Here is a 57,547-nt window from a genome sequence, read left to right on the forward strand (position 1 = left end):
TGCCGACCAGCTCGACGGGCGGGTCGGGATTCTGCACGACTGGGCGGTCAGCCGTGACCTGATGGTCCGCCTGCAAGGCGACCTGTCGCAGACACGCGATCGCCTGGACAGCCGCGAAGCCGTGACAGGCTCGTCGCAGGGTCAGCCGTTTCAGCGGCGTGACGCGACCCTGGCGGCATCGGTGCAGAAAACCTTCAATCATCTGTTCGCCTCAGTGGCGGGTGACGTGGTTCATTCGAGCTTCGCCGGCGGCGCGGTGCGGACGCGCGACGGGGCGCCCGGCCTCAGCGACCAGACCGCTGTCGAAGTCAAAGCCCGAGCAGGCTATTTTCTAGGGCCCGCACTCTTCGCCTTCGCCGAGCCGGCTGCGAACTGGCGCACCCTCGATGCCGTCGACGATCGGTCGCATGGCACGCGGCTTGTCGCCGGCCTCGGGGTCGACCGCATCGGACTTCTCGGCGGTGACTTCTACGTCGGCGCGCAACGCCAGACATTTACGCGCCGTCCGACCAACGTCACCGAGCCGGTGTTCGGTGGGCGTCTCACCTGGTGGCCCACCGCCGCCTGGACCGTGTCGATCACGCTCGACCGACGTCTCGATCAGGCGGCGGTCGGCACAGTGGGTGAGCCGCTCGGTACGCCGATCGATGCCGTGACCGAGACGGCCAGGCTCCGTTTCACGCCCTCGCGCCAATGGTGGGGCGAAGCCGCGCTGTTTCATGTCGCGGTGGCCTACCTCGGAACGACCCGCCGCGATCAGCTTGTCGGCGTGGATGCGACGCTCGCCTATCTGTGGCGCCACGACCTCGATCTTACGGCCGACCTCCGGCTGACGCATGTCGAGTCGACGCTCACCATCGCCTCCTATGACCGCGCTAGCGCAACGCTCGGGGCTCGCTACCACTATTGACCCTTCGGGATCGGCCACACCCATGAGCCTCACGAGCAGCCTCCCGCTCCGCCGTTCCATCGGCAACGATGATGCGGTTCCGGTCCTTCGCCAGATACAGGCCTTCCTTCATCGACGCTGGCTGCAAGTCGGGGCAACGACGCTCGTGGTCGTGATCTTCGCCGTGTTCGCTCTGCAGATGTTGCCGGCGCGATTCTGCGCCAGCGCGGAGGTGCTTCTCGACCCACGGCGCGACAAGGCTTTCGGTCCCGATGATGTCGCGGCGACCGTCACGCTCGATACCGCGAATGTCGAAAGCGCCGTGGCCCTGATCAAGGGCAATGCCGTGCTGTTGCGGGTCGTCCAATTGGAGAACCTCGCCAGCGATCCCGACTTCAACGGAGCGCATCAAGCGACGAACCGGCTTTGGCGCGATCTCGGCGCCCTGCTGGGCCATAAGGCCGCTCTTCCAGCCTCGCCCGAACATCATGCGGTGGGAGCCTTGTTCCGCGCCCTTAAAGTCGATCGGGTCGGCAAGGCCTATGTGGTTTCGATCAGCGTCACGACCCGAGATCCCGGCAAGGCTGCACGGCTCGCCAATGCGGTCGCCGAGGGCTTTGTCCGAGACCAGCGCGACGCTCGGTTGGAAGCCCGACGTCGCGAAGCGACCTTCTTTGCCGAGCGGCTCGCGCCGCTGAGCGAGCAATTGCGGCGCTCGGAGGATGCCCTCGACCGCTTCCGACGGGATCACGACCTGACCGCCACCGCCAGCAGCGGCAGGGAGGCCGACCGGCCGTCTTCCCTGAACGAACAGCAATTGACCGAGCTGAACAGCCGGTTGGCCGCGTCGCGCGCCGAGACCGCCCAGGCCTGGGCGGCCTACGATGGGGCGCGGGGAACGGTGGCCCACGGCGCCATGGAAATGATTCCCGACGTGGTTCGCTCGACTGTCGTCGGGCAATTGCGCCAGCAGCAGGCCGAAGTGGCCCGCAAGGAGGCCGATCTCGCGGCTCGCTACAGCGATTCCTATCCGACCCTGGTCGACGTTCGCGCCGAGCGGCGCGAAATCGAACGGGCGATCGCACGCGAGATGGCCCGCATCGTCGGCAATCTGAAAGGCGTCTACGAGATCGCCAAATCGCGAGAAGACGGGCTCCGGGCCGGCATGACGGTGACGACTGGCGCCGCTGGCCTCGACAACGATCTCGGACGCCAATTGCGTGAGCTCGAACGTGTGAAGCTTGTCGATCAGACTGTCTTTGAAACCTATCTGGCCCGTGCCAAGGGCGCCGAGCAGCAGGCCGGGTTCGAGGAACATGACGTTCGGATCGTATCGCCGGCGAGCGAGCCGGTGGTCCCAGCCTTTCCTCAGACCAAAATCGTGCTGGTCTGCGCCGGCTTGCTCGGCCTCGGCCTCGGCGTCGCGCTTGGACTGGCGCTCGACGCGCTCGATCAGGGGTTTCCTACGGCGCATCAACTTGAGCATCTGACCGGCTTGCCGGTGCTGGCGAGCATTCCCTGGCTCACGCGGCGTGACAGAACGCTTGATGGCAAGATTTTGGATCCGGCGCGTTTCCTCGTGCAGCGTCCGCGCAGCCCCTATGCCGAGGGGCTCCTCGCCGTGCGGGCGAGCCTTGCCGCCCTCCCGGTCACTCGAAGCGGCTGCGTGACGCTCGTCACCTCTTCGGTGCCAGGCGAAGGCAAGTCCAACCTGGCGCTGGGCCTCGCGCTTTCGGCGACGCTGGCCGGCCGTCGTGTCCTGATCCTCGACGCCGATCTGCGGCAGCCGTCGCTGTCGCGGTACTTCGGTGTCGAGAACCGGCTCGGTTTCGTCGATATGTTGTCGGGCCTTGTCGGAACTGCGGAAACCACTGTGCCACTCGGCCCGAGCCTGGCCATCATGCCGGCGGGCCGGAAGTCCGCAAGTGCGCCGGACCTGTTCGGTTCGCCGCGCATGGCGATTTATCTCGACCACCTGCGTCGCATTTACGACCTCATTGTAATCGACGCGGCCCCGCTCGAAGCGGTGGTCGATGCGGCCGTGCTGTCCCGCCTCAGCGATCGTATTGTCTTCGTGGTCGGCTGGCGGGAGACCGCCAAGGAGATCGTGGTCCGCAGCCTGCAACGGTTGGGCAGTCGGACGAAAATCGCCGGACTGGTGCTGAACAAGGTGGATGAGCGCAAGGCGCCGCATTACGGGCGGCGCCGGACCATCGAGTCCCACGATTACGCGGAGGCGTGAGGCATGCCTCTCTATTCACGATCGTCCACCGCTGCCCCCGCGATCCGACATCTCGATATGCTGCGGGCTGGCGCCGCAATGGCGGTACTGCTGTCCCATGCCCGCGATTTCACCTTGCGGGATGCGGCCGATCAGCCAGGCCTCAATTGGGCAGGCCGCCTGGTCTTCGGCGTATCGGGACTCGGTCATCAGGCCGTGCTCGTCTTCTTCGTTCTCAGCGGATATCTCGTCACGAGTTCGATGCTGCGGCTCGAAAAGCGCGGCCGCTGGTCGCTCGGACAATTCGCGGCCGCCCGACTGACACGGCTTTGGATCGTGCTGGTCCCGTGCCTCCTCGGCGGAGCTCTCCTCGACGCCGCCGGGCTTGCCTTCAGTCGAGATCCAGGACTTGCAGCGCATTACGGCGTCCTGGCCGTCACCGAACAGCAACCGCCGGACTTCGGGGGTGCCACTCTCATCGGCAATCTCCTGTTCCTGCAAACGATCGCCGTTCCGGTCTACGGCTCGAACGGCGCGCTCTGGAGCCTGGCCAACGAGGCCTGGTACTACGTTGTGGCGGCGCTGCTTTTCGCGGCCTGGCACGATCGCACCTTCCCCGGACGCGCTTTGTTCTCTCTCGGCCTCGCCTTGGCCGTCGCGGCCGCGCTGCCTGGAAGCATCCTCAGCCTTGCCCCGGTCTGGGCTTGTGGGGCGGTCTGTGCCGTCGCGCGGCCGGAGAGGTTGTATCGGTCCCGGTGGAGCGCCTTGCTTCGACGTGCCGCCATTCCGGTCTGGGCGGCTGCTCTCCTCGCATCTCGGTTGCGCCTCGGGCCGAGCGCCTTCGCGACCGATCTCGCGATCGGGGCCGCGACCGCTTGGCTCGTCTCCGTGGCTGTGGCGGAAGGTAACAGCTTCGTTGCGCAGAGTGGATCTTTTGCTCCGGGTCGAACCGTGTCCGGCAGTCTCGCCCGCATCTCCTACTCGCTTTATCTGTCGCACTGCCCCTTGCTGGCTCTGCTTTCGGCCCTCGTCCTCGACGGTCGCCGGATCGATTTCGGCTGGACCGGTGTCGCGCTCCTGGCCGGCGGGATGGCGCTTTCGCTGCTACTGGCCGCGACGGTGTGGTGGGCCTGCGAGCGTCACACGGAGGCGCTTCGCGCGTGGCTGACGGCAGGCAGGTTCGCAGCACGCGCAGGCCGCCTCCAATCGGCGCCGGAAGGACTTTCCCCATGAGGGCGCGTCTGCTGCGCGGCATCGGCGCGAACCTTTACGGGCAGGTCGTCACGATCCTGATCCAGCTGGTGTCCGTCCCCGTTTTGATCGGTGCCTGGGGCAGTGCGCATTACGGCATCTGGCTGCTGCTTTCTGCGGTCCCGACCGCTTTGGCTTTTGCCGACGGCGGGCTGATTCTGGCGAGCGGCACCGCCATGACCATGGCCATGGGGCGGGGCGATCGCGCCATCGCGGCCGACTTGTTCGGGCAAGCGGCGCAGGCTGTCATCATGGCTTTGGTCACCATCGGATGCGTGGTTGGAGGGCTGTTGGCGATCGTGCCGGCCGCGGCGCTCGCCGTCGCCTGTCCCTTGGCACCCGAGGAGACGCGCTGCATCCTGGCGCTGATGACGGCGATCGTGCTCCTCGGTGTTTTGGGCAGCCTCCCGGGGGCGGCCTTCCGGGCCGGTGGGCACTACGCATTCGGTGTCGCGGCGGCTCAGACGATCCGGTTTGGAGAAGCCGTCGCCGTCCTGGCCGTTGCGCGCGCCGGCGGTGGTCTGGCGGCTGCGGCAAGCACCTGGCTCGCGGCACGTCTGGTCGGCTCGGTGCTGCTCGCCGGACTCCTCGCCCACAGGCTGCCTTGGGTTCGCGGCGCGCGTCTGCGGCGAACGAGTTTCGACCTCGGGTCTCTCCTCAGGCCGGCTCTCGCCTCGTTGGCGGTCCCGGCCGCTTTTGCCGCGAGCCTGCAGGGTGTGACGCTGGCGATCGGGTTCGCGCTGCCACCAAGCGCGGTGGCGGCCTTCGCGACGGCCCGCACCTTGGCGCGCGCCCTGGTGCAACTCGCGGGCCTGGTCACGCATGCGCTCATGCCCGAGATGGCCCTTGTGGCCGGTCGGGGCGATGGCCGGGCGATGGCGGCGGTGTCGCGTCTCAACCGCTGGATGTCGGTCGCGGCCCTGGTCCCCGGCTGGATCCTCCTGCTCGTGGCAGCCCCATGGGTGATCGCGGTTTGGACCGGCGGCCGCCTCCCTATCGACCCTTACGTCCTGCCGCTCGTCGCGACCACGGCCCTTGTGCACGGTCTGTGGTTGTCGCAGGCGAACATGATCCTGGCGGTCAACCGGCCGGCGGATTACGCCTGGATGTTTCTTCTCACCTCCGTCGCCACCGCGATGCTGGCATGGCCGGCCGCCATGCGGGGCGGCACGGCGGGTGCCGCCGCCGTCTGCCTCCTTGGCGAGTGCCTGATGGCGCTTTGGCTCGTAAATCTTGGCCGCTCTCGGCCGCTTCGCCCCGACGCGATCGAGAGCGCCCTGTCATGACCGAGGTCCCGACCCTTGCCATTCTGCTCACCTGCTTCAACCGCAGAGCAAAAACCCTCGCATGTCTTGCCAGTATCGAGGCTCAGGACGCGCAGGTATCCTGTCGCATCGTGCTGTTCGACGATGGATCGACGGACGGCACGGCCACGTCGGTGCGCCGGCATTATCCGGAAGTCGAGATCCTTGAAGGCAAGGGTGATGCTTTCTGGTCGGGCGGCATGCGGGCCGCCTTCACGGCCGCGATGCGGCACGGGGCCGATTTCTACCTCTGGCTCAACGACGATGTCCGGCTCGCACCGGACGCGCTGCGGACGCTGCTCACCACCCACGCGGATCTCGTTCGGCAGGGGCGTCCCTTGTGTCTTATCGGCGGCGGGGTCGCCGACCCGCGCGATGGAGGAACCTCCTACGCGGGCATCATCCGCCCTTGGCCGGATCAGCCACTGCGGTTCGACAGGAAGGCGCCCGATGCCGCCGCGCCTGTCCCGTGCGACACGCTTGTCGGCAATGTCGTTCTGGTGCCGCGCCTGACGGCCGAGACGATCGGTGGCATCGGCCGCGTCTTTCGACACACGCTGGGCGATCTCGACTATGGTCTGCGGGTGGCGGCTGCGGGCGGTTGGGTGGGCCTCGCGCCCGGCCATGTCGGATGGTGCGAGCGCAACGGACGCAGCGGCCACTGGTTCAACCAAGACCTCGGTCTTGTGGCGCGCTGGCGCCTGCTGCCGCATCCACTCGGATTTCCGCTGCGGCCGTGGTTCCACTTCGCGAGACGTCATGGCGGGTCGCTCTGGTTCGTCTTCGCAGTGCTGCCGTTCTGGCGATTGGTGGTACCCGTCCGGTTGGCGCGGCATGTCGACCGATGGCGCCGCCCGCTGCAGTCCCGGGAGGCACGCCATGCCTGACGGTCTCAACGCCTCGTCCCGAGAGCGGACACGCCAAGCTCTCGCCGGGCTGGCATTCCTGTTCTACCTCCTGCTCCTGGCCGAGGGTCCGTTGCGGAAGTGGATTGTGCCCGGCGCCAGCAACCTGCTCGTCTTCTTGCGCGATCCGCTGATGGTCGTGATGCTGCTGGTCTATATCCGCCTGGGACCGTCCAGGTCGATGCGTCGCGCTTTGGCGCTATTCGGCTTCGTGCTTCTACTTTTCCTGGCCTGCATCACCTGCCAACTGGCCACCAGCGCGGTGCCGGCCCTCGCGGTCCTGGCCGGTGCGCGCAACTACTTTTTGTTCGTTCCGCTCTGCTGCATCCTGCGAGATGTGTTCACGCCCCGCGACTACGCCCGTTGGATTCGACTGAACCTCCTTCTGGCGCTGCCGATCGGGATCCTGGTGCTGGTGCAGTATCGATCCGGCCCGGCGGCCTGGATCAATGCGGCGCCTGGCGGTTCGAACGACGGCGTCTTCCTGCTGGTCGAGGATGTCGTGCGACCCTACGGCGTGTTCAGCTTTACGCTGGGACACTCGGCCTTTGCGGCCTGGATGGCGGGCGTCCTGCTTGCGGCCGTCTCGGCTCGCCGCGCGCTCTCGATTTCGCCGGTCCTGTTGCTGTGGGGCGCCTGCGGCGTGGTGCTGATGGGCGCTTTCAGCGGTTCACGGACCTACCTGCTGCTGGCCGGAGCGGTCGTCCTGACTTTCGTGGCCGCCACGCTGGGGTTCGGGACGCCTCGGGCCAAGAAGGTTGCCTGTGCTCTGGTGGCGAGCCTCGCGGTCGTCTCGGCGGGCGTTGCGGTCGCCGATCCGGCGCTTGTCGGTGCTCTCAACGAGCGTCAGTCCGCGGCTGTGGCGAGCGAAGGGTCGACCGGGGAGCGTGTCGGCCGCCTTCTCACGGAGTTTGCGGGCGAGATGACGGAGGTGCCGCTGTTCGGCTACGGGCTCGGTGCGGGCACCAATGTGGCGAATTTCCTGTCCAATGGACGCACCGACCACGTACTGGCCGAATATGAGTTGACCCGCATCGTTCAGGAACTCGGGCCCTTTTTCGGCCTGCTGGCCATCCTGCTGCGCTGGGGGCTCGCAGCCTGGCTCATGGCTGCGGCGCTCGCCGCCCTTCGCCGCGGCAATCTCCAGCCGGTCAGCTTCCTCGGTTTCGTGGCGCCCGTGTTCCTCGTGCATGACGTCACTCTGCAGAACAGCATGATCGGCATCGCCTGGTTCTCGGCCGGCATCTTCCTCAGTTCGCTCCGGGTAGGTCCTCGCCTCGAGCCGATGGCAGAACGGTGGGAAGCGACGCTTGGCTCTCTCCCCGCGGGAGGCCTGGCATGCGGGTGAATGTGTGCGTGAACGGCACGTTCCGGTATCCGGACTACATCAGATTCTACGAGCAAGCGGGCATTCTCAATCGCTTCTACTTCGCGCATCGCCGGTCGCAGACGCCTGCGGTTCTCGGCTTGCCGACCGAGCGCACACACAATCTCTGGCTCAAGCAATATCTGATGGCCGCCGCCTTCCGGTCGGCACCCGATTGCCTCTCGGCGCCTCTTTCACGCGCCCTCTGTGACCGGTTCCAGCAGGGCGTGCTGAAGCGGTGGCAGCCCTGCGACAGCCTGGAGGCGGTGATCGGCGCCGTGGCCGACCACGTCATCGCCTTCGCGCGCCGGGAGGGCACAAAGGTCCTGGGACATCCCGTGACCACGCAGTGCGCCACCGTTCGCCGGCTCGTCGACCAGGCCCGCGCGGACCTCGGCCTCGCCCCCGATCGCACGATGCTGGCCGAGGCGGCGCGGCGGGGTGACGAAGTCGCCGCCTGCGACGCCCTGGTGGTCGACAGCGGCTTCGTGGCGCGCAGTTTTGTCGCGGCCGGTGTGCCGGCCGAGCGGATTTCGGTGGTGCGTCCCGGTTTCGATCCTGTCCGCTTCCATCCGCGCGATCTGTCGGAGGTCGATCGCGAGACCTTCCTGGTCGTCTGCGTCGGAATCGTCACGCCCCGCAAGGCGCAGCATGTGCTGTTGCGGGCCTGGCGGATGCTGAATCTGCCCAAGGCCAAGCTGGTGCTGGTGGGCGCGCTGGGCCGCGACGCGCGGGCTGTGATCCGCGGCCACGAAGGCACCTTCTCGCACATCCCGCATGTTCCGCATGGGGCCCTGCGCTCGCTTCTCGCCCGTGCCTCGTGCTTCGTGCTGTCTTCGGCCGAAGACGGTTTCGCCCAGGCACCTCTCGAGGCGATGGCCTGCGGCGTTCCCACGATCCTGTCCGAAACCGTCGGCGCGGCGGAACTGATCGAACACGGGCGGACGGGCTTCGTGGTGCCGACCTTCGACCCGGAAGCGATCGCGGCCGTTCTGGAGCGTCTCTACCGCGACCGGACCCTCGGCGAGAGTGTCGGCCACGCCGCGAGTGTTGCTCGCCGTGATGCGGGCACCTGGCCGGACTATGCCGGGCAGGTCATCGCCCTGCATCGCCGCCTGACCGGAGACACTTCCACCTCGGCGCGAGCGGCGGCATGAACATCCTCCACATCATGGCATCGGTCAGTGACGAAGGCGGCGGACCGATCGAAGCGCTTGTTCAGGCGGATGCCGTCGGGCGCAGGAAAGGTCACCGACGCACCATCGTGTCGCTCGACCTCCCCGCCGACCCGTGGGTGCCGCGCTGCCCGGTGGAGACGATCGCGCTCGGAAGTCCGTTCGTCCGGCGTGGTCGCCGCACGATGCCCTGGTTGCGCTACGGCTTCACGCCCCACCTCGTGCCCTGGCTGAAGCGGAACCTGGGGGCCTATGACCGCGTGGTCGTCAACGGCCTCTGGAACTACACGGCCCTGGCGGCCCGGCGGGTGCTGCCCTATCGGTCCACCCCCTATTTCGTGTTTCCGCATGGCATGCTGGACCCCTGGTTCCGCTCGGCCTATCCGGTCAAGCACAGCTGCAAGCAGGCCGCCTGGTGGATCGCGGAAGGCCCGCTCCTCCAAGGCGCCCGCGCGGTGCTGTTCACGAGCGAAGGAGAGCGGACGGCAGCGGCGGGTGCCTTTTGGCCCTATCGGCTGCGAGGCCTCGTGACCGGCTACGGCACCGGTGACGTCCCGGTCGCGACGGCCGGTCAGGCGGCCGCATTTCAGGCCTGCGTGCCGGCGCTCGGCGACAAGCCCTACCTGCTGTTCCTCGGTCGGCTGCATCCCAAGAAGGGGTGCGATCTCCTTCTCGCCGCCTTCGCGACCCTGCGGCGGCTGGCTCCGGATCATCACCTCGTCATCGCCGGCCCGGATCGCGACGGCTGGCAGGCGGCCCTGCAGGCCATGAGCCGGGACCTTGGCATCGCTGATCGAATCCACTGGCCGGGCATGCTGCGCGATGGCGCGAAATGGGGTGCGCTCTTCGGCTGCGAGGCCTTCGTGCTTCCCTCGCATGGCGAGAATTTTGGCATTGCGGTCGCCGAGGCCCTGGCGTGCGGCAAGCCGGTGCTGCTCAGCCACAAGGTCAATATCGCCTCCGAGATCGTCACGGCAGGCGCCGGACTCGCGGCGTCCGACACGGCCGAGGGTGTGGCACAACTTCTCGCCGCCTATCTGGCCCTGCCGGTCGAGCAACGCCGCTTGATGGCCGACCGGGCCCGTCGCTGTTTTGTCGATCGCTACGCGGCCGACCGTGTCGCGGAACGAACACTCGCCATTCTCGAAAACCCGGACCAGTTCACGTGACGATCCTCGACGCGCACCTGTCTCGCCCGCTTGAAGGCGGCCCGAGCTTCTCGCTCGGCAACCGGCTGTTCCGGGCCGTGTGGCGGATCGCCTGGCGGTGTCTCGCGTCATGGACCCCACCGGCTTTCAGGGGCTGGCGACGGGGTCTGCTGGTCGCCTTCGGGGCACGGCTTGCCCCCTCGGCCGATGTGCGGTCGAGCGCCCGCATCTGGTATCCGCCCCATCTCTCAATGGGGGCGCAGGCCGTGATCGGACCCGAGGTCGTCTGCTACAACATCGCGCCCGTGGAGATTGGATGTCGCACCATCGTGTCGCAGCGCGCCCATCTGTGTACCGGCTCGCACGACCTCTCCGACAGGCATTTCCAGCTCGTGGCGCGGAGCATCACGCTTGAGGATGACGTTTGGATCGCCGCCGAGGCCTTCGTGGGACCCGGCGTCGTGGCGCGGGAGGGGTCGGTTCTCGCGGCACGCGGCGCGATCTTCGGCGATCTGCAGCCTTGGACGGTCTATCGCGGCAATCCCGCCCAGCCGGTGAAGACGCGCAAATTCAGGCCCGCGGAACAGATTTCAACCAAATCCGCCCCTCAATCGCGGGAACTTTTCGAGCCCCAAAATCCTATATGGCCGTGGGACATTTTGTCGTCTTAGGGGGAGTTCATGCATATCCTGTGGATCATCATCATCGGTTTCCTGGCCGGTGTCGTCGCTAAATTCATCATGCCGGGTCCGAACGAGCCGTCGGGCTTCATCATGACGGCGATCCTCGGGATCGTCGGAGCTTTCGTTGCGACCTTTGTCGGACAGGCGATCGGTTGGTACGGCCCGAATGATGGCGCCGGCTTTATCGGAGCCATCATCGGCGCCATCATCGTTCTGGGCATCTGGGGCTTTATCGCGGGACGCACATCGAGCGTTTCGCGCTACTGAGTTCGCTTAGCCTCGCGCGAGTTCAGCCAGAAGGCTGCCGTTGGCGGGGAAAAGCGGAATGAGACACGCCTGCAGGGCGTGATAGATGTCGGGCCGACCGGTGAAGAGTTCTGTCTTCGCTTGGTTGGCCCAATTCAATTGAGGCACCCATCTTTCGTCGGCCTGATCGAGGATCGTGGTCCCGATAAAGTCCCAGATGCGCCGATACCAGTTTTCATAGAAGGTCGGGTCTTCGACGCTGCTGAGGAACACGGCGGCCCCGATGCCTTCACACAAGGGCCACCAGATCTTGTCGGCGACCAGCGGCTGGCCGTTCCAATCGAGCGTATAGAAAAAGCCGCCGCGCTCGTGGTCCCAGCCCTCCTGCACGGCCAGGCGGAACATCCGCGCGGCGGCGTCCGGCATCCAGGAATGTTTGCGCCCGCCAGCAATCCATAATTGGACGAGCAGCCGGCTCCATTCGAGCCAATGACCGGGGGTCGTGCCGGCCGGGCGAAACATCTCCGAGCCGGCATAATCCCGGTCGATCTGCCAGTCCGCCGAGAAATGTTCCGGAAGGCGCCAGCTGTTGGCGGCCGTGATTCGGCGGATCAACAGATCGGCGATGGCCTCGGCCATGGCAAGGCAGCGCGCGTCGCCCGTCGCCTCGTAGGCGGCCATGAGAGCTTCGGTGAGATGCATGTTGGAGTTCTGGCCGCGATAGGGCGCCCCGAGCGGTTGCCAATCGGCCGTGAATTCCTCGGCCGTCGCGCCATGTTGCGCTTCCCAGAACCGGTCATGCAGGATCGTCATGACATCGTCGATCAATCGGTCCGCATCGGGGTGGCCGACCTGCTTTGCGGCAGCACCGGCCAGCAGCACGAAGGCGTGACCGTAGGCCTGTTTCGATGTGTCGACCGGCCCGGCATCACGCATCTGCCAGAAGTAGCCGCCGTGCACCGGGTCCCGATGGCCCTGCCACAGGTAATCCATCCCATGATCAATGGTGCGGCTTGCGCCGGGATGCCCGAGCCGATGTGCCAGCGCATAGCAATAGACCATGCGGGTGGTCGCATGGAGACCCCGCACACAATCCCCACCGCCGTCACGCAACGGCTGCCCATCGTCGCCGAGATCGAAGAAGCCGCCGCGCGGATTGAAAGCCACGGCGAAGCTCGTGAAGAGCCCGGCTGCCCGCGCGGTGAGCCATGCTCGGTGGTAGGGCTGGGTCCGCCATAGGCTGGGCTGGGCGTCGTGCGCGTCTTGCATTTACTCTTCCCCCTCATCGAGCTCTGTGCCCACTGAATCGCATGAGGCTCTTCAAGGCGCTACCCATTACAGGAGTCGCAACGTCGGGCGCCCGAGCGCCAAGTCCCCTCCAAAGCTGGGAATGAGATCCAGTCCCGGGCGGCGACGTGCCTGTAATGAGCAAGTCAACGGCTGCCGGCTTCTCGATGTGGTCAACAACTGCACGTCGACTCGGGCGGAAAGCGTCCTACTAGGCGTCCGTGGTCCCAGCCGTCGATACGCTCCGAATGGCTCAGGGCCAAGCAATCTGAAACCAAAGGGTCAGACCGCACAAAACAAGCGAGAGTCGTCGACGATATTGGCGGAGACGGAGGGATTCGAACCCTCGATAGGGCTTTACAACCCTATAACGGTTTAGCAAACCGCCGCCTTCAGCCTCTCGGCCACATCTCCGCTCGCGCGGAGCAATCGCTCGGCGCATGCGTTTTATGCCTTAAGGGGTCAGACTTGGCAAGGCTCCAGGCTTTTGGCGATGCTTCGCCAGATAGAAAATCAAATGCGATGCGCTGAGCGGCAACGTCCGCCTCGCCGAGGAAGGACTCAGTCTGGCATCGCCGACATCCGCAACCCTGGGAACGCCGGAACCCATCTAAGGCTAGTGGCATGAGGGTCAGCACCCAGGCCGCGAGATTCTGTCTTATGCCGAGTCCTAGAGCGGTCGAACCCGCCGGCAAGTCGTGATTCTTCTTGGAGAGAGGCGGCTAATGCAGTCATCTTTGCCGTCAAGCAAACACCGAAGGTTTACGAATGTTACCAGTCGGTAAACAATTCGGTACTCTTCAGCTTTGGCCCCGCGTGTTTCGTTGCCGGAATGTCACAAGGCATTTCGAAAGCCCGAATTGGGGCGCCTCCAAGGCAATTCGGCGTTTGTCGGGGCACGCATCACGGCTATGTTCAAAACGCGAAAGGGAGCTTCCCTCGCTCAAGCCGGCACCAGTGCCGATGTGCCACCGCAAGGCTGACACATCAGACCGGGACCGGAGAACAAGGGAAGAAGAGAGCTTGAGGATCAGGTACCGGCGCGAAGCGATCCGGTTTCGCGCAGATATATGGTTCGGGCGAACTCGTCCCGTTGGGTCTTTCAATCTGGAGGTTTTACCTATGAAGCTCGTCAAGAGCCTTCTTCTCAGCTCGGCGGTCGGCCTTACCGCTGTCGCCAGCGCCCAGGCCGCCGATCTTCCGTTCCGGAAAGCGGCTCCTGTCGAGTACGTCCGCGTTTGTGATTTCACCGGCGCCGGCTACTTCTACATTCCGGGCACCGACACCTGCTTGAAGGTCGGCGGCTTCGTCCGTGCCGAATATGCCTACGTGTCGCCGTCTGCCTCTTTCTTCCCGGCTGTGTCGACCGCGGTTGGTGGTGTTGTGATCCCGGGCGGTACCCGCATCAACAGCAACCTTCGTGACGTGTCGGGTTTCTTTGCTCGCGGCCGCATCGAAGTGGATGCCCGTACGCAGACGGCTTACGGAACGCTCCGCACCTTCGTGCGCTACGAAATCACGAAGGCGAACGGCGTTTACCAGGGTTCGTCGACGTCCCAGCAGGGCTTCACGAACCAGAGCGGCAGCAATGCCAACGTGGACAAGGCCTTCGTGCAGTTCGCCGGCTTCACGGCAGGTCGCGTGCAGTCGTTCTTCGACTTCTACGCCGATAACTACAACATGGAAGGTATCGCCAACTCCGATCAGAGCACGCAGGTTTTCGCTTACACGGCGACCTTCGGCGGCGGTTTCTCGGCGACGATTTCGGCTGAAGATCCGACGATCCGTCGTGATGGCATCGGCAACGGCGAGTTTAACAGCCCGCTGAACCTGGCCGCTGGCGGCGTTTCCTCCGACCTTGGTTATGGTAGCGTTCGCATCCCCGACTTTGTCGGTGTTGTTCGCGTCGATCAGGCTTGGGGTGCTGCCCAGCTCTCGGCGGCCTATCACGAAGTGGCCGTGATCTCGCCGACCACCTTCGGTAACATCCAGAAGGATGGCTTCGCTGTTCAAGGCGGCCTCCAGTTCAAGCTTCCGATGCTTGCGGCCGGCGACGATATCTGGTTGGAAGGCGCCTATCAACAGGGTGCGTATCTGTACCAGGACTCCGCAGGCACCTTGAACTCGGGTGTGAACTCAGCGTTCCTGGGCGGCTTCCAGCATATCGATCACGACGCCTACGCCTTCGCGAATGCCAACGGAACATCGACCGTTTCGCTTTCGAAGGGCTTCTCGGTGATGGGCGCCCTCCATCACTACTTCACCCCGAACTTCTCGGACGTGCTGTTCGGCTCGTATGAGGAAGTGTCGTATGGCAACCGCGCCCGGAACACCGATTGGACCCTTGGTGGTATCGGTGATGCGAGCGAATACCGCATCGGCAACCAGTTCATCTGGACGCCTGTGAACAACCTCGGCATTTATGTTGAGGCGGTGTACGCTCACATCGACCAGACCCTGGCCCACAATCCAGGTGTCGCAGCCAGCGCTCTTCCAGTCGGCATCAAGAAGGACCCGAGCTCCTTCGAAGGTCGGCTCCGTGTCGAGCGCGACTTCTAAGATTTAGAGAAGCAAGATTGAAAAGGGCCCGGCACCATGTGTCGGGCCTTTTTCACGTTGAGAGGCGCCTCTCAACGTGGCCTCAAAAGTGAAGTCGTGGTACGGCCTCCCAATCATCGTTAGAAGGCTCGGCCACTCCAAGAAGATCAATGGCCGATGTGTCGGCGTCTGCTATGACGTTAGGCAGGCTGGTTGCTTCGTCGTTCGCCAGGCGATCGAAGGCTCACTCGGCCATGCCGAGCGCCGCGAGGTACAGCCCGAGGATTTCCTCTTCCTCCCGCCGTTTGTCCTTGTCCTGTTTGCGGATCGACACGACTTTGCGGATGACCTTCACGTCATAGCCGGTGCCCTTGGCTTCGGCATAGACGTCCTTGATGTCTTCCGAGACCTGCTTTTTGTCTTCCTCGAGCCGTTCGATTCGCTCGATGAAGGCGAGCAGATGCTTGGCTTCGGCTGAATTGGCTTCCATCGGGCGGTCCTTGGTTTGGCGGCGCGGCCTTGGCGCAACCCATCATGCGCGGTTCGGAATGAGCCGCTTGAAATCCGTGTCTTCGCCGAATGGCGTCGCAAGCCATCTACATGACGAATGAGAGCCGGCGCATCTGGTCTACTTCGCCTGGCGCCGTGCGGCCGACCTCGCGAAGACCGCGGCCGCACGCGCTACTCGTTCGCGCGCGGCGCGCGGTGGCATCCGATCCGAGCGAACCCGGACGTGGCCACCGGTGACTGGCGAGAGTTTTCTCCTCGATTCGTCATGAGGAGGGAAGAAGTTGGCGTACATCCAAGACGCATGAAAGGCGTGGGACGCGACGTTCGAGAATCGATATTGGGCGGCCCGACATTGTCCGGCCGGCATCAGACATCCCTCCATTATGAAACGTCGGGCACGATTGCGATCGCCTCGGTTTGCGCCTTGCGCCATGCGGCGAGCCTTTCCCCCAAGGCTGCATCGGCGAGGCTCAGCACGCTAGCAGCCAGTAGGGCCGCGTTGATGGCTCCGGCGCGCCCGATGGCCAGCGTGCCGACAGGAATACCGGCCGGCATCTGAACTATGGAATAAAGGCTGTCACGTCCGCCAAGCGCCTTGGTTTCCATTGGAACGCCGAACACGGGCAGAATCGTCCAGGCAGCCGTCATGCCCGGCAGATGAGCGGCCCCGCCTGCGCCAGCGATGATCACTTTGAACCCTGCGTCACGGGCACCTTTGGCAAAGGTGACAAGCCTGTCAGGCGTCCGATGGGCCGAAACGATTCGTGCCGCGTAGCCCACCGCCAAAGCGTCGAGGATCGTGGCGGCGTGGCTCAGGATCGGCCAGTCCGATTGACTCCCCATAATGATCGCGACCGGAACCTGTCCCTCTATGCTCGATGGCTCGGCCACGTCGATCCCTTGATCTCGTTCGATCCCCGCGCCTTAACGGATGCATCCTAGCGGTGCAAGACATCATCCTGCGGTCCGCACCCCTTTAAGGACATGCCCCGTGATATACCGGCTTGCATCCCGTTCGGGCCTATGGCAGAGGGACGGTGGCTTACATGCAACCCGTCGTCGGCACCGACGCTATGGGTTGCTTCAGGCCTTGCTGCGGTAGCTCAGTGGTAGAGCACTCCATTGGTAATGGAGAGGTCGAGAGTTCAATCCTCTCTCGCAGCACCATCATCCCCCTCTGAAAATGATCGAGTCCGTGTACTGCGAGGCCTGTGTATGCCCCAGGTGGTGCCGGATGGCGCAGTCGCCACGTATCCCAGGGGCGTGTACCAGTACGGCATGCAGCGGGTTCGGCCCGCAGCCCCGCTCGATTGTTGCGATTTGGCGAGCCGGTGACAATGCACCTCTAAACCAATGGACGGGACCGGCGCGGGCCGGAGAGTCGGCGCCGCCTTCGACGGCTACAAACGACGGCTTACCGAACGGGCCTGCGAACATCACCGATCCTACGGCTGAGCGGAGCAAGGTGGCAGGCTTGCGGAGGGTGGAGGCTCCTCGGTGCCGCCTCCATGATGGAAGGGGACACACCAAGGGATCGGCCGTCCAATCGGACTGTCCGGGATCCGCCGCGGCCGATCCGGTCAGGCGGGTTCCACCCGGCGACGCAGGGTGATTCGCGTCAACTCGGAGGGGCGTCCGAGCCGTAGCGCGAAGCCAGGCCATAGGGCGGTCCCGTTGTTCACGTAGAGCGTCATCCCTTCGACGTCATAACGACCCGACACGAACCCTCCGTTGGGGCCCGCCGCGAGTCGGTCGATCCCCACGATCAGCCCGCCATGGGTGTGGCCGGAGAGCTGCAGGGCCACACCGAGCTTCGCCGCGTTCCGCGCCTCCGCGGGCTGGTGGTCGAGCAGGATGATGGGGACGTCGCGCGGCGCGGCTTCGACAAGGGCGGCGAGGTCCCGGACCGGGCGTCCGGCGCTGCGCACCGACCGGTCGCTGAGGCCGGCCAGGATCAGCCTGCCGACGTCCCGTTCGAGAACCACGTGACTGTTGTCGATCACGCTCATTCCCATCGAGGCATAGTGCTCCATCCAGCCGCGATAGCCGAACATGTTGTCGTGGTTGCCGGACACGACGAAGACGCCATCCCTCGCGCGCAGGTCCCTCAGCGGCTCGATATCCGTGCGGCGCGCGTCGAGGGTGCCGTCGATCAGATCCCCGGTCACCGCGATCAGGTCGACGCCGAGGGTGTTCGATCGGTCGACCACGGCGCGCGCCCACGACGCGGGAAAAAGCCGGCTGATGTGGAGGTCGGTCAGGTGCAGGAGGGTGTAGCCATCAAACTGCCGCGGAAGGCCGGGGATGGCGACCTCAATGTCCTTCAGCGGCGGCACCCGAACCGCTTGTTGGACGCCGATCGCCGCCGCGACCGCGGCCAGCATGGCCATCCCGTAGCGTACGCCGTCAGGAACGCCCACGGCGCCTCGGAACGGCATCGCGATCAGCAGTCCGGCATCGAGCAGGAGTTGCAGAAGCCAGAGGAAGACGAGCCCGCCAAAAGCCCAGTTGAAGAGGATGATTACCGGACGCGGGAATTCGGGCGAGAAGCGCGAGCCCGACGAGAGCCGACACCATTCGAGGTATTGTGACGCCACGAACAGGATCGCCGCCGCTACGACCTTCGCGGCCACCGGGAGATGCAGAGGCCAGACAAAGCGGGCGACCACATACAGGTAGATCAGGCCAAAGATGAGTCGGGAAATTGGTTCGCTCCGGATCGGCAGGCTTGCCAAGGACGCGGCCATGTACGGTCGCGAACCGAAGGCCGATCGAGGTGACGCCGACGGGTGAGATCCGGCGCCACAGGTTCACCCGCATTGGGGACGGCAGAGGGGCTCGCGTCAGCCAACCACAAGAGGCGCAAGATAACGAAAGCTGGCGGCGAGAGCAGGCCTCGGTCCGGGTCTGCCCTGTGTCGTTTCGTTTTCAGGCGCCTATCGAACCTCGGCCTTCAGGCCTTCTTGCAGGTCGACATGAATGTTTTACGGGGCTTGCCATGCAGACCCTTGGTATCGGCCTGCTTGGAGCAATCGAGCGACTTGGCGGTGCGGACGACCGGCGCCTTTGCCGCATTGGTGGTGGATCCCGTGGCCGCCGGAGTCGTGGCAGGGGATGCCGCTGGCGTCTGGGCCATGGCGGTACCGGCAAGGAGCACAGAAGCGGTGAACGCGACGATCAGATGTTTCATGAGCGGACTCTCATTCCATCCCCATGGACGGGACATGGCATGCTTATCAGCGGTTTTCACGCAGCGGAAGCGAAGTGCCGCCAAGCCACCCGGCCTGGACCTGCAATGTGGCCGGGACTCCTTCCATGGCACTGGAGCGATCTTCCCTTCGGCCGTTGTCGCGCACCGCCTTGAGGTTTGTCTCGAAATCCGTTGAGCCCCGGCGGATGAGAGAACCGACGCCCGATCGCAACTGCACCATGCCTCCGGCGTTGACGCGCGACGGGGAGAGAGATGATGAGCGACGAACGCTTCAAGCCAACCGCCAAGATGGCTGCCAACGCCAAGAAGGGCCTGGAGCTTCGGGCCAAGTTTCACCGAGGCGGCACAGAAGTCGGCTTCCATCGAGCCGAGCAGCTCGCCCGGCAGGACGAGCTTGGCGAGGAGGATATCAAATCGATGCACAGCTACTTCGCGCGCCACGCCGTCGACAAGGAGGGCAAGTCCCACGAATGGGGCTCGGACGAAAACCCGTCCGCCGGCTACATCGCCTGGCTTCTTTGGGGCGGTGACGAAGGCAAGGCCTGGGCAGACCGCTACGCCGCCAAGCTGGCTTGATGGAGCCCGTTACCAAGGGGCCTGCGGATCGGCATCAATGTCTCGGTCAGGATGGCTGAAGCTGGACGAGGCGGGAGGAAGGGACCCGCGCGAGCAGGGGGGCGATCCGGGTGATGTGGCGGATGATGTCCGGCGCGCCCGTCATCTCGCCGAAGCTTCCCCGGGTGAGGGGGCCGAGGGCCCAAAAGCTGGTCTGAGCGGCCCCCTTGGAAGAGATGACGCGGCTGTCGCAATCGACCGCAATCCCGAGGCTGACCGCGTCAGGCTGCGCAAGGCCGCGCTCGATCAGGCCCTTGAGGAGAGGATCCGCCTCGAGTCGCTTTCCCGGACCTGTGCAGAGCACGACGTGGTCGTAGCAGCGGGTCTCGTGCGCTGCGGAGCGGGGTTGGATGGTTGCCGCAAGACGGCCGTCGCGAACCTCGAGACGCTCCAGGCCGGCGGTCTCAATTGTCAGCCGGCGGCGGCCGATCTCACGATCGAGCAACTCATGGATCTGTGGCGCCAACCTGAACCGATGTACCTCCCAGAAGGGAAGAAGGCGGCGGGCGACCCGTTGCTGCTCGCGCGGCGGCAGCGCTCCCCAGACCTCGGGCAGATCATAGCGCAGCGCATCTATGACCGGCTGCCATCCGATCGCCGGCCCGAGTTCCCGCACTCGGCGCCGGGTCATGCGGAGAAGCGCCAGTGCGGTCGGCGGTGCATCGCGATCCAGGAACGCGATGTCCGAGAGAAACAGGCCTTGCGGGCGCGCCAGCAGGCCCCGGCGCGAGATGGCTGTGAGGGAGCCCTCATGGGCTTGCCGGTCGAGGGAGGCGATCACATCCGCCATCGTCAGACCAGTTCCCACCACCAGGACGTTGTCCCGAGAACCGATCGAGGCGAAAGCGGCCTGTGCCCAGGGGTTCGCGATGTATCCAGGATGGTACGCCGCCTCCTGGCTCACATGCGATGGCCGGGAAGGCGGCGCATGGCCACAACACAGCAGCACGCCGTCGGCATCGATGCAGCCGCCGTCCGACAGGTCCACCGCCCAACCCGATCCTTCGGCCCGAATCGCCGCTGCGCGACGCCGGTGGTGCCGGAACCGAACCAGCGGTGACGCCGCCAATGTCTGCCGGAGAGTGTCCGTCACATAGTCGCCATAGGCGCTCCGGGGCACGTAGTGGTGCCCGTTCCCGTCCGTGCTTGTCCGATCGGGCAACACGCCGTGGGCGAAAAGCCACCGGGTCAGGTGGTCCGGGTCGTCTGGAAAAAGGCTCATCCTGTCGGTCGGCACGTTGATCCGGTGCGCGGGATCGACAGTGCCATAGGCAATGCCGCGGCCGATTTCGGCCCCTGGCTCGACCACGTCGATGACCAGCGGACCCGTGGCCGCTCGTGCCGAGTGGACAATCGCGGCCGCGCCGGTCAGCCCGCCGCCGATCACGACCAACCGCGGGGAACGCTGTTCGACGGCGCTCATGCTCTCAACTCCGGGCGTGCAGGGCAGGTTAATGCCGTTCAATGTGTGACCGCCCAGGATCGCATAGTTCGTGGATTCGGTCGCCCGGCTCACGCACTCAGATGGCGTGGACGCAATCGGGGTTGAGCCCGACTCCGGCCCGGACGTATCGCGTTGGAGCCCGTAACCGGGTTCCGTTCCGAGACGGAGCCGGTGCTCAACTCGCGGCGGTGGCCCGGCGGTGCGAGGGGGCCACGACGTTGGCGATCACCTCGCCGAAAGGCCCCGCGTTCTTGGCCGGGCCGCGGTCGACCCCGGTCGTTGCCTTCAGGGGTAGCTTCGGGAAGACGAGTTCGGCGAAGCGATAGCACTCTTCAAGGTGCGGGTAGCCGGACAGGATGAACTTGTCGATACCGAGGGCCATGTACTCCTTCATGCGGTCGGCCACCTCGTCGGGATTGCCGACCAGCGCCGTCCCGGCGCCGCCGCGCACGAGGCCGACCCCCGCCCACAGATTGGGGCTGACTTCCAGCTTGTCGCGACGACCGGCATGCAGCCGGGCCATGCGCTGCTGACCGACCGAGTCGTAACGCGCGAAGGTTGTCTGGGCGGCCGCGATCGTCTCGTCGTCGACGTGGCGGATCAGGTCGTCGGCCGCCGCCCAGGCTTCCTTGGAGGTCTCGCGAACGATCACATGCAGGCGGATCCCATAGGAAAAGCTGCGTCCGCGCTCTGCCGCGACCGCCTTCGCGGCAGCGATCTTCTCGGCGACGTCGGCGGGTGGTTCTCCCCAGGTGAGATAGGTGTCGACATGGTCCGCCGCGACCTGCATGCCGACCTCCGACGAGCCGCCGAAATACAGCGGCGGATAGGGCTTCTGCACGGGCGGATACAGCAATTGGCCGCGCTCGATCTTGAGATGCTGGCCCGCGAAGGTGGTTTCCTCCTCCAAAAGCAACCGACGATAGATCGTCAGAAACTCATCGGTCACGGCATAGCGCGCGCCATGGTCGAGAAAGATCCCGTCGCCCTTGGCCTCAACCGGATCGCCGCCCGTGACCACGTTGATGAGCAGTCGCCCATCCGAGATCCGGTCGAGGGTCGCGGTCATGCGAGCCGCCACGGCAGGTTCCTGCAAGCCGGGCCGCACAGCCACGAGAAAGCGTAGCCGCTGGGTCAGCGGCACCATGGCCGAAGCGATGACCCAGGAATCCTCGCAGGAGCGGCCGGTCGGCAGCAGCACGCCAAAGTAGCCGAGATCGTCGGCCGCGCGGGCGATCTGGCTCAGATAGGCGAGTGAGACATGTCGTGCGCCGATTTCGCTGCCGAGATAGCGGCCGTCACCATGGGTGGGCAAAAACCAGAGGACATCGGTCTTTGTGGCCGCGGGCGGCAGGGCAAAATCGGACATCTCAATCCATGCATCATGCTCGGCGCCGGAACGCCATTCGCTGCGAACAGGCAGCCGATCAGCTGATCAAATCAGAAGATGCTGATTTAATCTAGTGAATTTATAGACTGAGACTCTCCGGTAGGTCGGATGCAAGTGACGGTTCGGCCGTCAAAGAAGCGATTGTCTCTGGCCGAGTGCGTGCATCGATTGCCTACCAATCTGCCCAAGGAAGATACTTCGGACGCGCCTCACACATCCGCAATGACGAAGGGCCGCATGACGAACCCGACCATCGCGGAATTGTGCTCTTAAACGCGGAGCTTGAACCCATGGCCGAAAACGATGCCGTTCATCCGGTGCCCCCCGAGGATCTCCCTGCGGCAGAGCACGAGGCGGCGCTGAAACTCGCCGAAGCCAGACGGCTTGCGAAGGAGAAGCTGGATGGGGCGGGGCTGACTCCAGACAGGTCCTTGCCAAAAGTCCATCCCGACGATGGAACGTAGCGACGCCCCGCCATTGCAACGTTCGGCTCGTGAGGTCATCCGCCTGGACATTCGCTCGATGACAGGCGTAACCCGAAAACAAGATGGCCTCTCAAAGCTGAGGTGGGTCATCGACATGCTTGACAGCTCGTCGAGCTTCCCTTCGACTGGCGCCGTGACCAATGTTCGACCATCCGCTCTAAGGCACATCGTTGCCGGAGTTCTGATGTTCGTCTTGACGCTGGCCGGCGTCGGACGGGGCTTTGCGGCCGTGACCGACGCTATGCCGAGCTTCGGCATCCCCGGTATCGCGGTCCACATCTGCCACACGGGTGAAAGCGACGGGTCCGCGCCCGTCGATCCTGCCCACCACGACTGCTGCGACGCCTGCGCGCTTTCGGCGCCGGTCGACTTGGCTGCGGCGCCGGTCCTGACCGGCCCGGCGTCAGTTGCGCATTTTATCGCGCATGTTCAGGCCATGGCCTGGGTGCCGAGGCTCGCGCGCCTTCGCACGCCACGGCAGTCCCAAGGCCCCCCGACCGCGTGACCTGACACGCGAATTTGGTCTTCACTGCTCGATGGTCGAGGCGCGTTGTCGCGTCGGATTGATCGCGCGCTCTTTCAGGACGTCATATCATGCAATTACCACTTGGAGCCGGCCGCTTGGCCGGGCTCGCGATGCTCGTGCTCGCACCGACCCTGGCGACGGCGCAGGATTTTGCCGCCGGAACGCTGGTCATCGAACACCCCTGGGCGCGGGCCACGCCCGGTGGCGCCCAGATCGGCGGCGGCTACTTGACCGTCGAGAACAAGGGCGGCGCGCCCGATCGCCTGATCGGCGGCTCGTTCGAGGCCTCGTCGGGTTTCGAGCTGCACGAAATGTCCATGGACGCAGGCGTCATGAGAATGCGCCCGACCGGACCGTTGGAGATCCCGGCCGGTGGCAAGCTCACGCTCGATCCCTCGGCCAAGCACATCATGTTCACCGGCCTGAAGCGCGCCCTCAAGAAGGGCGAGACGGTCGCGGGCACGCTGGTGTTCGAGCACGCCGGCACGGTGCCGGTAAGCTTTGAGGTGGAGGGCATCGGCGCCAGGGGCCCGGCCAAGGCCGGTTCGGCGGGACATACCGGGCATCCGATGCCCGGTATGGACATGGACTGAGCGCGATCTGCCGCTGCCATTCTATGCCGGGCTCTTGAGCGTCCCCTTCATGATTCTGCTGGCCGCGACCGGTTCGATCCGTCTCTTCAAAAGCGAGATCAACCACACGGCCTCGCCTGCCGCCGCCTGAGGTTATGCCAGGCGGAAATACTGACACCAACGGCAGGCCCCTGGAATGCCGCACCTTCCCTTCGACGTTAGGAAACTGCCATGAACACGTTCGCACGCATTCTCGTCCTGGCCAGCGCCGGCCTTGTCGCCGCTTCCGCGCCGGCCTTCGCCCACGCCCATCTCAAGTCGTCAACGCCGGCCGCCGACAGCATTGTCGCGACGGCTCCGACCGAACTCGACCTCACGTTTTCGGAGGGCGTGAACCTCAAGTTCACTGGCGTGAAGGTCACCGGGCCGGCCAAGACCGCCGTCGCCACCGGAAACGCCGCCCTCGGGGCGAGCAGTGACACCACGCTCGTCGTGCCTCTCTCGGACATCCTCGCGGCCGGCTCCTATACCGTGGCGTGGCACGCGCTTTCGACGGACGGCCATAAGACGAGTGGGACCTACACATTCACCATCAAACCCTGATCACGGTCACGCCGGCTTCAAGGCAGCCGAGGCGCGTTCGCCATGGCGGGATTGGTCGAAGCTGCCGACAAGGCCGGTGCGACCGATGATCTCCTGATCGCCACGGAAGAGGGCCGGGCCTTGTATTCCTACGTGGGCCAGGCCGATGTCAGTGACGTCGGATCCATCACCGCGTGTCTGGCACTTGAAAGCGACCCCATGTCTGAATTCTCCCGTCGTGCGGACAAGCACAAAGGTGAAGCGATCTCGAAACCGACCCTCTACTTTCTTTTCGGGATGATGGTTCTGATAGTCATCGCCAGCGCGATGGTGCTCACCTTTCAACGACGCTCGCCCTACAGTCATTCTCGGATCGGTGGCCCTTTCGTCATGACCGAAATGTCGGGGCGACCCGTCACCGAGAAGGACCTGCTCGGCAAGCCCGCAGCCCTCTTCTTCGGTTACACCTTCTGCCCTGACGTCTGCCCGACCACGCTCCTCACGCTGAGCAATGTGCTGGAGCGGATGGGCCCAGACGCGGACCGCCTCAATACCATCTTCGTGACGGTAGACCCCCAGCGCGACACACCTGAGCAGATGCGGCTCTATCTCTCCTCATTCGACCCGCGTATTCGCGGCTTCAGCGGCACGGAGGCGCAGGTCTCGGCAATGGCCGACACCTTCCATGTGTTCTATCGCCGCATCCCCAGCAGAGGAGGCGGCTACTCGATGGACCATTTCGCGGGTGTCCTGCTGCTCGACAAAACTGGCCGTATGGTCGGCGAAGTGTCCTTCGGAGAGCCCGAGGAGAGCATCCTGGCCAAGCTTACGACGCTCATCGCCCCGGCGGCCTGCGTGCCCGGGAGGCCGGCCCGTGTCGATCTTTGGAGTGGCGCAAAGATGAAGGACGATTGCGGGTCGAGCTGACGCGCATCGCTACAACGCTGGTCGCGCCGGCACATTCTCGGCGTGTGCCAGCAAGCAGCTTTCAGGCCGAGACGGCCGCAGTCGACACTTACGTCCGGTTTCACCTCGACCTTGCAGGAGGTGGAGTGCGTCCGGAATGATGCCTCTCCTCCTCTGAATTGGATGGGACCAGGAATGACGATCCGGATCTCGTCGTCGGCGCCGGTGCGACACCGCTTGGGGTAGTATCACTCTGCGACAAGGTTCAAACTTCTTGCGGCAGAGCTGATCGGGGACCGTGAGTCTTCGATACGCTGGAGGTCCAGATGTTCAAGACGCTTGCGCTCGTAGGTCTGCTCCTCCCGGTTACAAGCCAGGCGATCGCGCTGGCGGCAAACGACACGATGGCGGAGTGGGGCGAGGCATCTGCCGCCGATCGGGACGCTTTGCTCGATGCCCTCGGCCCAACATTCTCGCAGTCTTTCAAAGCGGACAGACCTGCGATTCTGAACTGTCTCAATCAGGTGGGTCAAAACGCTGCGCACGCCCCTTTGCCGATCCGTGAGGTCGCAAAGGCGTGCGCTGAAAATGCCAAATCTCCTCAGGACACAAACAAATCGGACGAAATCTGACGCAGGCGCAAGCGCCTCTCAGATCATCCGTCGTGGCGCTGTTCATCCTCAGGGCGAGTCCGAAGCATAGGGGTGGGACGATCCGAGAGGATCGCGGACGAAAGCTTGGACATCCCCTGCATGAAGCCCAAAGGCCAGCAGCAGGAATCCGCCCGCCAGCGAGAAATTCTTGAGGAAATCCCAGAAGAGGTTTCGCGCCTTGCTGTCGCCCGCCTTCCAGAAGTCGCCGGGCATCCACCAGCGTTTCCACAGGAGGGCCGTGACCATGCAATAGCCGGCCATCACGAAGGCGGCGAGGCGGTCTGCCGTCCCGGTGAGGATGCCGATGGGCATCAGGATTTCGACGCCGAGGCCGATGATGATCAGAGCCGTGGCGAGGGTTGGCGAACGGACGATCTCGGAGGCCTGCCTCACTGCGCCTTTGAAATTGATGATCTTGTCGAGCGCGCTGAAGGGAAAGAACAGCACGACCAGCAGATAGCGGACAGCCAGGGCGACAGCGAGGCTCATGCGCCCATCCGCTCGCGCAGGTGTTCGGCGACCCGCAGCGCATTGGCGATGATGGTCAGCGTCGGATTGACCGCACCGATCGAGGGAAAGAAGCTCGCATCGGTGACGTAGAGATTGTCGAGTTCGTGCGCCTTGCAATTGAGGTCGAGCACGCTGCCGGCAGGATCAACGCCGAAGCGGCACGTGCCGGCCTGATGCGCGGTCCCACCGATCGGAATGTCCTTGCCGAAATAGAGTCGTCGATCGAGCAGCACCGATTTCATGCCACATTGGTCGAGGTGGTGCTCCAGCTTTTTCTTCAGCCTGTGATGCGCTTCCATGTTGGTGTCCTCGACATAGAGCACGACGCGGTCCCCATCGTAGGTGATCCGGTTCTGGGGCAGTGGAAGATCTTCGCCCGAGAGCCAAAAATCCATCGAATGATTGGCCATCTCGCTGAACGGCATGTCCGGAAACCAGTCGAGCCACGCCGGCAGTGCCTCGCCTTTGATCTGCTCGGCGTCCGACGTGGCACACATCTGGATGAGGCCGAGCGGATAGTCCCAATCATCGGCGCCGAAATAGAAGTCGCCGAGCGCCATCGTTTTCTGGAACACCGTGTCGTTGCGCTCCCGCATGATCGCCATCAGGACCGACTGGTTGTGCCGCATGTAGTTGCGGCCGACCTGATCCGACCCGTTTGCGAGGCCATTGGGATGGGCCGCGTTGCGCGAGCGCAGCAGCAGCAGGGCCGACGACAGGGCACCGCAGGCGACGACGACGAGGTCAGCCGAAAAGCGTTCCTCGCGGCCTTCGCGGAGGCAATGCACGCCGGTGACATTGCGGCCGGAAGGGTCGGTCTCCAGGCGGTCGACATAGGTGTTGGTGAGGAGCGTCAGGTTGGGGTGAGCCGCCAAAGCGGGGTCGACGCACATGACCTGCGCATCCGCCTTGCCGTTCAAAAGACAGGGAAACCCATCGAAGGCGTTGCAGCGTATGCAGGTGCTGGTTGGGGTGGCTTTGCCGTTTTTTTCGTCGAGCAGAATGCCGAGGGGAAGATGAAACGGATGCAACCCTTGTGAGGCCAGCCGGTCGGACAGACGCTGGACCAGTGGCTCATGCGAGACAGCGGAGAACGGATAGGGTTCGCTGGCGGCAGGTTCGTCCGGATCTTCTCCGCGTTGCCCATGAACATGAAACAGCTTCTCGGCCTCGGCATAGTAGGGCGCGAAGGCCTCGTAGGGCAGGGGCCAGGCGGGCGAGATGCCGTCCTTGTGGACAATTTGCCCAAAGTCCCGCTCGCGCAGCCGGAAGAGCGCGGCGCCATAGACCTTGGAGTTTCCACCCACATAGTAATGCAGGCCTGGGTGGAAGGCGGCGCCATCGCGGCCGTACCATGTCTCCTTGGTCTGATAGGCGCCCTCGACGAAAACCGTCTTGCTGTCCCAGTTGGCCCGGCTCCGCGGGAGGTAGTCGCCGCGTTCGATCAGCAGGATACGCTTGCCCGTGGGAGCAAGCCTATGCGCCAATGATGCGCCTCCGGGACCGCTCCCGATGACGATTAGATCGTAATGGTTCATCTGGTGCCACTCCGCGTGCGACGCCGGCCCTTCAGGGCCGCAATAGCGCCGCTGCGCGAAACGGCGGCTCCCTATGCTGCAACGCGATATAGGCGCCGAAGTTCGCTGCGATCACAGCGCGGCGCGGACGATGAGCGCATGTCCATCCGGATCCTGCAGCGCCAGGGCTTCGGCTCCGTCCCACGTTCCCCGATGGCGGGGCCAGGATGGGTCGAGGCGCGCCGTAACGGCCGCAACGTCGTCGACGGCAATGAGGATCCTAGTGATGGCTTGGTCTCGGGAGGTCCAGTCGCTCGGGCGGGCGCGGCGGCGGCCAGCCCGATAGCCCAGAAGTTCCAGATGCGGCGGGGCACCGCGCGGCGTGAGGGCCAACACATCCACCTCGACATCGGCAATGCCGTCGAGGCGGCTCTGCTCGGGCCCCCTGTTGGTGGATCGCCCTCCGGGTTCGAACCCGAAAAGCGCCTCGTAGAACCGCGCGCTGCTGTCGACGTCGCTGACCACGATGGCCGTATGGTCGATCCCCTGGAACAGATCAGCTCCTGGCGCATGCCAGAGCGCATCACCGACGCCGGGCGGGAAGGCGAGCAGCTCCAGCGGATGCCCGAAGGGATCGCGAAACTTGAAGGCGGTCACGCTGCCCGTGTTTGGCGGCAGCGTTTGGGGCGCCCCCTGGGTGATCGGGCGGATCTCTGTCTCGTTCAGTCCGGCAACGGCCTCCACGATGTCGTCGACAACGATCGCGCAGTGCTGGAACCACAGGTCGCTCGCCGTGCTGTCGGTCGGATAAGGCTGCCCCGGCGGATCGAAGGCGAAAAGTTCGATCGTCTGGGCCCCAAGCCGCATCGTCTGGGACCGCATGGTGCATTCGGGAGCCACGCCCAGGAGCGCGATGCGGTCAGGGTTGCAGGGCAATCGAGGGCCAACAGGCCAAAAATGAAGCGCATCGCGGTAGAAGTCAGCGGCCCGATCGAGGTCCGGCACCGTCAGGCAGACGCTCTCGATCGCAGCGGTCGGGCCGCCCGGCGCGGTCACGGCCACTGGGCACCTCGACGGTTGACCGTGATGGCGCAGAGCGTGTGGGAGGCGCAGACGAACAATTCGCTCCGGTTCCGACCGCCGAAGGTGAGGTTCGAGACCAGCGACGGGACTTTGATCTTGCCGAGAAGGTCCCCGCCCGGCGAGAGGCAATGAACGCCGTCGGCGGCGCTGCTCCAGAGATTGCCGTCCTGGTCGCACCGCATGCCGTCGGCATTGCCGGGATTGATGGTGTGGAACACGCGGCCGTTGGCGAGGCGGCGGCCTTCGTCGACGACGTCGAAGACCCGTATGTGCTGCGTGGGCTGATCGGCGAACTGCTCGCCGGTCTCGGCGACATAGAGACGGGTTCCGTCGGGCGAGAAGCAGAGTCCGTTGGGACCATCGAAATCGTCGGCCACGACCGCAAGCTCCGCCGTGAGGGGGTCGAGGCGATAGAGCGTCGGCGGAAGTTCGGCGCGCTGTTTGCCGCCCTCGTAGTCGGAGTTGATGCCGTAGGGCGGGTCGCTGAACCAGATCGCGCCGTCGGCGGCGACCACGACATCGTTGGGCGAGTTCAGGCGTCGGCCCCGATAGCTCTCCGCCAGGATGGTGATGCGCCCGTCGAGCTCCGTGCGTCTGATGCAGCGATCCTGATGTGAGCAGGAAACTAGGCGTCCCTCGCGGTCCCGCGTGTGGCCGTTCTCGAAGCGCGATGGCGCCCGAAAGACCGAGGCGCCCCCGGTCGCGGTCCAGCGCATCACCCGGTCGTTCGGGATGTCACTGAAAAGGAGGCATTGCAGGTCGGCGAACCACACCGGCCCTTCCAGCCAGCCGAGCCCCTCGGCCAGGACGCGCAACGGAGAATTGGGAAGCACGAAGCTCTTGAAGCGCTTGTCGATGATCTCGTAGTCGACTGGCATCTCCGACATCTCCCAATCACGCGAAGTGGCCGGGGCGGTCGATCGTCGGCGGCGTCTGCAACTGGACGATCATCAGAACGGCCGGCTCGTCGCCGATCGTGCCGGATTTGTGGCCCTTCCGCCCCTCGGCGTCGGCGCGGCAGTTCTGGTCCTCGCCGAAGGACATCTCGCCCGGTCCCATTTCGACGCGCTGCCCATCCATGGTCTCCACCCACCAGCGGCCCGACAGGGGAATGATCCACTGCGGCTTCGGGTTTTCGTGCCAGTCGCCCACCCAACCCACAGGTTGGACGCTCACGAGGATGTGGCTGGGCCATGTGCCGAGATGGTCATTCCACTGAGCAGCCGCGCCACTCATGCTTTGCTTTTCGAACGCCGTCAGCACGCAACGCTTCTGCCGGCTGACACCATCGGCATCCGTGTAGGTGTGCCAATAGAAGGCCTGCGGCTTTGTGCTTGACGAAGCGGTCATGCGTGGTCTCCGGTCAAATCCCATCTTCAACGCGCTTGAGCCGGATCGGTGCCGCCTGACACGACGACCGCCGCAGCAGTTCGGTTCCTTGACGCGGCCGCACGCGTCTGCCTGCGAATTGCTGCGTCAGGAGAGTTTAGGCTGCGAATGCGACGGATCGCTTTGCCGGGAGGACTGGATGCATGAGACAACGCGGTCGCTACGGTCCGGGCGCCCCTCTGCGGTCATCAGAGCTTATTCTGATGGTGATTGAGTCGCTTAGTTCGTCGGTCCGGTGGAACTCGATTGGCTGAACTCGCTCCTACACAGACCACAGCTCCGCGCTCGCGTGACGTGATCGTGGCGCTCGGCTACGGGCTTGCCTGCCATACGCTCTTCGTGGCCGGCGTCGGGACCATGATGGTCGCGATGTTCTTCGGCATGAGCCGCTCGCTGGGGACACTGCGACTGCCCTGGAGCGCGCTCGCCAACGGCCTCCTGCTGCTGCAGTTTCCAGTCCTGCATTCGGCACTTCTCTCTCGACCCGGACGTGCGATGCTCAGCCGCCTCGCGCCGTTTCGTCTCGGCGGCCGGCTGTCGACCACCACCTATGCGGCGATCGCCTCAGCGCAGGTCGGAGCCCTGTTCCTCCTCTGGTCGCCGAGTGGAATTGTCTGGTGGTCGGCGCAGGGTACCACGCTGGCTGTGATCTCCGGCTTCTATGCGGCCGCTTGGTTGCTGCTCCTCAAATCCATCGTCGATGCGGGCATGGCCATGCAGGTCGGATCGCTCGGCTGGTGGGCGGTGGCACGCGGCGTCGCGCCGGTTTACCCGCCGATGCCGCGCACGGGGCTGTTCCGCCTCTGCCGGCAGCCGATCTACGTGGCCTTCGCGCTGACATTATGGACCGTTCCCACGCTGACCCCCGACCAGCTTGTCGTCTCCAGCGTCCTCACGCTGTATTGCCTGATCGGCCCGTTGTTCAAGGAAGCGCGGTTCCGTCGCCTGTTCGGAGAGACGTTCGTGGCCTACCAGCAAGCGGTGCCTTATTGGTTTCCCTGGCCACGACGGGTTCCTGCAACACCGCCTCGGCGCAACGACCTCACGATCTATGACGTCGACGCCAGTGGATGGTGGGATGGAACGGTCCGCTGGCGGCGGCAATTGCGCAAGCTCGTGCCCGCCCGCATGGCCTATCTCGACCGCCTCGTGCCGGACTGGCAGAAACGTCGCATCCTTGATCTCGGCTGCGGCGGGGGCTACATGGCCGAGGCTCTGGCCGAGCGTGGCGCTCACGTCGTCGGGGTCGATCCATCAGGCGCCGCGATCGCTGCGGCACGCGACCATGCGCAGGCGGGAGGCTTGCTCATCGACTACCGCGTCGGTGTCGGCGAAGCGATCCCGGTCGAGAGCCGTATGATGGACATCGTGGTCTGTGTCGACGTGCTGGAGCACGTCGTGGACCTCGATGCGGTGCTGGCCGAAGTCGGCCGTGTTCTTCGCCCGGGCGGCCTGTTTGTCTTCGACACGATCAACCGAACCCGGCTTGCCGTCTTCGTGATCGTCACCTTGGGCGAATCCATGCTGCGTCTGCTTCCACGCGGCACGCATGATCCTGCGAAATTCATCCGACCGACGGACCTGCGCGCTCGCCTGAAAGCGCACGGCTTCACGCCTTCACGCATGGTTGGTTTCGGCCCGCGCGGGCTCGACCGTCAGGGCGATTTCCGGTTCGGGCCGCTGCCCACGGCCTCGATCATGTATTTGGGGCATGCCCATGCGGCGCCGGCAGGACCATGACACTCAGCCTGTCGATGGCCAGACTTCGCCAGGGGCCGGCAGGTCCGGGCGCGCCGGCGCACCAGCGAACGGGACCGCGACGAGCGCGATCAGGGTCAATAGCGCGATCAGCATCCAGGCCTCGTTGATGGCGCCGATCAACGCCGCACGTTCGACAAGGTGGGCCACCGCGGCCTGTGTCTCTGCATCCAGCGGGGCCGTGCCCCGATTGAGGAACCGCGTCAGCGGAATACCGATGCGTACGGCGACCGCGGCATCGCCTGCCAATAGGCTTTGCCGGATACCGCGCGCGATGGGCTCAACCCGGCCGTAGATCACCGAATCGATCAGCGCGAGCCCGACCGCGCCGCCGAGGTTTCGCATCAGGTTGAACAGACCACTCGCATCGGGCACACGCGCCAATGGGATGTGGCCCAGGGCCAGGCGGGTCGGGGGGAGGAGACAGAACATGATGGCGCTCCCGCGGACGACCTGCGGCCAGAACATCTCGTCGTAATCCGTCGCGCCATCCTGTCCGGTGCTCATTGAGAGCCCGAGCCCGAACACCAGGAAGCCGAACACCGTGAGGATCCTGCCGTCGATCCGGCGTTCGAGCGCGATGGCAACCGGCGCCGTCAACAGTTGCGCCACGCCGGTCACCAGCATGATCTTGCCGATCTCCAGCGGATCTTCCCCCCGCACCAGCGCCAGGAAGACGGGCATCAGGTAGATGGTGCCGAACAGGCCGATGCCGAGAACGAAGCTGAGCAGGCAGCCGATCGCGAAGGAACGATCGCGCAGGATCGCGAAGTCGATCAGCGGAGATGGTCCCGCCAAGGTACGGCGAACCAAGGCTGCCAGAGAAGCCACGCTTGCAGCCAGCAGGCCAAGCACCGTCAGAGAGCCCCACCCGCTTTGCGGCGCTTGTTTGAGGCCGATCTCAAGTGACGCGAGCGCGACGGCCAGGAGAGCGAGAGCCCCGGCGTCGAGACGCGCCAAGGAAGTGAGATTGGCGGATCCGCGCGGCAGCATGAGACTCGCGCAGACCGCGGCAGCCACGCCGGGCAGCACGTTGATCAGAAACAGCCAGTGCCAGGAGTAGGTCTGCGTGATCCAGCCGCCGACCACCGGCCCGACCGTCGGTGCGAGCACGGCCAGCACCCCCGCAAGGGTGGTTGCAAGAGCCTGCTGCCGCACCGGGAACAGCACGAACACGGCCGCGAAGACCGAGGGGATCAATGTGCCGCCTGCGAAGCCCTGCACGATGCGCCACGCGACAAGGCTTGCGAAGCCTGCGCTCGCGGCACATCCGATCGACGCCAGGGTGAAGAGCGAAACGGCGCCGACAAACAGCCAACGCATGCTGAGCGCGCGGGTCAGGAGGCCCGTGAGCGGGATCGCCACCACTTCGGCGATGAGATAGGCGGTCTGCAGCCAGCTCATGGCCGATGGCGCGATCGTCAACGCACTTTGGATTGTCGGGAGCGCGGTCGCAACGACCTGGACATCGAGGATGGCCATGAACATGCCGACGCACATGGCCATGAAGCCGATCGCCGTAGGGAGCGCTCTCAAGCCGTCGATAGGGGTCGCGTCAGCCTGATTGGGCATGCGTCGTCCGAGCCAAGCCTCCGTTCTCGGCACGAATGCGGACAAATAGAACAGCGGCGTTGAGGAGCGAGAAGATCAGCGACACCCAAGGTAGCCCGAACACCAGCGGCAGCACCGCGATCTCGGCGGCCACGACGACATAATTGGGATGGCTGAGCCAACGGTAGGGGCCGGTCCGGACCAGCGGGCTTCCCGGCAGCACGATGATGCGCGTGGTCCAGCGGTGACCGAGCGTGGCGATCACCCAGATCCGCAAGGCCTGCAGCACGCAGAACAAAAACAGCCAGGCGAGGTTCACGCCAGCCGTGAAGCCGAGCACCCAGAGGGTCGCGAGCCAGAGGCTATGCACCGCGATGATCGCCGGATAATGGCCGGGGGCGATCTCGAACGCGCCCTGTGCGATGAGCCGCTCAGTGTTGTGGCGTGCCAGAACGAGTTCGCCGCAGCGCTGCAGCGTCACCAGCACCAGGATCAGGACGGCGAGCGTCACGCGGCCTTCCTCAACACCACGCAGCTCGATGTGAAACCGGGCCCCATGGCGTTGAGTACCGAACAATCCGGCAGGCCTTGCTGGATCACGCGCTCAAGCACGAAAAGGACGGTCGGGGCGGACATGTTGCCGTAGGATTCGAGCACGTCGCGCTCGTGGTCGAGCGACCCTGGCGTCAGACCGAGCGCACCTTCGAGCGCCGACACCACCTTCCGGCCTCCGGGATGACAGATGAAGCGGTCGACGTCGGACATCTTGTGTCCGGACCTTGCCAGAATGCCCTTGACGGCCGGCCCGACGTTCTCGCGCGCAAAGGGTGGAATGGCTTGCGCGAAGATGACGCCAAAGCCCTGCGGGTCGACGCTCCATCCCATGATGTCGAGCGTATCGGGCCACGTGTGCTCGCCGCTGGCCTCGATGGCCGCGAGGCCGCCGTCGCCCGCACGTAGCACGCAGGCTGCGGCACCATCCCCGAACAGGGCCGTCGCCACGATATTCGCCTTGGTCAGCTCGTCCAGCCGGAACGAGAGGGTGCAGAGTTCGACCACCACCAGCAGCACGTTCGTGCCCGGCCGTGCCGCTGCCAACCGCGCCGCGATCGAGACCCCGGAGACGCCGCCGGCGCAACCCAGTCCGAACACCGGCACACGTCCGACATCGGACCGAAATCCCATCCGGGTCGCGACCCTCGCCTCCAGACTGGGGGTGGCCACACCCGTCGATGTCACCGTCACCACCGTGTCGACCTCGGCGGCCGTAAGGTTGGCGGCGGCGAGCGCCTTCGATGCCGCCTCGATGAAGAGAGCTTCACCGCCTTCGATATACGCAGCCGTCCGTTCGGGCCAACCGAGCGGCTGCGCATACCACTCCATGGGACGTACCGCGCGGCGCGTCACGATCCCGCTCGTCTCGAAAACGCGGGACAACCTTTCGAAGTCGTCATAGCGGTCTGAGAAGATGGTGCTGGCCGCCTTGGCCACGTCGGATTGCCGAAACACGAAAGGCGGGGATGCGGTCGCTACCGATAGAAGATGGGCCATATGTCTCACGTCGCCGCCTTGAGTGCAGGATCAGCGGCGCGATGCACGGCGCTCGACCAAGGACGTTAATCCCAAGGGAACGCCAAGAACGCAACTAAGCTGCAAGGGCTTGGGTCATTAAATATCTATCGGGTCACGAAAAAAGGGTGTCGATATCGTCGCGGGCGTGCGCGCTAGAACCCAATCGCCACGGCGAATCGGGGCCGCCCGGCCAGCCAACCATCCCACAGGGTGCGGCGGCTTTCTTCTCAAGAAGCCGGACCTTTTATGGTCGGGCGTCGTTTTCACACCGACAGTCCCATGCCCCGCGTGGTCTACCGCGCTTGTTCGGATCAGAACAACGAACACAAATCGATTCTTGGATTTAGCCGCGACAGGGGCCGTACTCGAATGACGCCGCTCTCGTGATCCGTGCGCGTGGCGTGGGTGCCATTTGAGCGAGGCGAACCAACGGTGACGGACCAACGGTTTCTCGTCCACGCAGCCGCATCTCACACTAAGGAAAGACGATCATGACTGATCCGAAAACCTCACCAACTATGACGACCGCTTTCGGCCGTCCCGTTGAGAACAACCAGAATTCGGTCACGGCCGGCCCTCGCGGGCCGATGCTGATGCAGGACTACCATCTCATCGAGAAGATGGCGCATTTCAACCGCGAGCGTATTCCTGAACGCGTCGTGCACGCCAAAGGCTATGGGGGCTATGGGACCTTCACGGTGACCAGGGACATCTCGCATCTCACCTGCGCGAGCCTATTCTCCCAGGTCGGGAAAAAGACCGAGATGTTCGCGCGCTTCTCGACAGTTGGCGGTGAATCCGGGTCGGCCGACACGGCACGCGATCCCCGTGGCTTTGCCATGAAATTCTACACCGAGGACGGCAATTGGGATCTCGTGGGCAACAACACGCCCATCTTTTTCATCCGGGATCCGTTGAAATTTTCCGACTTCATCCGGACCCAGAAACGTGACCCCGGCACGCATCTCAAGCCGCATTGGCGCCGCTGGGATTATTGGAGCCTGTCGCCCGAGGCCTTGCACCAGGTGATGTTCCTCTACAGCGATCGGGGCACACCCGTGTCGGCCCGCTTCATGAACGGCTACGGTTCACACACTTACTCGTTCTGGAACGCCAAGGGCGAGCGCCACTGGGTCAAGTTCCACCTCAAGACCCAGCAGGGCATCAAGAATTTCTCGGACGCCGAGGCGGCCAAGATGACCGGGGACGACCCGGACTTCTCGACGCAGGATATGATCAATGCGATCAAGCGTGGCGAAAATCCGAAATGGACCATGTTCGTCCAGGTGATGCCGGAGGCTGAGGCCGACACTTATAAGATCCATCCCTTTGACTTGACGAAGGTGTGGCCGCATGCCGATTACCCGCTTCAGGAAGTCGGCGTGATGGAGCTCAACCGGAACGTCGAAAACTATTTCGCCGAGGTCGAGCAGGCGACGTTCGAACCCTCGAACGTCGTGCCCGGGATCGGTTTCTCGCCCGACAAGGTGTTGCAGAACCGCGTATTGTCCTACAGCGACGCGCATCGCTACCGGCTGGGGAGCGTCAACTATCATCAGATCCCGGTGAACCAGCCAAAGGCCGCCAAGGGCGTGGCGACCTACCACCGCGACGGGCGCATGCAGGTCGACGGCAACTACGGCGGCACCGTCGATTACGAACCGAATTCGTTCGGGGGACCGGTCGAAGATCGCGCCATCACCGAGCCGCCCCTGCGCCTCACCGGTGACGCGGCCCGCTATGAGTACAAATGCGACGACGAAGATTATTACGGACAGCCCCGGATCTTCTGGGAGAAGACCCTCGACGAGACGGGTCGGGCCAATCTCGTCCAGAACATCGTCGGGTCGATGACAAATCCGATGATGGGCATCGACGATCCGCGTCCGATCCAGGAGCGGATGCTGCGGCACTGGACCAAGATCCATCCTGATTTCGGCGCCGCGGTGGCCAAGGGGATCGGTCTCGCGACGCAGCAGCAGCAGTTGGCGGCAGAGTAGACCGGACACGGCAGCGCCAAATCGATAGCTTGGCTACCCCAGGCGGTCTCTCGCTCAAAGAAGGCAAGGCCGGGTTGCGACCCGGCCTTTAGGCTTGAATATGATGGTGGCCGAGCTGCCCGACGTCCCTCTGCCAGTCCATTGATTCGACAGCGTCAAGCGAAGCATTATTGGAGACACGACGCGACGTTCCCGATGAGAATGTCAGTAGATCGATCGCTTGATGTGCGGGTCGATCATCGTCTCTCTAGGAAAACGCAGCCCCCGCATGACCGGGAGCGAAGTCAGCGTTTTGCGCGTGGCCGCTTCTTGTCGGATTTCACCGGCTTGGCGAAAGGGAGAGCGACATCGTCGCCGACCGGGCCCGCATCGCTGCCGGCATCCGCGGTCGCTCTGGCTTTCAGCGGTTTTTCCTTCCGGCCCGGTTCGATATCGTCCTTCCCCTTTTCCTCAAACCTGATCGCCATCGTGGTCCACCCGAAGTAGGCTCGTGTATTGCGAGGAGGAAAGCACAGATGGCGTCCGTCACCTATTTCGTCGTGGTGCCTTTCAACAAGGACGATGAAGGCAACCTCGTGTCGGGCGAGCCGAAGGAAGCCCCGAACGGCGATCGCGCACGTCGGTTGGCGCAAGGACTGGCCGACAACAACGCCGGCGCCGTCGCGTTCTCACGGACCGGCGATCCCGAGGCGGGAGAGTTCGGGGACGCGCAGGTCATCGCGATCTTCGGCTCGGTGGATCTGCATGCCTTGCAGGGATGATCCCTGGGGTTTGCGAGAGCTGCTACCAAGCTGCATTGGGTACAACTGGTCGCCCTTGGCTGAGTATCGTGTTTTGACCCCTTCGCCCCGCTCGCGGGGCGAAGGTGCGCGAAGTGCGGATGAGGGGCGGATGCGGCAGGCAACCCCTCATCCGGCCTAGCGGCCACCTTCTCCCCGCAAGCGGGGCGAAGGGACACGGCACTCGTCGAGCCTCATGCAGGTCGGTATGAGTCGTCATCGCCAGCCGAAGGCGAAGAGATTCAGACTGCAGCAATCCGTTTGCGAAACGCAGGGACATGTTTGTCCGTAAAAGTGGGTGATTGCGCAGCCTAGCCGGCAAGTTTGCCTCGCCACCGCTCGCAAGGACATCTTCCCTCTCTCGCCCGAGGCAAACCCCAACTTGCCGCGACACTTGTTTCACGAAACAAGCCTTCGATGAGCATCCCGACAGACCACCCCTATGATTTCGATCCGACCTATGGTTTCGAGTTCGACGCGCTTCGTGCTTTAAAGCCGCCAGAGGCCCCGCCGCATTTCGATGACTTCTGGCGCACCCGCTATCTCGCCGCGCTGGGCCACGATCCGCAGCCGCGTCTGAGCGAAAGCGCGAGCAGCCATCCGGGCTGGCAGGTCCAAGATATCGTCTATACCTCGACCGATGAATTTCAGATCGGCGGATGGCTGTTGGTACCCCGCTCGGGAAACGTCAGGCGTGGTCTGGTCGTCGGCCATGGCTATGGGGGGCGGGACCAGCCGGATTTCAATATTCCGGTCGAAGACACCGCCGTGCTGTTTCCCTGCTTCCGCGGACTCTCGCGCAGCCGCCGTCCGCCAATTTCCGACGATCCCGCATGGCACGTGCTGCACGATATCGACAAACCGGAGCGCTACATCCTGGGCGGCTGCGTCGAGGATCTCTGGCTGGCCGTCTCTGTTCTCATCAAACTCTATCCCGTGCTCGAAGGACGGATTGGTTACAGCGGCATCAGTTTCGGTGGCGGCATCGGCGCGCTGGCGATGGCGTTCGAGCCGCGCATCGATCGCGGTCATCTGGTCGTTCCAACCTTCAGCAACATGCCGGTCTGGTTGACGCTGCCCACCATCGGTAGCGGGCATTCGGTGCAAAATTACCAGAAGACGCACCGGGACGTGCTGGAGACCCTCGCCCTATTCGACGCCGCAACGGCGGCGACACGGATCAACATCCCTTTGCTGGTCGCCGTCGCCCGCTTTGATCCGGCAGTGGCGCCGCCGTGCCAGTTTTCGGTCGCCAATGCGCGGCCGACATCAAATCATCATCAAGTCGTCATCCTGGATGCAGGTCATTTCGACTATCCTGGCAGCGAGGAGCAGCACGCGCTCCTCTTGGAGAAGGTCAGGCGGTTCTTCAGGACACCATGAGGCGAGATTACCGGCGCTGGTATAGTCCGCGACTTCATCGGGACATGGAACTCCTGATCTTCGGCCATGCCGGAGCCAAGGTTCTGATGTTCCCGACGCGGGAGGGGCGTTTCTGGGAATACGAGCAGCTCAAAGTCGTCGCGACCCTCGCCGACAAGGTTAGGGCAGGGCACTTGCAACTCTATTGCATCGAGGGGTTGGCAGGGGAGACCTTCTACGACAGGAGGCTTCATCCGGCCGACCGCATCCGCCGCCACGCTGCCTTCGAAGAGTACATCCTCAACGAGGTGCTTCCGCTGATGGCCTCGACCAATTCTCACGATTGCACGATGGTGATGGGTTGCAGCCTCGGTGCGTTTCAGGCCGCCAGCCTCGTTCTCCGGCATCCACACCTTTTCCGCAAACTCGTCGCGTTTTCCGGCCGCTACGATCTGACCATGAAGGTGGAATGTTTCGATGACCTGTTCGACGGCTATTACGGCGACGACATCTATTTCCATACCCCGACGCATTTCCTGCCCGGCCTGAACTGCGCGTGGCACCTGGACAAGCTGCGGCAGCTTGAGATCGTCCTCGCCGTCGGCAGCGCCGACCCGTTCCTCGACAACAACCGCCATCTCAGCCGTCTCCTCGACGAAAAGAGCGTCCGTCATCAACTGCATCTTTGGGACGGACGCGCCCATCGCGGCGGCGCTTGGCGGGCCATGTCGGCTTTGTATATTTGATGCGATGCCGCTGTCAGGATCTCCCGTTTGAGATACGGCATGGCGGCACAGTCGGACGCGAATAAGCTTGATCCTTGTCGCAGCTCGTTATCACGAGCGAAGCGTGGCGATCCATGTCTCAGCGCTCCTCGGACTGTCACCTCGGCTCGACGAGCTCTTCCAATCGCCTGGTCCAGCTTCCAACCTCACGCGAAGGCCTTTGCCAGCACTTCGGAGCGCGGCTCTATATCGACATCGCTTTACACTTGTCGCATCCCTACCGGGCGTGTGTAGTGCCATGGCATCCTTCGCGGAGCGATGACCGTGATACATGGCCCGGATTTTGATCGCCGCGCGCTGATTGCCACCTTGGCGGCTTCGCTGACGCTATCGGCGACATTCGGCCCGGCGACAGCACAGCCCGATCTCGCCCAGGCGGCCGGATCGATGCTGCTCATGGGATTTTGGGGCGCGAGCCCCGACAGCGCCGGTGCGCGGGCGATTGCCGATCTGCTCGCCGCGGGGCGCATCGGCGGCGTGATCCTGTTCGACGAGAACCTTGCCTCGCCCTCGGCGGCGCGCGACCTCATCGGATTTCTCAAGTCGAGCTGCAAAGGCACGACGCCGCTGATCGCGGTCGACCAGGAAGGTGGCGCGGTCGTCCGGCTTCTGCCGCAGCGGGGGTTCCACCCCTTGCCGGCCGCCAAGATTTTGACCGGGATGCCGGATTCCGAAACCCTGCGTCTGTACGGGCAGACGGCACGCGAGCTGCACGACCTCGGCATCAACCTGAATTTTGGCCCTGTGGTCGACCTCGACGTCAATCCGCGGAATCCGATCATCGGCGCCCTCGGTCGAAGCTATGGCGCCGATCCGGCGCGTGTTATCGCCGAGGCGAAGCTTTTCGTCGACGCGCATCGCAGCGCGCATGTGTTGACGGCGCTTAAACACTTCCCCGGCCACGGCTCGGCCGGCCAGGACAGCCACCGCGCGCTGCCGGATATCACGGGCCTGTGGCACGAGGAGGAATTGAAGCCTTTCGCGGCGCTTGTGGGGTCTGGCTATGCCGACATGATCATGGTCGGACATCTGACGGACCGGAACCTCACGGAAGCCGGCCGTCCGGCATCGCTGTCGCCGCGCGTCATCCACGGGCTTCTCAGGACTCAGATCGGTTTCGATGGCGTTGTGGTGTCAGATGACATGCAAATGGGGGCGTTGCGCCGCTCCTATGCGCCGGACGACAGCATCGCGCTCGGCATTGAGGCGGGCGTCGATCTCTTCGTGTTTTCGAATCGGGAACATCCAGACCCGGAGATGCCCGAGCGGTTTCACCGGGTGGTGAAGACGATGATCGCCGCAGGCCGGATCGTGCCTGAAAGAATTACCCTGAGCGCACAGCGCATCGCTGCGCTGAAGCGCTCGCTGACCTGAGCCTTCACTCGGGCGCGGTCGCCCGTTGGATCACCTGACCGCTCTCGGCGAGAATTTGCGGCGATGGGCCCGTCGTCAGCGTGAACTCGAAATGCGCCGACCCGTGCGACACTTGGCTGGATCCGGCTCGCCGCGCGTCCCACTCGACGACGCCGCGAAGCTGGCACCGCCCGGCGGCGATCACGGGCGGATCGAGCGACGAGACCGTGTAGCTGCGACGCGGCCAGCGCGCCATGAATTTGCGTTTCTCATCCAGAACCTGGTCCCGGGTCACCAGCCTTCCGTAGAATACGACCTGGGGGGCGTAGACCGCCTCGACATAGGTTCCGGCATCCGCTCCGTCGTCCGACCAAGCGGCGAAGTAATGGGTGGCGAAACCGGCGCAGGCTTGGGCCGGATCGACGGGCGTGGTGACCGAGGCCTCAGATCCGACCCCGAGCAATACCGCGAGCGCATCGATCCGATGCCGATAGACATCTCCGATGCAGGAGATGGCCTGCGGACGAGCCGGCAGTGACGCGCAGGCGTCGCGGGATGCGAGCCAACGGCTTTGTGGGCGATCGAGGTCCTGGCGTGAAATGCCTTTGGCCAGCGCCTCGCGATAGAGGCTGCTCAGGCGCAGATCGGCCCCGGCGAGATCGGACGAGTCGCAGATCAGCAATTCGGACGGCGTGCGGGCGTAGGCGCAGTTGAAGGACGGCGCGACACGTCCCGCCGTCGGCACCATGCCTGGAGTGGGGCCCTGGAGAGCTTCGATCCGGCCGTCATAAGCGGTCCGGACGCAGGCATCGACGTCGCTCACGTTGCCACGCGTGGCGCAGAGGTCGCGTCCCTTCACCCATTGGCTCTCGGCTATTTGGAGGGCCAACGGCGACGAGGACTTGGCCAACACGTCAGCGAAGACCTGAGCCAGACGCCGGTCCCGTTCGGCGAGTTCGGGCGACGTGCAAATGCGCTCCTCGACCGGGGTCCCGGCCTTGCTGCAATCGAACGACGGAGACTGGTTCTGCGTAATTTGCGGCGTGCTGGCCGGAGCTGAGCTCTGCAATTCGGCTAGGCGTTGCTTCGCTCGGTCCGTGTAGACGCCATTCGGAAAGGCGATGAGTTCCGTTTCCAGCGCACTGATCGCGTCGGACGCCGAGGAGGTGCCGCTGCGCTTCCACAATTCCTCCTCGCGCAGCCGCTGCAGCAGGCCGATGACGCTCCCTCTGTGAGGGTCGTCGGGGTAGGTGCGGAGCCAGTTTTCGTAGCCCTCGACCGAGTTGGCCAGTACCACCCGTCCATAGGCGACCTCGGCTTCCTCGGGCGGCAGGCCCCTCTCCGGCGGGGTAGCCTTGGCTGCGGTCGGGGCGCCCGGCGTTCCGGCTGGACCGGGCACGGGCGAGGGGGCCGTCACGGCGGCGGCCGCTGCGGCGGCGGGTGTCGGCCCGTTAACCTGGGCGGGGCGGAAGTAGAAGTCGTCGATGAGGCGCTGCGTCACCCAGGGCATCTGATCGCCCTTGGTGGCATCCATCACCTTCTTGGTGACGACCTTGAACAGGGCGGTCGCCTCAAGCCCGGGCACATCGAGTTCCTCGGCGAGCGCGGCCGCGAAAGGGCTGTGGCTGCCGGCCGGCCCGTCGTCCGCCGTCTTGCCCGGATCGGTCGAGAAGGCGATCAGCAGCCCACGCCGTTCCGCCTCGACCGCGAGCCCCCGCTTGACACCCCGGCTCGTGGCCGGCAGCGGATTGTCGCGGCAGGCGTCGAGCATCACCAGGGTGACGGCGGGATGAGCCGCCTCGAAGGTTTCGAGCGTGCGGTCGAGCGGGAGAGCCTCGAAGGGCAGGTCGACCTGGCTCTTCACCTCGGCATCGACCCCGATCAGGAAATTGGCCTGTTTGTCGTCCTGGATGCCGTGGCCGGCGTAGTAGAAGGCCGAGACCGCATCCGGCCCGGCGGCCTCGACCTTGTGGGCGAAGTCCCGCACCACATGGGTGAGCTGGTCCTTGGTGAGGTCGGTTTCGAGATCGACGTCGAAGCCTGTGGCGCGCAGCTTGTCGGCGATGAGCCGGGCGTCACCTACGGTGTTGGGCAAGGCTGGCAGATGCTGATAGGCGCCTATCCCGACTACCAGCGCCACACGATGCGGCTCGGCGGCTTGAACCGGAATGGGAGCTGCCAGGACGATGCCGATGGCCAAAGCTTGGATCGCCCGTTTCAGCCAGCGCATGATAGAGACCCCATCCATCGGCACCGCTAACGTCGACTTTCGAGGATGCCGGTCAGTGCGGGTTCGCGGGAATGCGCGAGCTTACCGATACGGGCCTTCGGGATACAGACTGAACGCTTGCGATTGTAGGTGTAGCCGACGCAATCGGTGCGGGCCAGGCAGAACCGTTCGCAGGCTTCGAGATCCATGCCCGACAGAAAGCCTTCGAGATCGTTGTTGGGCGCATCCGTGTCTTCGTAATAGCGAAATGTCTCCGCACCGCTCAGGCTCGTGCTTGCAGGTGCCGGCGCTCGGTTGTCGAAGATGCCCGTGATGGCAGGCTCCCGCGCATCGACGAGAGAGCTCACGGCGTTCTTCAGAATGCAGGCCTGGCGGCGGATATTATAAGTGTAACCGACGCAGCCAGAGTCGGTTTTGCACATGCCCTCGCAGGCATCGACGCTGACGACGCCAAGAATGAAGCCGCCACGATCGTTGCCGTAGGCGTCCTTGCCGGCGATTCGGCGGGCACCGGCTTCCGGTGACGGAGGAACCACGGCCGGCTCAACTGGCGCGGGCGGCTTCTCGGTGGTCTGCAGCGAAGCAAGTTTGACGCGCGCCTTCTCGGCGTAGATGCCGACCGGAAACGCCAGCAACTCGATGTCGAGGGCCCGCATTTGGTCCTGGACCGTGGCGGCTGTCGTGGCGCGCCGCCAGAGTTCCTCTTCGCGCAGGCGTTGCAGCAGCGACAAGACGCTGGCTTTCCGGTCGCTGTCCGGGAACTGACGCAACCACGTCTCATAGGCGTCCGTGGTATTGGCGATCACGGCCTGGCCATAGGCAATCTCGGCCGCCGCCGCACCCCTCTCGGGCGGTGTGGCCTGGGATGCGGTTGCCGTGCCCGGTGCGCCGGCCGGAACGCTTGCGGGGGAGGGGGCCGTCACGGCGGCGGCCGCTGCGGCGGCGGGTGTCGGTCCGTTGATCTGGGACGGGCGGAAGTAGAAATCGTCGATGAGGCGCTGCGTCACCCAGGGCATCTGATCGCCCTTGGTGGCATCCATCACCTTCTTGGTGACGACCTTGAACAGGGCGGTCGCCTCAAGCCCGGGCACATCGAGTTCCTCGGCGAGCGCGGCCGCGAAGGGGCTGTGGCTGCCGGCCGGCCCGTCGTCCGCAGTCTTGCCCGGATCGGTCGAGAAGGCGATCAGCAGCTCACGCCGTTCCGCCTCGACCGCGAGCCCCCGCTTGACGCCCCGGCTCGTGGCCGGCAACGGATTGTCACGGCAGGCGTCGAGCATCACCAGAGTGACGGCGGGATGAGCCGCCTCGAAGGTTTCGAGCGTGCGGTCGAGCGGGAGAGCCTCGAAGGGCAGGTCGACCTGGCTCTTCACCTCGGCATCGACCCCGATCAGGAAATTGGCCTGTTTGTCGTCCTGGATGCCGTGGCCGGCGTAGTAGAAGGCCGAGACCGCATCCGGCCCGGCGGCCTCGACCTTGTGGGCGAAGTCCCGCACCACATGGGTGAGCTGGTCCTTGGTGAGGTCGGTTTCGAGATCGACGTCGAAGCCTGTGGCGCGCAGCTTGTCGGCGATGAGCCGGGCGTCACCTACGGTGTTGGGCAAGGCCGGCAGGTGCTGATAGGCGCCGATCCCGACCACCAGCGCCACACGATGCGGCTCGGCGGCTTGGGCGGGGGTGACGCATGCGAGGCAGAGCCAGGCTGCGGATCTCAAACCAATGCCGCGACTCCAATTCCTCCATTTCGGCGAAGGCGGCATGACCGGTCCCCGCTTCAATGAATGTTCAGAACGACGGACTTCTGGGCCACGATCGGGACGCCTGGTTCTATCGGATTGGCAATGAGCGGCCCGGTGGGGGATGCCGGCTCCGCATCGGACTCGACCTTGAGCGATCGTGTGTAATGCTTCCGCTGATCGGTCTGTGCGGCAATCAGACTGCGGGTACTGTCGTAACTCGCGAATTTCTCGCCACCCTGCTTCTGCGCAAGGTCTGGAAAGGAGGTGTTGCAGGTCGCGGTCACTCGGTCGGTGCCAGCTTCAGGCGCGCGCAGGCGGAACCCCGCCACGGTCGAGCCCGGGATCGCGACTGTCGTCCCGGCTTCGATCCGGCTGTCGGGGTGGAAGCCATTCGGGAACAGAACCGTCACCTTGCCTTTGTCGTCTGTGTCGATCAGCGAGAGGAAGCAGGGCTGTTCCGAGCGCAGCGTGAAGGTGATGAGATCACCGATCCGGAGGTCGGTGGCACTTGCCACGAAGGCCAGATCGAAGGTCTTCGTCACCTGGGGGGATTTCTTGCCGAGCTGCGCGACGGCGTCCGGCGTCGTGCCGCTCTGTTCGGCGACCGTCCCCAGCGGCACGGCCTTGTCGCCGTTTTCGTTCACGGCATTCACCAGCGACGCATAGAGCGCGACGAATTGATCGCGGGGAACCACGTCTTGCTCCAGACGCAGCCTGAGGTCGTGCGAGGCCCCGCCGACGGCATCGAGTCGGTCCGAGAAGGCCGCTTCTGTCATGCCGACCTCGGCTGCCGCGAGCCGCATCTTGAGCGGATCCTCGAATCGCTTCGACAAGGCGTTGATCATCTCGACGCCATCGAGGTTGCTGCTCACCGAGACGCCGGAGGCCGCAAGCGCCTCGGCGTAATGCTTGGCATCGCTTTCGAGCCTGCGCCCGAAGGCGTCGCCCTCTGGAAAGATCTCGGCCACGATCTCCTTGGCGTCCGACGGCAAGGTGCCGCTCTTCAGGGCCAGCCCGCGCACCTGGTCGAGCGTGTCACGCGACCGAAACGGGTTGAGCTTGATCCCCTTGTCATGGCAGCCCATGCAGGAGATGCCGTTGGTCACCGCCGAATCGCGCTGCGAGGGGTCGCGTACGATCCGCGTCGGGCCGATGTCGAGCCGGTTGCCCTTGCCGTCCGTCAGGTAATAGGCGTGGAAACCGTTCGGCAGATTGAAGATGATCTCACCGCCATCCTGCGCGAAGCCGAAACGGTCGGAGATGTCGCCGAAGGCACCCGCGGGGCCGAGCGGGAATTCAAAGAGGCTCTTGCGATCGCCGTTGGCACCGAAATCGTAGGACTCCCAATAGGCGCCGGTCGACATCGCATGCCGCTCGATCAGCCGGTTGTTGTCGGACACACCGGACCGCTGAAACCCGGCGCGTTCGACCCGACGCTCCGCGAAGTCTCGCGTGGAATCGACGCCGAGCTTCGCCTGGAGCTCTTTCTTGGTCCGTGGCAGATCGAGGATCGTGTAGTAGAGCGGCGGCCGCGCGGCCGTGAAGGCGAACCAGTCGGCGTGGATGAATGGCGCGTTGGTGTTGAGGTCGCTCTGCAACGCCTTGAACTGGCTGTTGTTGTAGAGCGTGACATAAGGGTCGGCCGCGACGATGCGGTCCCAGGTCGCGCGGGACCAGCCGAGCCTGCGGAGGTCGATGCGGTAGACCGTTTTGGCCGGGTCGATCGCGGTGGGCGTGAAGGCATCCGAGACGGTCGAAAGACTGTTGAGGAGCTTTGTCATGGCGGAGCGATAGACCTGAAGGTCGCGCTCAGGGTCGCCGGCGTTCTTCAGATGCGTGAGGGTCAGATAGCGATAGGATGCGGCGTCCGTGCTGTTCGCCTGGGCCACATCGTCCGAGATGAGCCGAATGATGTCACGATCGGTCGTGAACGTGGACGCCGTCGGGGCAGTGTTCGGTGCCGCGCTCCCGCCATCCGGCTTGCCCGGTTCCGATGCGACGACCTGGGGCTGCGGCGTCGGCGCCTGAAGCGCGTCGAGCGCGTGATGGAGAGCCGACTTCTCCTGCTCGCTTAACCCACAATAGTCCGCGTCGGTCGCGGTTCCGATGCTACAGGCGTCCGCCGTGTCCTTCGGCATGTCGCCTTTGGCGATCGCGAGCCAGATCTCGGACCCGTCCGCATTGCCTGGAACGAGCTTGTGATGGCGGACCAGTTGATCCTCATCCAACACATACCCGAAATCTTTGGCGGGCCGCTCCTTGTACCGGCCTTCGGTGCGCCCGGCTTGATGACAGCGTGCGCAATGCTTCTCAAGGATCGGCGCCGCGGCCGCCCAACCCTCGCCCTCGGCTAAGGCGGCTTTGGAGCAACTAAGGGCAAAGATCCCGAACAAGAGCCCAGATATGATATACTTGAAAACGTCCAGCCGCATGGAAATACCGCAAAACGAGAGACTAGCTTGACCGAAATATACCTGGTGTAAATTCTAGCTGTCACGCAGACTGTCTTTCAACAACCATCGCGTGTTACAATTAATTCTTCGAGGGCCGGCAATGATCGGTGACGTGCCCCGATTATCGCCGGTTTCGCGCGCGGATAATGCCCAGTTGGCAAACGAAGTCAAAGCGGAATTGATGTTTGAGCCTGAAGGGATGAGCGACGTTTTATCTTCGCTCGAAAGACCCGTGAACCGGGACATGCGGCGCCTTGGGTCGGATGCCCGCGACGACTTGCACTGCGCGAAAGCGGCTTCCGCTTTGACCCCTGTGATCGAGGTGGAAAAGCCCGACTTTGGCGCGGCCGAAACCTGAGCCGCACCGGACAGGCTTGCTCGACAAACCCCGAGTGTATCTCCGCAACGAACGTGTCCGGTCCGTCGGCTGTGTCTGGCGTAAATTAGATTCTGGTGCCAGACAGAAAGTCTACACCCGAATTTTTTGAACGCGTCACATTTGGAGACTTTTCATGGGGTCTTTTCCGACGTCTCAGCAAAAGAAGCCGAATGGCTACTCACAAGCCGAACTTCAGAACACAATCCATAAAATAAGAGTAAGCTTGCAGATCATCGAGCAAAAAAACCTGAGTCTGAATGGTAAAATCAATCATCTCAAGAAGTCACCATCCAGTGACCCCATTCAACAACTTCAGACCGACACGATCGTCGACATGTACCAGATCGTCAGAGAGATGCAGGTGTTCTTGAATCCCCTGCTGAGTTTGTACCCGGCCAATCCATTCGAATGATTGATGGATCTACTTCCATCGGGCTTATGCCCAGCACCAGTGAGAGGCCGGAGATGACTCCGGCTTCTCCTTTCAGCCGAATACAATCAGCTTGCGGGAAGAAGGACCTTGTCGATCACATGGATCACGCCGTTCGTGCAGGCGATGTCGGCCTTGACGACCTTGGCGCCATTCACGTGTACACCATCGGTGCCATCCACGTGAAGTTCCTCACCGCTCACTGATTTCGGGCTCGACTTCTTGCCGGCCACATCAGTCGACATGACCTTTCCGGCCAAGACGTGAAGGGTCAGGATCGATGTGAGCTTCGCCTTGTTTTCCGGCTTGATCAGCGACTCAACAGTCCCGGCCGGCAGGGCCGCGAAAGCTTCGTCCGTCGGCGCGAAAACCGTGAACGGACCCGCGCCCTTCAGTGTCGCGACCAGATCGGCGGCCTTGACGGCGGCCACAAGGGTGCTGAAGCTTCCGGCTGCGACAGCTGTGTCGACGATGTCATGCGTGGCATCTGCCATAGTAGTACTCCAAAAAAATGTATAGGTAAGCAGAGATGAAAGTCTGGGCCAAGTTCAATGGCAAGACAAACGACTCGTGCAGTCTGTTTCTAAAAAGAAGCTGCAAGGCCAATATCGATTTTTCGTGGGTTTATTCAATGCGACATATGGGCTGCACTTTTTTTCGAAAGTTCATCGAACCGACATTTCCTCGTAATATTGGGCGATTTTAAACGTGAGAGGCCTGCGCTAGAACCTCGCCGAGCACCGCTTTTGTCAGGCTTCAAATCTCGTCGTCTGACGGCAGTCTTCAGCCTCTCTGGTCCGAATGCCGCGCAAGCAATTGTCCGGAACGCGCAAGTCGAGGGAGCAGCCTCGCATGCTCTACCGCGAAGGAACCGTCACCGTCGTGACATGCCCCATCTTCCGGCCCGGCCGCGACTCGGCCTTGCCGTAGAGATGAACGCAGGCGCCCTCGGCAGCCATCAGGGCCTGCCAGCCATCCGCCTCCTCGCCGATGAGGTTCTGCATGTGGACGGTTCCGAAACGTTGGGTGCTTCCCAGGGGCCAGCCGCAAGTCGCCCGGACGTGTTGGGCAAACTGCGACGTGACCGCGCCGTCGATTGTCCAATGTCCCGAGTTGTGCACTCGCGGGGCGATCTCGTTGACGCAGAGTGTCTCCACGCCGTCCTTCCCTGGAACCACGAACATTTCGACAGCCAGCACACCGACATAATCGAGCGCTTCGGCGATGCGCTGCGTCATCGCGGCGGCCTCGGTCTCGATTTCGGGTGAGACCCGCGCCGGCACGACCGTGGTGGCGAGAATATGCCGGCTATGATGATTCTCGCAAAGGTCGAAAGCCCGAAATGTCCCATCGGTGCCGCGTGCCGCCACGACCGACACTTCACGGCTGAAGCGGACGAAGCCTTCGAGGATCGCGGGCGCGTTCAGGTCGCGGTGGACGGCCTCGAGCGCGTCCTGCTGGTGGATCGCGATCTGGCCCTTGCCATCATAGCCGAAACGCCGGGTTTTCAGGATCGAAGGGCGGCCGATCGCCTCGACGGCCTGTTTGAGATCCTCCAGCGCGTCGACAGGTGCGAAAGGTGCGGTTGGGAGCCCGAGGTCGCGCAAGAAACGCTTTTCGATGAGGCGGTCCTGCGTGGTGGCGAGCGCGTGCCCACTGGGGCGCACCGGGCAATGGCGCGCAAGGTTTGCCACTGTCGCGGCAGGAACGTTTTCAAACTCGTAGGTCACCACCTGCACGGCCTGCGCGAAACGGGCCAGCGCATCAGCGTCGTCATAGGCGGCGGTCGTGCAATGGGCCGCAACGTCGAACGCCGGATTGTCGCCATCGGGCGCGTAGATATGCGTCTTCAGCCCGAAGGTCGCTGCCGCGAGAGCCAGCATCCGCGCCAGCTGCCCGCCCCCAAGGATTCCGATCGTATCCCCCGGCTGGAGAATCCGGCTTTGATCGATCATCACGTGTTCCGTTCGACGCGAACCTGTGGCCATCCCCGCGTCACGCCGAGACCCGCCGGTAGATGACGTGTCACGTGCGGCTGTTGCGGCGAGAGCCTTGCGCATATCGGATGGGTTTTCACCGCGCAAGCTCCTCGGTCTTGGAACGCGCCGGCTCGGCATGAAACGACGGACATCGCTACACGCGGCCTGGATTTCTCAACCGGAGGGCCCTAGCTAGCTCGCACGTGGACAACGTCTGCGCTCCAGCAATCGGGGTGATGGCCCCGCGCGGAGCCCTCACCCTTGGCGCGGGAACAAAGCCTCCGATGGTCTGTTCAGAGACTTCGAGGCTCGAAAAGCCTTGAGCGCATTGCGAAAGAGGTCGAAGATGGTGCAGGTGACACCACCGCAAAGTTTCGCATCGGGCACTCCGGTCGTCGACGGCGATCGGTTGCGTCCGGATGAACGCGACTTGGCGTTGCGGATCTACTATGTCCCACTTTCGATGATTTCGGCGCCGGATCAATGGCCTGCCATCCTGGACGCGTGCGTCGGCATGGGATTCAACACACTCATGCTGTCGGCCCCGAGTCATCCAGGGCCGGCCGGAAATCTGCTCCTGCCCTTCGATCTCGGACGGCCTCATCCGGCGCTCCCGCCAGAGGGCTCGCTGGAAGCCAGTATCGGGGAGCTTGCCGGCGCCTGCCGGCAGCGCAACCTCGACCTGATGGTGGATCTCGTCACGGACAGAGTGGCGGCCGACAGCCCCCTCGCGCATGAGGTTGATCTGCGGTCGACCGGGATCGGTGCTCGTGATCCCAGGGTTCGGCCCGAAGACCGATCGAGCGCGGATGTCCCGTTTTCCGATCCGGGCCGGAGCGGCAGTTTCGTCGAGCGTTACGCAAACTATCTGGCCGCCCTTGCACGAGCCGGCATTGCGGGCTTTCGGTGCCTTCGTCCAAACCGTGTTCCGGCGGAGGTCTGGACGCGCTGGAAAGCCTCCGCGCCGACATGCCGGTTTATGGCCTGGACGCCGGGGCTCGTGCCGGAGGCCGTCGTCGGTCTTGTGTCCGCCGGGTTCGAGGGCGCCTTTTCGTCGATCCGCTGGTGGGATTGCCGAGCCGGTTGGCCGGCTGAGGATTATGAACGCTTACGACAGCTCGGGCCCGTGATCGCCTTTCCCGAAGCGCCCTTCGATGCGCGGTTGGCCCAAACCCTCGACAGCGAGGAAATCGTTCAGCGCCGCTCGGAACGCGCTTTGTGGATAGCCGCGGCGCTGAGTGACGGCATGATGATTCCCATGGGGTTCGAATTCGGTGCCCGCGAGCCGGTACCCGTGGCCGGGCCGATGCGCGAGACCTATGCGGCCCTGCGGGATCGACCGCGGCTCGATCTCGCCGGCGCGATCAGATCCGTCAACGCCTTTGCGTCGCGTGAAAGCAGCCGCGGATCGCAGAAAGAGATGCGTCTCTTGACGGGCGGAGGCGCCCCTCTGACCGCTCTGTTGCGCACCGCGGCCGGCGACGCAAACCGGGCGCGGCTGGTGTTGGTCAACCCGTCTCTCGACAGAAGCAGCACGCTTGCGGCGGCGGCGCTATCGCCCGAGGTGGGCCGTTTCCTGCCGTTCAACGACATTTTGGGGTCAGGGCCGACTCTCAGCCCGGAAAGCACGCTCTTGCTGCGGCCGGCCGAAGTCCGGGTGCTTGAGGGCCGCGCGAACCGGCCGATCATGCTGCCGCGAGAGGCGAGCCGCATGACCGAAAAAACGGCTGTCGCGGCGCCGCGTCTCGCGATCGAAGCCGTGTCGCCGACCGTCGACGGCGGACGTTATCCGGTCAAGCGGATCGTCGGCGAGGTTTTGCGGGTCGAGGCCGACGCCTTCGCGGAGGGACATGACCAGATCGCCGTGGCGCTCAAATGGCGGGCCGCCGATGAGACGGATTGGCAAGAGCGGCGCATGCGTCCGCTCGGCAATGATCGCTACACAGCCGACATGCCCCTGACTCGGCTCGGCCGCTATGTCTTCTGCGTCGAGGCTTGGCGCGACGAGTTCGCGATCTTCCTGTATGAACTGACCAAAAAGCACGAAGCCGGGTTGAAGGTGACCTTGGAGCTCGAAGAGGGGCGCCGCCTGGTCGAGCACAGCGCCGGACAGTCCGGGTCCGAGGCGGCCGCGCGTTTGAAGCCGGTCCTCAATCGCCTCGCGCATGCGAACGACGCTGAGCGTCTCGATCTGTTGATCGCACCTGAGACGGCGGCGCTGATGGCGGAGGCCGATCCACGCCCCTTCCGCCTGACGAGCGATCCGATGCCGGTTGATGCGGAGCGGACGGCCGCCGGTTTCGCCAGCTGGTACGAACTCTTTCCGCGTTCGCAGAGCGGGGACCCTCACCGTCACGGTACCTTCGACGACGTTATCGGACGCCTGCCGGCCATCCGGGCCATGGGGTTCGACGTCGCGTATTTTCCGCCGATTCATCCGATCGGCCGCACCAACCGCAAAGGCCGGAACAACTCGCTGACCGCGGGGCCCGACGATCCTGGCAGTCCCTATGCGATCGGGGCCGAAGCAGGCGGGCATGATGCGATCCACCCCGAACTCGGCAGTTTCGAGGATTTCCGGCGCCTCGTGGCCGCCGCGGCCGAGCAAGGGCTCGAAATCGCGCTCGACCTCGCGATCCAGGCCTCTCCGGACCACCCATGGCTGGAGCAACATCCGGATTGGTTCAACTGGCGTCCGGACGGCTCGATCCGCTATGCCGAGAACCCGCCCAAGAAATACGAGGACATCGTCAACGTCGATTTCTACGCCGAGGGTGCCAAACCCTCGCTCTGGACGGAGTTGCGGAACACGATCATGGTCTGGGTGGAGCAGGGGGTCAAACTGTTCCGAGTCGACAATCCGCACACCAAGCCGTTCCCGTTTTGGGAATGGGTGATCGAGGACGTACGGCGGGATCATCCCGACGTGATCTTCCTGTCGGAAGCCTTCACCCGGCCGAAAGTGATGTATCGCCTGGCCAAGATCGGGTTCTCACAATCCTACACCTACTTTACGTGGCGCAACACCAAGGCGGAGCTGACAGAATACCTGACCGAGCTGACCACGCAGCCGCCCAAGGACTTCTTTCGTCCGCATTTCTTCGTCAACACGCACGACATTAATCCCGACTTCCTGCAGAATGCGCCGCGCCCGGCCTTTCTGATCCGCGCCGCGCTCGCCACGACCTTGTCGGGGTTGTGGGGGATGTACAATGGCTTCGAGCTCTGCGAAGGCCGGCCTGACGCCAAGAAGAAAGAATATGCGGACAGCGAAAAATATCAGCTTTACGCCTGGGACTGGGATCGGCCCGGCAACATCATCAGCGAGATCTCGCGCCTGAACCGAATCCGACGCGACAATCCCGCCCTCCACAGCCACCTCGGCATCACCTTCAGGGCCGCGTACAACGACAACACCCTGTTGTTTCAAAAGTCTTCGCCGGCGCGCGACAACGTCCTCCTGATCGCCGTCAGTCTCGATCCCTTTGCGGCCCAGGAAGCCGACATCGAGGTTCCGCTCTGGGATTTTGACCTCCCCGATAACGGCACGATCGTGGTCGACGATCTGATGCGCGGCCATCGTTTCACCTGGACGGGTAAGTATCAGCGGATTCGTCTCGATCCGGCCGAACTGCCCTTCTCTATCTGGCGCCTCGGCGCCGCAAGGAATGTCTAAACATGGCGCGTAAACCCGCGGTGCAGCTTCCCGATGATCCGCTCTGGTACAAGGACGCCGTCATCTATCAGCTGCATGTGAAGTCGTTTTTCGATGCCGACAACGACGGCATCGGCGATTTTGGCGGCCTCAACGCCAAGCTTGATTACGTGGCAAGCCTGGGTGTGAACACGATCTGGCTGCTGCCGTTCTATCCGTCCCCCCGCAAGGACGATGGCTATGACATCGCCGGCTATCGCGAAGTCAGCCCGGATTACGGGACGCTGGCTGAATTCAAGGAATTTGTGCGCGCGGCGCATAATCGCGGCATCCGGGTGATTACCGAACTCGTGATCAATCACACGTCGGACCAGCATCCCTGGTTCCAGAAGGCCCGCGCGGCCAAGCCTGGGTCGCCGGCGCGCGACTTCTATGTGTGGTCGGACACCGATCAGAAATTCCCTGAAACCCGCATCATTTTCCTCGATACGGAGAAGTCGAACTGGACCTGGGACCCCGTCGCCGGCCAGTATTTCTGGCATCGGTTTTACTCGCACCAGCCGGATCTCAACTTCGACAACCCGCGGGTGCTGAAGGAAGTGCTGAGCGTCATGCGCTTCTGGCTGGATATGGGGGTCGACGGGCTTAGGCTCGATGCCATTCCCTATCTGATCGAGCGGGAGGGGACCAACAACGAGAACCTGCCCGAAACCCACGTCGTGCTGAAGCAGATCCGCGCGGCCCTGGACGCCTCCTACAAGAACCGCATGCTGCTCGCCGAAGCCAATCAATGGCCGGAGGACACGCAGCTTTACTTCGGTGACGGAGACGAATGCCACATGGCGTTCCACTTCCCGCTGATGCCACGCATGTATATGGCGATCGCCAAGGAAGACCGATTTCCGATCACCGACATCATGCGTCAGACTCCGGAGATCCCGGAAAACGCCCAGTGGGCCATATTCCTGCGCAACCACGACGAGCTGACGCTCGAAATGGTGACTGACGAAGAGCGCGACTATCTGTGGAACACCTACGCGGCCGACCGTCGAGCGCGCATCAATCTCGGCATCCGACGACGCCTCGCGCCGCTGCTGCAGCGTGACCGCCGCCGCATCGAGCTGATGAACGGCCTGCTGCTCTCCATGCCCGGTACGCCCGTGATCTATTACGGCGACGAGATCGGCATGGGGGACAATATCCATCTAGGTGACCGCGATGGCGTTCGCACGCCCATGCAATGGTCGCAGGACCGGAATGGCGGCTTTTCCCGCGCCGACCCTGCCAGCATGGTGCTGCCCCCCATCATGGACCCGCTCTACGGGTTTGAAGCCGTCAACGTCGAAGCGCAGGAGCGCGATCCGCATTCCTTGCTGAATTGGATGCGGCGCATGCTGCTGTTGCGGCGTAACCACCAGGCTTTCGGCCGTGGCACGCAGCGCTTCCTTTATCCCGGCAACCGGCGCGTGCTGGCCTATCTTCGCGAATATGAAGGGGAGACGATCCTGTGCGTGGCGAATTTGTCGCGCACGCCGCAGGCCGTCGAGCTCGACCTTGCCGATTTCGAGGGCCGCGTGCCGGTCGAATTGTCAGGTCCCTCGGCATTCCCGCCGATCGGGAAACTCACCTATCTCCTGACGCTGCCGCCGTATGGTTTCTACTGGCTGGGTCTGATGGCCGGCGAGAAGGCGCCGCCATGGCATCGCGCCGCCGGCGAGCAACTGCCGGAGTTTCAGACGCTGGTGGTTCGCGAGAGCCTGAAGGAGCTCTTGGGCGAACGCCACACCGCCACGATTCTGGGCGATCTCCTGCCGGACTACCTCCCTCGCCGGCGCTGGTTCGCGGCCAAGAACGAGAAGATCCTCGCGGCGCGGCTCGCCTATGCGGTGCCGCTGACGTCGGTGCAGGAAGTCCTGATCATTGAGGTCGAGGTCGAAACCAAGGCTCGCACCGACCGTTATCTCATGCCGGCCGCCATTGCCTGGGAGCAGCCGGGGATTTCGTCCTTCGCCATGCAGGTGGCGCTGGCGCGTGTCCGCCGCGGCCGGCAGGTCGGCTACCTGACCGACGGGTTTGCGCTCGAAGATCTCCCACGCGTGATCATGCAGGGGCTGAAGAACAGGGGCCACCTGAAGATCCCGGATGGCGAAATCCTCTGTCTCGGAACGGACGCGATCGATGCGCTCGAAGGGGTCGAGGACGCCAAGATCCGCTGGCTGACCACCGAGCAGTCGAACTCCTCGGTGATCGTCGGCAATCTCGCCATGGTCAAGCTGATCCGGCGGATCGTGCCCGGGATCCATCCGGAAGCCGAGATGACCCGGTATCTCACGAGCGTCGGCTATGCCAATACGGCCGCCTTGCTGGGCGAAGTCGTCCGGGTCTCCGCGGACGGCACGCCGCACACGCTGTCGATCGTGCAGTCGGTCATTTCCAATCAGGGCGATGCCTGGACCTGGGTTCTGGACGGCTTGAAGCGGGCTGTCGAGGATGCGGCCTTGACCGACCTGACCGATGCGGCGGACTTCCAATCCATCAAGGTGTTTATCGGGACGGTGGGGCAGCGGCTTGGAGAGCTTCACAAGGCGCTTGCGACGCCCACCGACGACCCTGACTTTCAGCCCGTCGAAGCGGATGCCGCGACCATCGAGAATTGGCAGACGAGCGTCCGTGCCCAGGTGGAAGGTGCCCTCGATGCGCTTGCGTCCCAGCGCGAGATCGTCGACCCGAACGACCGCCCGCTGGCGGATGCCGTTGTGGGCAAGCGTCAAGCCATCTTGGATGTGATCGACCGGTTGGCCGAGGCCGGCCTCGGCACCCTGCTGACCCGCGTCCATGGTGATTTTCATCTCGGACAAATTCTGGTCTCTCAGGGCGACGCCTTCATCATCGACTTCGAAGGTGAACCGGCGCGTAGCCTCGACGAGCGCCGGGCCAAGGGGACGCCACTGCGCGATGTGGCGGGCCTGCTTCGCTCAATCGACTACGCGGTCGCTTCGGCACGCCGGCCGGAGGAGGACGCGAGTCCGCAGCCGGTGCGCGAACGCCGCCGCGGTCTCCTCGACGATTTCCGTCAACAAGCGACCGAAGCGTTCTTGGAGACCTATCGCGACGCCTCT

Annotated in this window: 49 protein-coding genes and 2 tRNA genes (2 of these 51 only partly in view); 29 read left to right on the plus strand and 22 right to left on the minus strand. The window is 64.1% G+C overall.

What is annotated here, in order from left to right:
- The 10 genes in view from M8523_RS00800 to M8523_RS00845 are tightly spaced (at most 22 nt apart) and all read left to right on the plus strand, a layout consistent with a single transcriptional unit that may run on beyond the window.
- A protein-coding gene (locus M8523_RS00800) for an outer membrane beta-barrel protein (RefSeq protein WP_282582918.1) crosses the window boundary here: on the plus strand, window positions 1-910 show its 3' portion. Its footprint begins 296 nt before the window's first position; the window shows 910 of its 1,206 coding nt (coding positions 297-1,206); the start codon falls outside the window, past its left edge; its stop codon occupies window positions 908-910.
- Window positions 911-932: 22 nt separating this feature from the next.
- The gene (locus M8523_RS00805) at window positions 933-3,131 is read left to right on the plus strand and encodes a GumC family protein (RefSeq protein WP_282582919.1); all 2,199 of its coding nucleotides are present in this window, start codon (window positions 933-935) and stop codon (window positions 3,129-3,131) included.
- 3 nt (window positions 3,132-3,134) lie between these two features.
- On the plus strand, window positions 3,135-4,343 hold the full coding sequence (locus M8523_RS00810) for an acyltransferase family protein (RefSeq protein ID WP_282582920.1): 1,209 nt from the start codon (window positions 3,135-3,137) through the stop codon (window positions 4,341-4,343).
- Window positions 4,340-5,647, plus strand: a complete 1,308-nt coding sequence (locus M8523_RS00815; protein WP_282582921.1) for a lipopolysaccharide biosynthesis protein — start codon at window positions 4,340-4,342, stop codon at window positions 5,645-5,647. The genes M8523_RS00810 and M8523_RS00815 overlap by 4 nt, the downstream gene beginning before the upstream one ends.
- Complete coding sequence (locus tag M8523_RS00820) at window positions 5,644-6,552, plus strand: glycosyltransferase family 2 protein (protein WP_282582922.1); 909 nt, start codon at window positions 5,644-5,646, stop codon at window positions 6,550-6,552. Before M8523_RS00815 ends, M8523_RS00820 begins: the two co-directional genes overlap by 4 nt.
- Window positions 6,545-7,918, plus strand: coding sequence for a hypothetical protein (locus tag M8523_RS00825; RefSeq protein WP_282582923.1), 1,374 nt, complete (start codon window positions 6,545-6,547; stop codon window positions 7,916-7,918). The genes M8523_RS00820 and M8523_RS00825 overlap by 8 nt, the downstream gene beginning before the upstream one ends.
- Window positions 7,909-9,093, plus strand: a complete 1,185-nt coding sequence (locus M8523_RS00830) for a glycosyltransferase family 4 protein (protein WP_282582924.1) — start codon at window positions 7,909-7,911, stop codon at window positions 9,091-9,093. The genes M8523_RS00825 and M8523_RS00830 overlap by 10 nt, the downstream gene beginning before the upstream one ends.
- On the plus strand, window positions 9,090-10,280 hold the full coding sequence (locus M8523_RS00835) for a glycosyltransferase (protein WP_282582925.1): 1,191 nt from the start codon (window positions 9,090-9,092) through the stop codon (window positions 10,278-10,280). The genes M8523_RS00830 and M8523_RS00835 overlap by 4 nt, the downstream gene beginning before the upstream one ends.
- Window positions 10,277-10,930, plus strand: a complete 654-nt coding sequence (locus M8523_RS00840; RefSeq protein ID WP_282582926.1) for an LbetaH domain-containing protein — start codon at window positions 10,277-10,279, stop codon at window positions 10,928-10,930. Before M8523_RS00835 ends, M8523_RS00840 begins: the two co-directional genes overlap by 4 nt.
- Window positions 10,931-10,939: 9 nt before the next feature.
- Complete coding sequence (locus tag M8523_RS00845; protein ID WP_282582927.1) at window positions 10,940-11,209, plus strand: GlsB/YeaQ/YmgE family stress response membrane protein; 270 nt, start codon at window positions 10,940-10,942, stop codon at window positions 11,207-11,209.
- Window positions 11,210-11,215: 6 nt separating this feature from the next.
- On the opposite strand, the gene M8523_RS00850 is transcribed toward M8523_RS00845, so the two are convergent.
- A complete protein-coding gene (locus M8523_RS00850; protein WP_282582928.1) occupies window positions 11,216-12,457 on the minus strand; it encodes an AGE family epimerase/isomerase in 1,242 nt (413 codons plus the stop codon).
- A 338-nt stretch (window positions 12,458-12,795) separates the two neighbouring features.
- Window positions 12,796-12,889 (minus strand) — tRNA-Ser (locus tag M8523_RS00855).
- A 708-nt stretch (window positions 12,890-13,597) separates the two neighbouring features.
- Here M8523_RS00855 and M8523_RS00860 point away from each other — a divergent pair.
- Window positions 13,598-15,034, plus strand: a complete 1,437-nt coding sequence (locus M8523_RS00860; RefSeq protein ID WP_282582929.1) for a porin — start codon at window positions 13,598-13,600, stop codon at window positions 15,032-15,034.
- A 223-nt stretch (window positions 15,035-15,257) separates the two neighbouring features.
- On the opposite strand, the gene M8523_RS00865 is transcribed toward M8523_RS00860, so the two are convergent.
- Both M8523_RS00865 and purE read right to left on the minus strand, forming a co-directional pair.
- The gene (locus M8523_RS00865; protein WP_282582930.1) at window positions 15,258-15,503 is read right to left on the minus strand and encodes a DUF2312 domain-containing protein; all 246 of its coding nucleotides are present in this window, start codon (window positions 15,501-15,503) and stop codon (window positions 15,258-15,260) included.
- 401 nt (window positions 15,504-15,904) lie between these two features.
- Window positions 15,905-16,366: a 5-(carboxyamino)imidazole ribonucleotide mutase gene (gene purE / locus M8523_RS00870; RefSeq protein ID WP_282583403.1), complete on the minus strand. Its 462-nt coding sequence runs from the start codon at window positions 16,364-16,366 to the stop codon at window positions 15,905-15,907.
- A gap of 249 nt (window positions 16,367-16,615) precedes the next feature.
- On the opposite strand from purE, the gene M8523_RS00875 reads away from it, so the two are divergent.
- Window positions 16,616-16,690, plus strand: a tRNA-Thr gene (locus M8523_RS00875).
- 413 nt (window positions 16,691-17,103) lie between these two features.
- Here the strand turns inward: M8523_RS00875 and M8523_RS00880 are convergent.
- Together M8523_RS00880 and M8523_RS00885 are read right to left on the minus strand one after the other, a co-directional pair.
- Complete coding sequence (locus M8523_RS00880) at window positions 17,104-18,228, minus strand: metallophosphoesterase (protein WP_282583404.1); 1,125 nt, start codon at window positions 18,226-18,228, stop codon at window positions 17,104-17,106.
- 248 nt (window positions 18,229-18,476) lie between these two features.
- Window positions 18,477-18,713 carry a PsiF family protein gene (locus M8523_RS00885; RefSeq protein WP_282582931.1) on the minus strand — a complete coding sequence of 79 codons (237 nt, stop codon included), beginning with the start codon at window positions 18,711-18,713 and terminating at the stop codon, window positions 18,477-18,479.
- A 276-nt stretch (window positions 18,714-18,989) separates the two neighbouring features.
- Between M8523_RS00885 and M8523_RS00890 the strand changes: the two genes are divergently transcribed.
- Complete coding sequence (locus M8523_RS00890; RefSeq protein WP_282582932.1) at window positions 18,990-19,310, plus strand: hypothetical protein; 321 nt, start codon at window positions 18,990-18,992, stop codon at window positions 19,308-19,310.
- 46 nt (window positions 19,311-19,356) lie between these two features.
- Here M8523_RS00890 and M8523_RS00895 read toward each other — a convergent pair whose 3' ends face one another.
- A complete protein-coding gene (locus M8523_RS00895; protein WP_282582933.1) occupies window positions 19,357-20,772 on the minus strand; it encodes an FAD/NAD(P)-binding protein in 1,416 nt (471 codons plus the stop codon).
- 196 nt (window positions 20,773-20,968) lie between these two features.
- Window positions 20,969-22,162 (minus strand): FMNH2-dependent alkanesulfonate monooxygenase, encoded by a 1,194-nt coding sequence (gene ssuD / locus M8523_RS00900; RefSeq protein ID WP_282582934.1) that lies wholly within the window; start codon window positions 22,160-22,162, stop codon window positions 20,969-20,971.
- A gap of 311 nt (window positions 22,163-22,473) precedes the next feature.
- On the opposite strand from ssuD, the gene M8523_RS00905 reads away from it, so the two are divergent.
- The 6 genes from M8523_RS00905 (at window position 22,474) to M8523_RS00930 (ending at window position 25,886) form a co-directional block, all read left to right on the plus strand.
- Window positions 22,474-22,647, plus strand: a complete 174-nt coding sequence (locus M8523_RS00905) for a hypothetical protein (protein WP_282582935.1) — start codon at window positions 22,474-22,476, stop codon at window positions 22,645-22,647.
- Between the two features lie 205 nt (window positions 22,648-22,852).
- Entirely contained in the window at window positions 22,853-23,173 is a 321-nt protein-coding gene (locus M8523_RS00910) for a hypothetical protein (RefSeq protein WP_282582936.1), read from the plus strand.
- 116 nt (window positions 23,174-23,289) lie between these two features.
- Window positions 23,290-23,787, plus strand: a complete 498-nt coding sequence (locus M8523_RS00915; RefSeq protein WP_282582937.1) for a copper chaperone PCu(A)C — start codon at window positions 23,290-23,292, stop codon at window positions 23,785-23,787.
- A gap of 210 nt (window positions 23,788-23,997) precedes the next feature.
- On the plus strand, window positions 23,998-24,369 hold the full coding sequence (gene copC, locus M8523_RS00920; protein WP_282582938.1) for a copper homeostasis periplasmic binding protein CopC: 372 nt from the start codon (window positions 23,998-24,000) through the stop codon (window positions 24,367-24,369).
- Window positions 24,370-24,411: 42 nt separating this feature from the next.
- Window positions 24,412-25,275 (plus strand): SCO family protein, encoded by an 864-nt coding sequence (locus tag M8523_RS00925; RefSeq protein WP_282582939.1) that lies wholly within the window; start codon window positions 24,412-24,414, stop codon window positions 25,273-25,275.
- A gap of 305 nt (window positions 25,276-25,580) precedes the next feature.
- Window positions 25,581-25,886: a hypothetical protein gene (locus tag M8523_RS00930; RefSeq protein WP_282582940.1), complete on the plus strand. Its 306-nt coding sequence runs from the start codon at window positions 25,581-25,583 to the stop codon at window positions 25,884-25,886.
- A 48-nt stretch (window positions 25,887-25,934) separates the two neighbouring features.
- Here the strand turns inward: M8523_RS00930 and M8523_RS00935 are convergent, their stop codons facing one another.
- The 5 genes from M8523_RS00935 to M8523_RS00955 all read right to left on the minus strand — a co-directional run bounded on the left by M8523_RS00935 (window position 25,935) and on the right by M8523_RS00955 (window position 30,367).
- Complete coding sequence (locus tag M8523_RS00935) at window positions 25,935-26,396, minus strand: DoxX family protein (RefSeq protein WP_282582941.1); 462 nt, start codon at window positions 26,394-26,396, stop codon at window positions 25,935-25,937.
- A complete protein-coding gene (locus M8523_RS00940; RefSeq protein ID WP_282582942.1) occupies window positions 26,393-27,955 on the minus strand; it encodes a GMC oxidoreductase in 1,563 nt (520 codons plus the stop codon). Before M8523_RS00940 ends, M8523_RS00935 begins: the two co-directional genes overlap by 4 nt.
- Window positions 27,956-28,066: 111 nt before the next feature.
- Entirely contained in the window at window positions 28,067-28,996 is a 930-nt protein-coding gene (locus tag M8523_RS00945; protein WP_282582943.1) for a VOC family protein, read from the minus strand.
- Window positions 28,987-29,904, minus strand: a complete 918-nt coding sequence (locus M8523_RS00950) for an SMP-30/gluconolactonase/LRE family protein (RefSeq protein WP_282582944.1) — start codon at window positions 29,902-29,904, stop codon at window positions 28,987-28,989. The genes M8523_RS00945 and M8523_RS00950 overlap by 10 nt, the downstream gene beginning before the upstream one ends.
- A 7-nt stretch (window positions 29,905-29,911) precedes the next feature.
- Window positions 29,912-30,367 carry a cupin domain-containing protein gene (locus M8523_RS00955; RefSeq protein ID WP_282582945.1) on the minus strand — a complete coding sequence of 152 codons (456 nt, stop codon included), beginning with the start codon at window positions 30,365-30,367 and terminating at the stop codon, window positions 29,912-29,914.
- Between the two features lie 285 nt (window positions 30,368-30,652).
- Between M8523_RS00955 and ubiG the strand changes: the two genes are divergently transcribed.
- Entirely contained in the window at window positions 30,653-32,146 is a 1,494-nt protein-coding gene (ubiG, locus tag M8523_RS00960) for a bifunctional 2-polyprenyl-6-hydroxyphenol methylase/3-demethylubiquinol 3-O-methyltransferase UbiG (protein WP_282582946.1), read from the plus strand.
- Between the two features lie 3 nt (window positions 32,147-32,149).
- Here ubiG and M8523_RS00965 read toward each other — a convergent pair whose 3' ends face one another.
- From M8523_RS00965 to M8523_RS00975, 3 genes are read right to left on the minus strand one after another with little or no spacing between them, the layout of a single operon-like run.
- Window positions 32,150-33,736, minus strand: coding sequence for an MDR family MFS transporter (locus M8523_RS00965; protein WP_282582947.1), 1,587 nt, complete (start codon window positions 33,734-33,736; stop codon window positions 32,150-32,152).
- Complete coding sequence (locus M8523_RS00970) at window positions 33,720-34,226, minus strand: isoprenylcysteine carboxyl methyltransferase family protein (protein WP_282582948.1); 507 nt, start codon at window positions 34,224-34,226, stop codon at window positions 33,720-33,722. The genes M8523_RS00965 and M8523_RS00970 overlap by 17 nt, the downstream gene beginning before the upstream one ends.
- Window positions 34,223-35,266: a type III polyketide synthase gene (locus tag M8523_RS00975; RefSeq protein WP_428349550.1), complete on the minus strand. Its 1,044-nt coding sequence runs from the start codon at window positions 35,264-35,266 to the stop codon at window positions 34,223-34,225. Before M8523_RS00975 ends, M8523_RS00970 begins: the two co-directional genes overlap by 4 nt.
- A 512-nt stretch (window positions 35,267-35,778) precedes the next feature.
- On the opposite strand from M8523_RS00975, the gene M8523_RS00980 reads away from it, so the two are divergent.
- Window positions 35,779-37,287 carry a catalase gene (locus M8523_RS00980; protein ID WP_282582950.1) on the plus strand — a complete coding sequence of 503 codons (1,509 nt, stop codon included), beginning with the start codon at window positions 35,779-35,781 and terminating at the stop codon, window positions 37,285-37,287.
- A 284-nt stretch (window positions 37,288-37,571) separates the two neighbouring features.
- On the opposite strand, the gene M8523_RS00985 is transcribed toward M8523_RS00980, so the two are convergent.
- Window positions 37,572-37,754 carry a hypothetical protein gene (locus M8523_RS00985; RefSeq protein WP_282582951.1) on the minus strand — a complete coding sequence of 61 codons (183 nt, stop codon included), beginning with the start codon at window positions 37,752-37,754 and terminating at the stop codon, window positions 37,572-37,574.
- 48 nt (window positions 37,755-37,802) lie between these two features.
- Between M8523_RS00985 and M8523_RS00990 the strand changes: the two genes are divergently transcribed.
- The 4 genes from M8523_RS00990 to M8523_RS01005 all read left to right on the plus strand — a co-directional run bounded on the left by M8523_RS00990 (window position 37,803) and on the right by M8523_RS01005 (window position 41,587).
- On the plus strand, window positions 37,803-38,048 hold the full coding sequence (locus tag M8523_RS00990) for a hypothetical protein (protein ID WP_282582952.1): 246 nt from the start codon (window positions 37,803-37,805) through the stop codon (window positions 38,046-38,048).
- Window positions 38,049-38,483: 435 nt separating this feature from the next.
- Window positions 38,484-39,449, plus strand: coding sequence for an acetylxylan esterase (locus M8523_RS00995; protein ID WP_282582953.1), 966 nt, complete (start codon window positions 38,484-38,486; stop codon window positions 39,447-39,449).
- A complete protein-coding gene (locus M8523_RS01000; protein ID WP_282582954.1) occupies window positions 39,446-40,174 on the plus strand; it encodes an esterase family protein in 729 nt (242 codons plus the stop codon). The genes M8523_RS00995 and M8523_RS01000 overlap by 4 nt, the downstream gene beginning before the upstream one ends.
- 297 nt (window positions 40,175-40,471) lie before the next feature.
- Window positions 40,472-41,587, plus strand: a complete 1,116-nt coding sequence (locus tag M8523_RS01005; protein WP_282582955.1) for a glycoside hydrolase family 3 N-terminal domain-containing protein — start codon at window positions 40,472-40,474, stop codon at window positions 41,585-41,587.
- A gap of 4 nt (window positions 41,588-41,591) precedes the next feature.
- On the opposite strand, the gene M8523_RS01010 is transcribed toward M8523_RS01005, so the two are convergent.
- From M8523_RS01010 to M8523_RS01020, 3 genes are read right to left on the minus strand one after another with little or no spacing between them, the layout of a single operon-like run.
- On the minus strand, window positions 41,592-43,796 hold the full coding sequence (locus tag M8523_RS01010; protein WP_282582956.1) for a caspase family protein: 2,205 nt from the start codon (window positions 43,794-43,796) through the stop codon (window positions 41,592-41,594).
- 26 nt (window positions 43,797-43,822) lie between these two features.
- A complete protein-coding gene (locus M8523_RS01015; RefSeq protein ID WP_282582957.1) occupies window positions 43,823-45,508 on the minus strand; it encodes a caspase family protein in 1,686 nt (561 codons plus the stop codon).
- Window positions 45,509-45,567: 59 nt separating this feature from the next.
- Window positions 45,568-47,763, minus strand: coding sequence for a DUF4384 domain-containing protein (locus M8523_RS01020; RefSeq protein WP_282582958.1), 2,196 nt, complete (start codon window positions 47,761-47,763; stop codon window positions 45,568-45,570).
- A 322-nt stretch (window positions 47,764-48,085) separates the two neighbouring features.
- Between M8523_RS01020 and M8523_RS01025 the strand changes: the two genes are divergently transcribed.
- Both M8523_RS01025 and M8523_RS01030 read left to right on the plus strand, forming a co-directional pair.
- Window positions 48,086-48,343: a hypothetical protein gene (locus tag M8523_RS01025; protein ID WP_282582959.1), complete on the plus strand. Its 258-nt coding sequence runs from the start codon at window positions 48,086-48,088 to the stop codon at window positions 48,341-48,343.
- Between the two features lie 154 nt (window positions 48,344-48,497).
- Window positions 48,498-48,776 carry a hypothetical protein gene (locus M8523_RS01030; RefSeq protein WP_282582960.1) on the plus strand — a complete coding sequence of 93 codons (279 nt, stop codon included), beginning with the start codon at window positions 48,498-48,500 and terminating at the stop codon, window positions 48,774-48,776.
- 86 nt (window positions 48,777-48,862) lie between these two features.
- Here M8523_RS01030 and M8523_RS01035 read toward each other — a convergent pair whose 3' ends face one another.
- Window positions 48,863-49,288 (minus strand): fasciclin domain-containing protein, encoded by a 426-nt coding sequence (locus M8523_RS01035; protein WP_282582961.1) that lies wholly within the window; start codon window positions 49,286-49,288, stop codon window positions 48,863-48,865.
- A 363-nt stretch (window positions 49,289-49,651) separates the two neighbouring features.
- A complete protein-coding gene (locus M8523_RS01040; RefSeq protein WP_282582962.1) occupies window positions 49,652-50,749 on the minus strand; it encodes a 5-(carboxyamino)imidazole ribonucleotide synthase in 1,098 nt (365 codons plus the stop codon).
- Between the two features lie 370 nt (window positions 50,750-51,119).
- Between M8523_RS01040 and M8523_RS01045 the strand changes: the two genes are divergently transcribed.
- Together M8523_RS01045 and treS are read left to right on the plus strand one after the other, a co-directional pair.
- On the plus strand, window positions 51,120-54,449 hold the full coding sequence (locus tag M8523_RS01045) for an alpha-1,4-glucan--maltose-1-phosphate maltosyltransferase (protein ID WP_282582963.1): 3,330 nt from the start codon (window positions 51,120-51,122) through the stop codon (window positions 54,447-54,449).
- 2 nt (window positions 54,450-54,451) lie between these two features.
- Window positions 54,452-57,547 carry the 5' portion of a maltose alpha-D-glucosyltransferase gene (gene treS, locus M8523_RS01050; RefSeq protein ID WP_282582964.1) on the plus strand. Its footprint extends 183 nt past the window's final position, so the window shows 3,096 of its 3,279 coding nt (coding positions 1-3,096); the start codon lies at window positions 54,452-54,454; the stop codon falls past the right edge of the window.

The organism is Lichenifustis flavocetrariae (assembly GCF_026130545.1).
GTDB lineage: Bacteria > Pseudomonadota > Alphaproteobacteria > Rhizobiales > Beijerinckiaceae > Lichenihabitans > Lichenihabitans flavocetrariae.

Bases quoted from the DNA above. Each gene is read 5' to 3' on its own strand.
- M8523_RS00885 (WP_282582931.1), bottom strand. From the start codon at position 18,713: ATGAAACATCTGATCGTCGCGTTCACCGCTTCTGTGCTCCTTGCCGGT.
- M8523_RS00985 (WP_282582951.1), bottom strand. From the start codon at position 37,754: ATGGCGATCAGGTTTGAGGAAAAGGGGAAGGACGATATCGAACCGGGC.
- M8523_RS00895 (WP_282582933.1), bottom strand. From the start codon at position 20,772: ATGAGCGCCGTCGAACAGCGTTCCCCGCGGTTGGTCGTGATCGGCGGC.
- M8523_RS00810 (WP_282582920.1), top strand. From the start codon at position 3,135: ATGCCTCTCTATTCACGATCGTCCACCGCTGCCCCCGCGATCCGACAT.
- M8523_RS01035 (WP_282582961.1), bottom strand. From the start codon at position 49,288: ATGGCAGATGCCACGCATGACATCGTCGACACAGCTGTCGCAGCCGGA.
- M8523_RS00950 (WP_282582944.1), bottom strand. From the start codon at position 29,904: ATGTCGGAGATGCCAGTCGACTACGAGATCATCGACAAGCGCTTCAAG.
- purE (WP_282583403.1), bottom strand. From the start codon at position 16,366: ATGGGGAGTCAATCGGACTGGCCGATCCTGAGCCACGCCGCCACGATC.
- M8523_RS00815 (WP_282582921.1), top strand. From the start codon at position 4,340: ATGAGGGCGCGTCTGCTGCGCGGCATCGGCGCGAACCTTTACGGGCAG.
- M8523_RS00965 (WP_282582947.1), bottom strand. From the start codon at position 33,736: ATGCCCAATCAGGCTGACGCGACCCCTATCGACGGCTTGAGAGCGCTC.
- M8523_RS00935 (WP_282582941.1), bottom strand. From the start codon at position 26,396: ATGAGCCTCGCTGTCGCCCTGGCTGTCCGCTATCTGCTGGTCGTGCTG.
- M8523_RS01030 (WP_282582960.1), top strand. From the start codon at position 48,498: ATGGGGTCTTTTCCGACGTCTCAGCAAAAGAAGCCGAATGGCTACTCA.
- M8523_RS00990 (WP_282582952.1), top strand. From the start codon at position 37,803: ATGGCGTCCGTCACCTATTTCGTCGTGGTGCCTTTCAACAAGGACGAT.
- M8523_RS00955 (WP_282582945.1), bottom strand. From the start codon at position 30,367: ATGACCGCTTCGTCAAGCACAAAGCCGCAGGCCTTCTATTGGCACACC.
- M8523_RS00910 (WP_282582936.1), top strand. From the start codon at position 22,853: ATGTTCGTCTTGACGCTGGCCGGCGTCGGACGGGGCTTTGCGGCCGTG.
- M8523_RS00865 (WP_282582930.1), bottom strand. From the start codon at position 15,503: ATGGAAGCCAATTCAGCCGAAGCCAAGCATCTGCTCGCCTTCATCGAG.
- M8523_RS01005 (WP_282582955.1), top strand. From the start codon at position 40,472: ATGACCGTGATACATGGCCCGGATTTTGATCGCCGCGCGCTGATTGCC.
- M8523_RS00930 (WP_282582940.1), top strand. From the start codon at position 25,581: ATGTTCAAGACGCTTGCGCTCGTAGGTCTGCTCCTCCCGGTTACAAGC.
- M8523_RS01040 (WP_282582962.1), bottom strand. From the start codon at position 50,749: ATGATCGATCAAAGCCGGATTCTCCAGCCGGGGGATACGATCGGAATC.
- M8523_RS00940 (WP_282582942.1), bottom strand. From the start codon at position 27,955: ATGAACCATTACGATCTAATCGTCATCGGGAGCGGTCCCGGAGGCGCA.
- M8523_RS00975 (WP_428349550.1), bottom strand. From the start codon at position 35,266: ATGGCCCATCTTCTATCGGTAGCGACCGCATCCCCGCCTTTCGTGTTT.
- M8523_RS01045 (WP_282582963.1), top strand. From the start codon at position 51,120: ATGGTGCAGGTGACACCACCGCAAAGTTTCGCATCGGGCACTCCGGTC.
- M8523_RS01000 (WP_282582954.1), top strand. From the start codon at position 39,446: ATGAGGCGAGATTACCGGCGCTGGTATAGTCCGCGACTTCATCGGGAC.
- M8523_RS00820 (WP_282582922.1), top strand. From the start codon at position 5,644: ATGACCGAGGTCCCGACCCTTGCCATTCTGCTCACCTGCTTCAACCGC.
- M8523_RS01025 (WP_282582959.1), top strand. From the start codon at position 48,086: ATGATCGGTGACGTGCCCCGATTATCGCCGGTTTCGCGCGCGGATAAT.
- M8523_RS00830 (WP_282582924.1), top strand. From the start codon at position 7,909: ATGCGGGTGAATGTGTGCGTGAACGGCACGTTCCGGTATCCGGACTAC.
- M8523_RS00905 (WP_282582935.1), top strand. From the start codon at position 22,474: ATGGCCGAAAACGATGCCGTTCATCCGGTGCCCCCCGAGGATCTCCCT.
- M8523_RS00980 (WP_282582950.1), top strand. From the start codon at position 35,779: ATGACTGATCCGAAAACCTCACCAACTATGACGACCGCTTTCGGCCGT.
- M8523_RS00890 (WP_282582932.1), top strand. From the start codon at position 18,990: ATGAGCGACGAACGCTTCAAGCCAACCGCCAAGATGGCTGCCAACGCC.
- M8523_RS01010 (WP_282582956.1), bottom strand. From the start codon at position 43,796: ATGCGCTGGCTGAAACGGGCGATCCAAGCTTTGGCCATCGGCATCGTC.
- copC (WP_282582938.1), top strand. From the start codon at position 23,998: ATGAACACGTTCGCACGCATTCTCGTCCTGGCCAGCGCCGGCCTTGTC.
- M8523_RS00835 (WP_282582925.1), top strand. From the start codon at position 9,090: ATGAACATCCTCCACATCATGGCATCGGTCAGTGACGAAGGCGGCGGA.
- ssuD (WP_282582934.1), bottom strand. From the start codon at position 22,162: ATGTCCGATTTTGCCCTGCCGCCCGCGGCCACAAAGACCGATGTCCTC.
- M8523_RS00860 (WP_282582929.1), top strand. From the start codon at position 13,598: ATGAAGCTCGTCAAGAGCCTTCTTCTCAGCTCGGCGGTCGGCCTTACC.
- M8523_RS00845 (WP_282582927.1), top strand. From the start codon at position 10,940: ATGCATATCCTGTGGATCATCATCATCGGTTTCCTGGCCGGTGTCGTC.
- M8523_RS00850 (WP_282582928.1), bottom strand. From the start codon at position 12,457: ATGCAAGACGCGCACGACGCCCAGCCCAGCCTATGGCGGACCCAGCCC.
- M8523_RS00825 (WP_282582923.1), top strand. From the start codon at position 6,545: ATGCCTGACGGTCTCAACGCCTCGTCCCGAGAGCGGACACGCCAAGCT.
- M8523_RS00925 (WP_282582939.1), top strand. From the start codon at position 24,412: ATGGCGGGATTGGTCGAAGCTGCCGACAAGGCCGGTGCGACCGATGAT.
- M8523_RS00995 (WP_282582953.1), top strand. From the start codon at position 38,484: ATGAGCATCCCGACAGACCACCCCTATGATTTCGATCCGACCTATGGT.
- M8523_RS00805 (WP_282582919.1), top strand. From the start codon at position 933: ATGAGCCTCACGAGCAGCCTCCCGCTCCGCCGTTCCATCGGCAACGAT.